Source organism: Mesorhizobium sp. WSM4313, assembly GCF_002294725.1.
Taxonomy (GTDB): domain Bacteria; phylum Pseudomonadota; class Alphaproteobacteria; order Rhizobiales; family Rhizobiaceae; genus Mesorhizobium.
Genome location: NZ_NSFT01000001.1, coordinates 503,065 through 558,666 on the forward strand (window position 1 = coordinate 503,065; position 55,602 = coordinate 558,666).

Below are 55,602 nucleotides of genomic sequence, written 5' to 3' on the forward strand. Positions count from 1 at the left end.
TGTTCGTCGTGGTAGTCGCCAGGGCCGCCGTCGAGCCAGGCGTAAAGCTCCCAAAGCGTGTCGTCCGGGTCCGTGAAATAGGCGCAGCGCGCGTTCCAGACGTAGTTGTCGGGCGGGCCGTAGAAGGGCACGCCCTTGGCGCTAAGTTCGCCATACAGCCGGTCGATATCGGCCGGCGTGTCGAGCTGCACGGCGACGCAGACCTTGTGCGCGTGGCGCGGCGATCTCAGGTTGGACACGCCGGTATGCCGGTTGATGTGGTCGAGCTCCCAAGCGGCGAGCGTCACGCCCTCGCCATGGAAATCGGCAAAGCCTTCGGCGCGGCGGCGCAGGCGGAAGCCGAGCTTTCCAACGTAGAAGTCGACCGTCCTTTCGATGTTTTCGACCAGAAGGCAGACATCGGAGATGCGGGTAATGCTCGCCGGCATGGCTATTTCGCTCCGTTGGCTTTCGAAAGCGGCAGCTTGACGCCGACGCGGTTGGCGGCGCCAACGATATGCGCCCGCATCGCCGCTTCCGCCGCCGCCGGATCGCCCGCCACCAGAGCCTCATAGATACGCACATGCTCGCCGACATTGATCTCGACGAGATCGTGCAGCGGATTGGTCATGCGCGCGTAGTGGATCGAGTGGCGGATCTGCTCGCAGACGAACGAGATGAAGGTGTGGATGTAGCTGTTGCCGGTGGCGCGCGCGATCTCGCGGTGGAAGAGCAGATCGGCGTCGATGCTGCCTTCTTCCCAACGCTCCTCGCCGCCCATGCGGTCGAGCGCAGCCTTGATCGAATCGAGATGGACCTGATTGCGCCGCGCCGCGGCAAGCGCTGCCGATTCGGCCTCGAGGATGCAGCGCAGCTCGAACAGCCGCTCCATGTTGTGCGTGTCCTTGAGCGCCTCGCGGTCGATGCGGATCGCCGCTCGCTGCTCGGGCGCCAGCACGAAAGCGCCGATGCCTTGCCGCGCCTCAATCATACCGTCGGCCCTGAGCTGGGCGATCGCCTCACGCACCACGTTGCGGCTGACGCCGAATTTTTCGGACAGTTCCTGCTCGGTCGGCAGGCGCGCGCCGGGGTTCAATTCGCCGGATTCGATCTCGCGGCTGAGGAAGGCCGCTACCCGATGCGGCAATGTCTCGACGGTGCCGATGGCCGCCAGTCTCTGCTTCATGGAAAAGTCTCCGTCGGGGGCAACAGACAGCCGGGATTCATCAGGCCCTTGGGGTCGAGGGCATTCTTCAGCGCCGCGACCATGCGGCGATGCGTCGGTGATAGTCCGGCCCAGAACTCCTTGCGGCGGCTGCGGCCGATGCCGTGCTCCGCGCTGATCGAGCCGCCGAGGCCGGCGGCGATTTCATAGAGCCCGGCGACGACCTCGGCACCACGCGCACGAGCCTCGTGCCCGGCAAGTTCGGCCGGCGGCAGCACGTTGAAATGGATGTTGCCGTCGCCGGCGTGGCCGTAGGCGAGGGGAAGCCAGCCGGGATGATCGTTTGCGACGAAGCGGCGGGCCTGCTTGATCAGGGCCGGGATGTCGGAAATCTTCACCGACAGGTCGGTGCGCACATGATAGCCGCGCTTGGCCTGGCCTTCGACCAGGCCTTCGCGGATCGCCCAAAATCTCCTGGCCTGCGCGGTGCTCGCGGCGAGAACCGCGTCGGTCACCAGGCCGCTCTCCACCGCATCGCCGAGGAACCCGGCCAGCAGGCCGTTGAGATCGATGGCGGCGCTGGACGACAATTCGATCAGCACCTGGACGGGTGCCGGGACCGGCGCTCTCGTTGTGGGGTCGACCAGCCGGGCAAGCTCGATGCATTCGGCGCCGATGATCTCGAAAGCGGAGATCAGGTCCGAACAGTCGCGGCGTGCCCGGTTGAAGAGCGTGACGGCCGCTTCGAACGAGGCCAGGCCGAGATAGGCGGTCTCTGTCTTGGCCGGCTTCGGAAACAGCTTGACCTCGACACCGGTGATGATGCCCAGCGTGCCTTCCGAGCCGATGAAAAGCTGCTTCAAATCATAGCCGCTGTTGTTCTTGCGCAGACCGGAGAAGCCGCTCCACAGCTCGCCATCCGCCAGCACCACTTCGAGGCCCAGGATCAGGTCGCGCGCCATGCCGTAGCGCAGCACGTTGACGCCGCCGGCGTTGGTGGCCGCATTGCCGCCGATCTGGCAACTGCCTTGCGCACCGAGCGCGAGCGGGAAAAGGCAATCCCGCGCCTCGCAGGCGTCCTTGATCGTCTGCAGCACGCAGCCTGCATCAGCACGCAGCGTGAAATTATCCGCATCGATCTGCCGGATGGCGTTCAGCCGCTCCAGGCTTAAGACAACCAGGCCGCCGCCTTTGCTGTCGATCGCGCCTGAGACCAGGCCGGTGTTGCCGCCCTGTGGAACGACGCCGAGTCCGAGCTCATTGCACAGGCGCATCAGCGCCTGCACCTCGGCTACCGAACCAGGTCGCAGCACGGCAAGAGCGTCACCCTGATAGTCGCCCGCCCAGTCGCCCAGATATTTCGCCATTCCAGCCGGCTCGACGGCAATGCCGTTTCGGCCGACGGCACCTTCCATGGCGCTGAGGATTTCCGGCGAGAGGCGATGAACGGTCATGAAGGTTCATGTCTGGATATCGGGTGATACATATCATCCTACAACTTGCTTCGAGTCAATCGCTCCCCGTTCTGCTAGGCCCTGCCCATGCATCGTCCTGGCCGATTGTCGCCGGTCAAAACCACCGCAATGGTGGACGACAGGGCTTCGTCCCGCCCAGATCGATCCCGATGAGGAGAAAAGATGATTGAGCTGCCTTTTGCCCGCGAAGAGTACCAGCGGCGGCTCGCAAGAATCCGCGCCGAGATGGCAAAGGGCGGCATCGAGCTCCTGATCGTCAACGACGTCGCCAACCAGCACTACATCACCGGTTATGACGGCTGGTCGTTCTACACGCCCCAGGTGGTGCTCGTGCCGATCGAGGACGCCGAGCCGGTCTGGATCGGCCGCGCCATGGATGCGGCCGGCGGGTTGCTGACGGCCTGGATGAAGCCGGAAAACGTGGTCGGATTTCCGGAAGACCATGTTCAGCGCGCCGATCGGCATCCCATGGACTGGATCGCGGCGTGGATCGTCGCCAAAGGCTGGGGCAGCCGCCATATCGGCGTCGAGCTCGAAGCCTATTATTTTTCGCCGAAGGCACATGCGCGGCTCGTCGCCGGATTGCCCAATGCGAAATGGCACGACGCCGACCTGCTCGTGAACTGGATCCGCGCGGTGAAATCGGCGCCGGAAATCGCCTATCTGCGCAAGGCCTCGATGCTGGCCGAAGCAGCCGTCGCGCGAGCATTCGAAGTTATCGCGCCGGGCGTGCGTGAATGCGACGCGATTGCTTCCATCCAGGCGGCGCAGATCGCCGGCAGCCTGGATTTCGCCGGCGACATCACGGCGCTGCCGCCGACGATCCTCGGCGGCGAAAACGCGTCCGCGCCGCACATCATGTGGAGCGACCGGCGGTTCGGGAAGGACGAAACGATCGCGCTCGAGCTTGCCGGCGTCTGCCGTCGCTATGCGGCGGGGCTCGCCAGGACGATGCAACTCGGCAAGACGCCGGCTCGCGTCGCAGACACAGCAAAGGCAGTGATCGAGGGCATGGATGCGGTGCTCGAAACCGCACGTCCGGGAACGACCGCCGAAGCGGTCGAAGCTGCCTGGCGCAAGGTCATAGAGCGCCACGGGCTGAAGAAGGAATCGCGTATCGGCTATTCCATCGGCGTCGCCTATCCGCCGGATTGGGGCGAGCATACGATCAGCCTGAGACCGGGCGACAAGACGGTGCTCCAACCCGGCAATGTCGTTCATTCCATCCTGGGCATGTGGATGGATGGCTGGGGTATCGAGATCAGCGAGACCATTCTGGTGACCGATACCGGCAACGAGACGCTGACGAGATTCCCGCGGGATATCCATGTCAAAGCCTGACTGGCCGGCGCGAGCCGCGGCCGATATCGATGCCGGGATTGTCGATCGGATGATCGAGATCGGACACGGCGCCGGTTTGGATCAGCCGGTCAAAGGTACTGCGCGACCTTCTTGCCAACGGTGAGGAAGCGCAGCGGGTCGACCGCTTCGCCATCGTGGCGCACTTCATAGTGCAGGTGCGGACCCGTCGAGCGGCCGCTGCTGCCGGTCTTGCCGATGACGTCGCCGGCGGCGAGCTTCTGGCCGACACTCACATCGATCTCGCTCAGATGTCCGTAGCGTGTGGCAAAGCCGTTGCCGTGGTCGACCTCGACCATGCGGCCGTAGCCGCCGGCCCAGCCGGCTCTTGTGACTACGCCGGCGGCGGTGACCTTGGCCGGCATGCCGATCGGCGCCCTGAAATCCATTCCCGTATGCAGGGCGGCGCTGCCCAGGATCGGATCGGTGCGCACGCCGAAGGGGCTGGTCACCGTGCGACCCGGGGCGGGATTGGCGAGCGGCAGCTTGCGCGCCTCTTTCTTGATCTGGTCGAGCGCATCGAGCGCCTCGTCCAACTCCTTGACCTTGCTGTCGAAACCCATGGTGGGATCAAGCGGAACCAGCGGGCCGCCGACATCGCTCTTGTTCAGTTCGCCGTCGACCGGCAGGCCGGCCGCTTCCAGTGCCTGCGCTATGGCATCGGCATTCTTGTAGGCGTTGTCGGCAAGCGTGGCGATGCGCGAAAGCTGCTGGCCCTCGATGGCCTTCAACGAAGCATTGATCGAGACGAACAGCTTGTCGGCGCGATCGGCCGCCGTTTCGCCGTCAAGCGGATCGGACCGTGTCGACCAGAGCGAGAAGGGCCTTGTATCGCCGGCGTCCAAGGATGCGACGGAATAGGTCGGCGCCTGCGAAAGGCTGCCGGTGACCTCGGCGTGCTCGTCGGGCTTGGGTGCCATTGAGCCCGTCGCGGGCGTGTCGCCGACCTCGTTCTCGGCGCGCTCGAGGATCGGCCCGAGCCGTCCGTGCCGCTCGCTGAGCTGGGTCTGCCTGGCCAAGAGCTCGCTGACCTTGGTCTCCATCAGCTGCTGATCGAGAAGCTGGCGGCTGGTGATGCGGTCGACCTGGGCACGAAGGGCCGAGATGCGGTCCTCATAGGCCTGCTGCATGCGCGCCTGCCTTGCCGTCGTGGCGCCGATCAGGTCGTCGCGCAGCACCAGATAGGAAGTCGCGAGCAGATAGCCGATGGCGATCGCCGCCAGAGCCGAGCCGATGAAGGCGGCGAGCCAGGGGCGGATGGTGAAATGCCTGATCTCGTCGCCCCGGGCGATGATGACCGTGTGCGGTTCCTTACGCCTGCCGAAGACAGCTGACTGACCGGTTGGTTTCACGGGGACCAAGCTTTCGTTACGGACCAACGACAAGCCTGATTACACATTATTAGGGTTAACAAAGGCTTGCCGTGTCGACCGCGCGGCGCCGGATGCACGCAGTGCGGGCACGAGGTTGCGCGAAAATCTTCAGGACGCGGACGCCATGTCGCGTTGGCGATGAGCACTAAAGTTCTGCCAGGAGCAGCCTGTAGCTCGCAGAGTAAGGCTCGGGTTTCTTAACTGTCTTCGATTGCGTTTAGTTGACGTTTTTCGAGTAAAGGCGTGTTGGTATTTGGGATTCAACGTGGCGGTGGGAATGCTGGGCGATCTGGTTGGCAAGATCCTCGACAAGATTTCGGGCACCAGTCTGCTGGCGACCGGGCTTTTGCTGCTGACTGCCTTTGTCAGCGCGCTTGTGGCCTATTGGCGCGCGGTCGAGGAGAAGAGCTGGAAGGAGTTTTTCGAGTTCGCCATCCCGCGTGAGGTCATCACCCATCCTTCCGCGAAGGCCGACCTGCTGTTCTGGATCACGAAGAAGGCCCTGATGCCTTTCCTGATGCTGCCCGCCGGAATCGTCTTCGTCACGGTGGTGGGGTACGGGACCAACTGGTTGTTTTCGACACTGTTCCACTTCCAGCCGCCTCTGACCCAGGGGCCGGCAGGGCCGGTGACGGTTCTGATCTTCACCGTCAGCATGCTCCTGGCCTACGACATTTCCTATTACCTCTATCATGTCGCCCAGCATCGCTATCCGCTGCTTTGGGAACTGCACAAGGTGCATCACTCGGCCGAGGTGATGGTCGGGATCACCAAGGACCGGGTCCATCCGCTCGACGAGTTGATGAACCGAGCTTGGGACGGCATCGTCGTGGGGCTCTGCTTCGGCATCTGGTCGCTGATTTCGCTGAACCTTGTCGAACTGACCGTTTTTGGCGTCAACGTGTATGTCATGCGTAACATCCTGATGATGGATTTCGTCAGGCACACGCATTTCAAGATCTCGTTCGGCCCGCTCAACAATTTGATCCTGTGTCCTCACTGGCATCAGTTGCATCACAGCGTCGATCCGCGCCACTACGACAAGAACTTCGGGCTGCTCTTCTCGTTCTGGGACCGGCTCTTCGGAACATTGTGTGTGCCGAGGCCTGACGAGGACTTCAAGTTCGGACTGGTCGATCGCGATGTGCGCGACTATCAGTCGCTCGCAGGCCTTTACCTCATGCCGTTGAGGCGGATGTGGGGACATATCGCCAGGCGCATCCGGCCCCGAAAGCCACGGTCACGCACCTCGCGAGCCTCGGAGGGGACACGCCCATGAACGCTCCCGTTGTTCTCGCAATCCCGCGGACACGCACCTTCGAAGTCGTGACAACGGCGGCGCGCCTTGCCGAGATCGCACCGGCCTGGAGCGCGCTCTGGCACCGGGCTGGCGGGCTTGTCTTCCAGCACCCGGATTGGATCGCGGCCTGGTGGCGCACCACCCCGCAGCCGGAGCGGCGCGCGCTCAGGATTGGGCTTGCCTGGAACGGCGACCGGCTCGATGGCGTGATAGCGCTCGCGACCTTCAGGCGTTCCGGCATCCGCGTACTCGAATGGGCGGCGAAGGATCACAGTGACTATGGCGACGCGCTGGTTGCACCTGACAGCGACCCGCGGGCGATCTTCCGCCTCTGGCAGTATGTTTTTAACCAGGGTGGCTTCGACCTGATCTATCTCAACCGACTGCTACCGGATGCCGGTGTTCATGCCCTGCTGGAACCGGCTCATGGCAAGGCGCTTCGGCCCAACCACCGCACTGAACTTAGCTATCGTGTTGCTGGCTCCTGGCAGGGTGGCGCGGAATGGTTCGAGACGTTGTCCAAGAAGGGCCGGCAGAATTATCGTCGCGGCCGCAAGTTCATGGAAGAAAGCGGTGCATTGCGTTTCCGGCTGCTGGATGCGGAGGACCCGCGCGAACCGGTGCTCGAGCGCGTCGCGACGCTGAAGCGCCTCTGGCTCGCTCGCCATGGTCGTGCCTCGGATCTGTTCGACAAGGGCTCGCCGGTTCTCGCCGCGCTTATTTCGGTGCTGGCCGACCTCGGGCTGTTGCGCATCTTCGTGCTGGAGCTTGACGACACGATCGTCGCCGTCTCGATCAATTTCGAGCAGCACGGCACGATGATGGCCTTCGTCACCACCTATGATCCCGAATACGAGCGCGCCTCGCCGGGTATGGTACTGATGATGGACTATATCCAATGGTCGTTCGACCGCGGCCTTGCCACGATTGATTTTCTCTGCGGCGGCGAGGATTTCAAGCGGCGCTTTGCCACGCAATCAGTCACGCTGTCGTCCATGATGGGCGCGCGCGGCTTGCGTGGCCATCTTGCCGCGCTGGCCGATCAGGTGAGCCATCGTTCGAAATCCTGGAGGACGCGGCGGCAGCTGAAGACCGAGGCATCTGACGAGTAGTTGTCGATTGCTTTGGCGGGCTTTGGCGACGCTCAGAGCGCGCGAACGGCTTCCAGCACGGCCTCGGCATGGCCTTTGACGCGAACCTTGCGCCAGACGCGGGCGATCCGCCCGTCCTTGCCGATCAGGAAGGTGGCGCGCTCGACGCCCATATATTTGCGCCCGTACATCGTCTTCTCGACCCACAAATGATAGGCCTCGATCACTTTGCGCTCCTCGTCGGCGATGAGATCGACCGTGAGATCGTGCTTCGCCTTGAATTTGTCGTGTTTCTTCGCGCTATCAGGCGACAGCCCGATCACCACGGCACCGGCCTTCTCGAACTCCGGCTTCAACTGCGAGAAGCTGATGGCCTCGGCGGTGCAGCTTGTGGTGTCGTCCTGCGGATAGAAGTAAAGTACAACTGGCTTGCCCAGGAACGCCGCGAGGCTGAGAGAGCCGCCGCCGTCACGCGGAAGATCGAATTGCGGCGCTGCGTCGCCCACCTCGAGGTCAGCCATATCGATGCCCTTGTTTGCGGTTACGCGCGGGAAATCATCGATATAACGTGAGGCGGGGATTCGTCCACGACGAGTTCGTCACAACGGAATATTGCTTGGATCAGGAAGAACCGCAGCACGAGAAGATCAGGTTCAGGCGTGACGAGATCACCGACCTGGCGAGGCTTCCGTCCGCGTGCAGCGTGCCGCCGCTCGGCCGGGCAGCCGTGCGGCGGCGTTTCCGCGTCCTCGGCCGGGTGTTTGCCGGGTTTTGCGCGCTCATGCTTCTGGCGGCGGCGGGTGTCTATGTCCTCGGCGCCTCCGGCATCGGCACGGAGCGCCTGCGGACTGAGGCGGAGACAGCCATCGAGAAGCTGGCCGGCATCGATGTCAACGTCGCCGTCGGCCCGGCTCGGCTGACGCTCGACGGGTCGAGCTTCGTCGCCCTGCAGGTGAACGATGTCAGCCTGAAGACGGCCGACGGCAAGCCGATGGCCGATATCGGACGCGTACGTTTCGGCATGCGCCTTCTGCCGCTGCTTTCGGGCGACGTCCGGCTGACGAGCGCCAGATTTTCCGATGCCCATATCGTGGTGGGGGCCATGCCCTCCGGAGGCAGCGACTGGACGGCGGCGCTGCGCAACGCGGATGGCCTTGTCGACCCGGAGAAAGTGTCGGCGGCGGTGTTTTCAGGCGTCAACGGCGCGCTTGATGCCGTGCGCGAGGACTCGATGCGGCAGATCGATCTGCGCAATGTCGAGTTCAAGCTGCCGGACGCCGGACCGGTCAAGCGCGTGACCATCGCCTCGGCGACCGTCGCGCAGACAGGCGCGGGACGCATGCAGGTTTCCTACGATGCCGATGTCGATGGCCGGCACGCGACTTTGACCGCCTCGGCGACGCGCGATGCGACGGCAAGGCGCATTTCGTCGCTGGACGCCAATCTCGAGATAGAAGGCGCCCCCGGCAAGGGCAGTTCGACCGAGGCCGCCCCGGCCGATGGCGCCAAGCTGGGTTCGATCGCATTGAAGCTTTCGGGCTCGGAAGCGTCGGGCGACAACCCGTCGCGCCTCGCGGCTTCGCTCTCCCTCAACGGTTCGGTGCTCGACCTGGGCGAGCGCGGGCTGCTACCGACCGATGTCGAAGCCGATGCCACGCTGGTGGCCGGTTCAAACAAGATCTCGGTCGACCGGCTGCTGATCAGGAGCAGCCGCTCCAGCTTCAACTTTGCCGGATCGATCGGGCCGAAGCCGGCAGCTGCGGGGGAGGAGCCCGCCTACCGCTATGATCTCACCAGCGACGGCTCGACGCTGGCGCCTTCGGAATCGCAGGAACCGGCGCTTCAGTTCCTGGCCCGTATCGCCGGTGTCTACCAGCCGAAGAGCCGCAAGCTCGTTGCCGAGCAGATCGGCGTGCGCTCCGGCGGACCGGGCGAGGTACTGGGCGCGGCCACCGTCGCCTTCATCGACCACGGCCCGCCAGGGGTATCGCTGTCGCTCAACGTGCATGACATGCCAGTCTCGCATGTCAAGCAATTGTGGCCGTGGTTCTCGGCCCGCAACGCGCGGCTTTGGGTGCTGGGCAACTTGTTCGGCGGCACGGTGACCGACGCCAATCTGCAGTTCCAGGTCGCGCCGGGGCGCCTCGGCAACGGCGTGCCGCTTACCGGCGATGAAGTATTCGGCCGTTTCCAGATCGAAGGATCGCGCTTCGATACCGCCGGGCGCATCCCGCCGGTCCGCGACGCCGTCGGCGCGGTTGCGTTCCATGGTAACGATGTCGATATCGCGCTCTCCTCGGGCAGCGTCTATATGCCGAGCGGCCGCACCGTGGCGGCAAGCGGCGGCACGCTGACGGTCAAGAATGCAAACCGACCGATTGTGATCGGGGGGCTCGACATCGACGTGGCGGGCGAGGCGCCGGCGATCGCCGAACTGGCCTCCTATGAGCCGATCAATGCCATGCGCCATGTCGGACTGGCCCCGGAAGACCTGTCCGGCACCGTCACCGGCCATGTCAGAGCGGACATTCCGCTGACCAAGGGCATGGACACCTCGAAGCTAGATTGGCTGGTTTCGCTCGATTATCGGGACCTGTCGCTGGCGAAGCCTTTCGAGGACCAGACCGTGACCGACGCCGATGGCTCGATCACCGTCGGGCCAAAGCAGGCGGTGATTTCCGCCGAGGCCAAGCTCAACGGCATTCCGGCCGACCTCGATCTCGTCGAGCCGCTCGCCGACGACGGGCCGGCGCGAAGCCGCAAGGTTACGCTGGTCCTCGACGACAAGACGCGCAACGCCAGCATGCCTGGACTGTCGGCCCTGCTGTCGGGAACCATCAAGGTGGCGATCGACAAGAGCGGCGAGGGCGCCCAGCAGGTTTCGGCGGACCTGACCAATGCCAGGCTCGACATTCCGTGGGCGGGCTGGAGCAAGGGCGCCGGCATTCCCGCCAAGGTCGCTTTCGACATGGCGAAGTCCGGCAGCACCACCACATTGACCGATTTCGCTCTCGACGGAAAAAGCTTCTCGATCGACGGCAATGTGACGCTGGTCAACGGCTCGCTGTCCGCGGCCCGCTTCAGCAAAGTCGCGTTGAACAGAGGCGACGACATCGCCGTTTCGGTCAAGCGTTCAGGCAAGAGCTACGCTGTCGATGTCAGCGGCGCGTCGCTCGACGCCCGCTCGCTGATCAAACAGTTCACCTCGGATGTCGATACAGCCACGAAGGGCGCCGGCAGCGACGCGATCTCGGTGAGCGCCGATGTGACATCGCTGACCGGTTTTCATGACGAGGTGCTCTCCAACCTCAAGCTCGAATACAGCGCCGCCGGATCGCGGGTGAATGGGCTAAACGTCACCGCCGCGGCAAGCTCGGGCGCCGCGATCACGATCAACAACACCACCAGCGAAGGCGGCCGCGTGCTCAGGGTGAAGTCTGCCGATGCCGGCGCGATCCTGCGTTTCCTCAATGTCTACGAGCATATGGAAGGCGGCGCGATCACGCTGTCGCTCTCGGGCGCCGGCGACGGGCCGATGAAGGGACAGGTGGATGCCCGCAACTTCTATGTCGTCAACGAGCCCAAGCTGGCCTCGATCGTGTCGACGACGCCGGCTGGCGATACACGCAGCCTGAACCAAGCCGTCAAAAGCAACATCGACACGTCCAGGGTGCAGTTCGAGCGTGGCTTTGCCGAGATCGACAAGGGCTCCGGCTATCTGAAACTGGCGAACGGCCTGCTGCGCGGCCCGCGCATCGGTACGACCTTCCAGGGCACGCTTTACGATCCAAACAACAACATGGACATGACCGGCACCTTCATGCCGGTCTATGGCCTCAACCGCATCTTCGGCGAACTGCCGCTGTTCGGGCCGTTGCTGGGCAACGGACGCGACCGCGGCCTGATCGGCGTCACCTACCGTTTGCGCGGCAACGCCAACAAGCCGACGCTCAACATCAATCCGCTATCGGTGGTCGCGCCAGGCATATTCCGCTCGATCTTCGAGTACAGGCAGCAACCGTCCCAAACTGCGCAGTAAGGTTCGGCCGATCAGTTCGGCCGCACCAGCACGTGTTTCTTCTTGCCGAGCGAAAGCTTCACGAGGCCTTCCGGGCCGAGATCCTGAAGCGTGACGACGCGCCGGTCGTCGGTCAGCGGCTGGTCGTTGACGCGCACCGCGCCGCCCTGGATGTGCCGGCGCGCCTCGCCGTTCGAGCCGGCCAGCCCGGCGCTTACGAACAGCGCCAGGATCCCGATGCCGGCTTCGAGGTCCGATTTGGCTACTTCGATGCTGGGCAGAGTGTCTGCGAGCGCGCCTTCCTCGAAAGTCTTGCGCGCCGTCTCGCTTGCGGTCTCGGCCGCCTCGCGGCCATGAAGCATGGCGGTGATCTCGGTGGCGAGGATCTTCTTCGCCTCGTTGATCTCCGAGCCGCCGAGCTTTTCAAGGCGCGCCACCTCGTCGAGCGGCAGGGTCGTGTAGAGCTTCAGGAAGCGCCCGACATCGGCGTCCTCGGTGTTGCGCCAGTACTGCCAGAATTCGTAAGGCGAGAGCATGTCGCCATCGAGCCAGACCGCGCCCGAGGCGGACTTGCCCATCTTGGCGCCGGAGGAGGTGGTGAGCAGCGGCGTGGTCATGGCGAAGAGCTGCACGCCCTCCATGCGGTGGCCGAGATCGATGCCGTTGACGATATTGCCCCACTGGTCCGAACCGCCCATCTGCAGCCGGCAGCCGACGCGTTTGTAGAGCTCGACGAAGTCGTAGGCCTGCAGGATCATGTAGTTGAATTCGAGGAAGGACAGCGACTGCTCGCGGTCGAGTCTCAGCTTCACGCTATCGAAGGCAAGCATGCGGTTGACGGAGAAATGCCGGCCGACATCGCGCAGGAAATTGACGTAGTTGATCTGCATCAGCCAGTCGGCGTTGTTGACCATGACCGCGTCGCCCGGGCCGCTGCCGAATTTCAGGTAAGGCGCGAAATTGCGGCGGATGCCGACGAGATTGTCGTCGATGTCCTGCGGGGTGAGCAGCTTGCGCGCCTCGTCCTTGAAGGACGGGTCGCCGATCATCGAGGTGCCGCCGCCCATCAGCGCGATCGGCCGGTGGCCGGTCTGCTGCAGCCAATGCAGCATCATGATCTGGATCAGCGACCCGGCGTGAAGGCTCTTGGCGGTGGCGTCGAAGCCGATATAGGCGCTCACCGTTTCCTTGGCGAAGAGCTGGTCGAGGGCGGATTCATCCGAAATCTGATGGATGAAGCCGCGCTCGCTCATGATGCGCAGGAAATCGGATTTGAAGGCGGACATTTTTTCTTCCTGGAGGTCGCCGGGCGCTTGGCCATGCTTGATATGAAGGCGCGCGTTTAGCATCCAAGCGCGATCAGCAAAAGTGGTTTCCGGTTTTGCGTCCGATCGCGCTTCAACCAACAAACACGCGATCAGCAAAAGTGGTTTCCGGTTTTGCTTGGAATCGCATACGGCGCGGCGCGTCCTTGCTTCGCCCTTTTTGCTGGCGTAATGAGGCGCCGCGCAAAGACACGGCGCCATGCACCGCGACGGGGCCATCCCGCAGTTTCAGATCGGAAAAGCTCCCGCGATGAACAGGAACACCCTCATCCTCTTTCTGTTCAGCATCGTCATGACCGTCAGCGGGCTGGCAAGCCTGCCGCCGGTCGACCGCGATGAATCCCGTTTCGTCCAGTCGACCAAGCAGATGGTCGAGACGGGCGACTATGTCGATATCCGCCTGCAGGATGTCACGCGCTACAAGAAGCCGATCGGCATCTATTGGCTGCAGTCGGCGGCGGTCGCGCTGAGCGGCGAGGGGGCCGCGGCGCCCATCTGGGTCTATCGCCTGGTCTCGATGCTGGGCATCGCGCTCGCTGTCGTCGGCATCGGCTGGACCGGGACAAAACTCTTCGGCGCCAATGCCGGGCTGGCCGCCGGCCTGATGATGGCGGCGATCTTCGCCACCGGCTTCGAGGGGCGCGACGCCAAGACTGATGCCATGCTTCTCGCCTGCTGCGTGATGGCGCAAGGCGCGCTGGCGCAGGTGTATTGGGCAGCCAAGCGCAACGATCCGGTTCCCGGGCATCTGCCGTGGATTTTCTGGATCGCGCAAGGCTTCGGCATCCTCATCAAGGGCCCGGTTTCACCGCTTTTGTCGCTGCTGACCGCCGGCGCACTCTTTGCCTTCGACCGCGACTGGCGCTGGCTCCTCAAGATGAAGCTGGTGCGTGGCGTCCTGATCGTGCTGGCGATCGTGCTGCCGTGGCTTATCCTCATCACCTGGAAGAGCGGCGGGGCCTTCTTCCAGGAAGCGGTCGGCAAGGACATGCTGAACAAGGTGGCGCAGGGCGAGGAATCGCACGGCCTGCCGCCCGGCTTCTATATGCTGACTTATTCGCTGTTCATGTGGCCCTTCGGGCTGATTGCGGTCGGCGCCGGGCTCCAGGCCATCAACCGGTTTTGGGACGATCCGCGCCTGCGCTTCTGCCTGGCCTGGTACATCCCGTTCTGGCTGGTGTTCGAGACGATCCCGACCAAGCTGCCGCATTATGTCATGCCGGCCTATCCGGGCATGGCGCTTCTGGTCGGCTGGCTGCTCACCTTGCCGGCGGACAAGGCCAACGCGCCACTGAAGCGCTGGCAGACATGGCTGTGGTGGGCGACGGCCTTCGGCCTTGCCGTGGTGGCGATCGGCCTTGCCGTGGTCTGCGTCGGCGCGCCGCTTTACCTCGCCAAGACCTTCTCCTGGTGGAGCATGCCGGCGGCGATCGCCGCTCTGGTCACCGGCTATCTTGCTTTCCCCAGGCAGCTGCAGGTGCCGCTTCCGCGCATCGCCGCTATCGCCGTCGGCGCCGGCATCACCTTCAGCCTGCTGTTCGGCGTCATTGCGCCGTCGCTGAGACCGATCTGGCTCAGCCCCGCCGTCAAGACCGCCGTCGACGCCAACCGGCTGTGCGACACCACGGTACTCGCCTCGGCGAAATTCCAGGAGCCGAGCCTGGTCTTCCTGGTCGGCACCAAGACCGTGCTCACCGATGTCGAGGGGGTGGCGCGGCATCTGCTCAACGATCCGTCCTGCGCGCTTGGGCTGGCGCCGATCAAGGACGAGCAGAAGCTTGCCGACGTGCTGACCGCCAAGGGCAAGTCGGCGACGCGACTGACCGAGATCGACGGCATCAACTATTCGTCGGGAGACAAGCTGTCGCTCGGGCTTTACCGGGTGGCGCCGTGATGAATAGCGTCGGGCATCGAATGTCCCTATAAGCGCCCAGCCATGTCCGACGCGCCGCCCCTTGCCCTCTACCACCGCTCGCTCGGCAATTTCCGCGACACGATGTCGATCGTGAAGCGACGCTTTGCCGTGCGGCCGGCACGCTATCCGCGAATTCTGTGGAGCGTCTGGCTCATAGCCTGGATATTGCTCACCGTTGCGACTTTCCTGCGCCTCGATATCAGCGCGGGCGAGATGCGCGGCGAATGGTCCTCCGGCTTTGCGCGCTTCACCGATTTCTTCACGCAGTTCGGCCTCGGCGGCTGGTATCTCATTCCAGCGGTACTCTGCCTCGTCGCCGCCAATCTGACGGATTGGCGCGGCCTGTCCCGGCAGGCCCGGATGATCGTCTACAACTGGACGTGTTTCGCGTTCCTGGTGCTTTGCGCCGTCGGCCTATCCGGTCTTGCGGTCAACGTGCTGAAATACGGAATCGGCCGCGCTCGGCCGCTCTATTTCGACAGTTTCGGCGTCCTGTCGCTGCATCCTTTTGCCATGGACGCGCGCTTTGCCGGTTTCCCGTCCGGCCATGCCACGACGATGGGCGCCGTCTTCGGCATCCTGCTGCTGTTGTTCCCGCGGCGCTGGTACATCGCGCTGGCGGTCACGGCCTGCATCGCTTCGACACGCATCTTCGTCGGCGCGCACTATCCCAGCGACACGGTCGCGGGCTTCGGGCTCGGACTGGCGTTCGCGGTGCTATCGGGGCTGGTGTTTGCCCGGCTCGGCTTCATCTTCGGCCAGACCGGTTCGAAGCTGCCGGTGTGCAAGCGGACGTTCCGGTTGGTACCGTCCCGCGCGCCAAGAGGCAGGGCTTCGACAGCCGATACGGTCGAGGCCGGAGTCGACCAAACCCAGATCCCTTAAGACGCCCTGACTGGCGGCCTTCCGCGCTCAGCGCAGCCGCTTCGGCCTCGGATCGGCCAGCTCGCCCGCCAGGCGACGGTCGAGATAGTCGGCGCACTCCTGGATCAGCAGCTCGGAATCGTTGGCGAAGAAATGGTTGGCGCCTGGGATCGTCTTCTGCGTGATGGTGATGCCCTTTTGCGTGTGCAGCTTGTCGACCAGGCCCTGCACATCCTTCGGCGGCGCCACCTTATCGGCATCGCCATGGATGATGAGGCCGGACGACGGACAGGGCGCCAGGAACGAGAAGTCGTAGGTGTTGGGCTGCGGCGCGACCGAAATAAAACCCTCGATCTCGGGCCGGCGCATCAGGAGCTGCATGCCGATCCATGCGCCGAAGGAATAGCCGGCGACCCAGCAGCTCTTCGAATCCGGATGCAGCGACTGCACCCAGTCGAGCGCGGCGGCCGCGTCCGACAATTCGCCGGTACCATGGTCGAACTCGCCCTGGCTGCGGCCGATGCCGCGGAAATTGAAACGCAGCGTGGTGAAATCGCGCTTCTGGAACATGTAGAAGAGGTCGTAGACGATCTTGTTGTTCATCGTGCCGCCGAATTGCGGGTGCGGATGCAGCACGATGGCGATCGGGGCGCTCTTTTCCTTCGAGGGCTGATAACGTCCCTCCAGGCGACCAGCCGGACCGGCGAAAATGACCTCAGGCATAAAATACTCCACATGGCATATGAATGCGCTCGCCCGGAACTTTCCTGATCCCGACTCACCCGCGGCCCCACATCTTCTGTGGTCTTGACGCCGGGCGAGCGTGTTCCTAGAAGCTAGTTTAGAATTGTTCAAAACTGGGAGGCCGAGACCCGATGGTCCGGCAGCCCGCGCCGCAAGCCGGGTAAATAGGACGGCTTGCCTTGCAATTTCAAGGAAATAACGCGCTATCCTCGCGGGATAGTCGCCGGAAGGACGAACTGAGCGAAAATGGCCGCAATCCGCGCCTATCTCGACTACAACGCCAGCGCGCCGCTCATTGCAGAAGCGCGGGCAGCGATGGTCGCCGCGCTCGATGCCGCCAACCCGTCATCGGTCCACACGGAAGGGCGCGCCTCGCGCCGGCTGGTCGAGGACGCGCGCCGCGACGTGGCGCGGCTGGTCAACGCCAAGCCCGAGCATATCGTCTTCACCTCCGGCGCCACCGAAGCCGCCTCGACGCTGCTTACGCCCGACTGGCAGATGGGACGCGGATCGATCCGCATGAGCCATCTCTTCGTCTACGAAGCCGACCATCCCTGCATACTGAATGGTGGACGCTTCGCGCCGGCGCAGGTGACGAAGATCGGCGTCGACCCGAACGGCATTGCCGATCTCGAGGCGTTGGCCGCCGCGCTCGGCGCGCATGACAAGGCCGCTGGCCTGCCGCTGGTGGCGATCCACGCCGCCAACAACGAGACCGGCGTTATCCAGCCGATCGGGCGCATCGGCGAGATCGTCAAGGCCGCCGGCGGGGTGCTGGTCGTCGACACCGTGCAGGCTGCCGGGCGGATTCCGCTCGATATGTCAATTCCTTATGCCGATTATCTGATCCTGTCCTCGCACAAGATCGGCGGCCCGAAGGGCGTCGGCGCGATCGTGGCCGCATCCGACCTGATGATGCCGCGCCCGCTGATCAATGGCGGCGGCCAGGAGAAGAGCCACCGCGCCGGCACGGAAAACGTCGCCGGGATCGCCGGTTTCGGCGCCGCGGCGCGTGCCGCGCTGGCCGGTCTCACCGACATGGACGCCATCGCGAGCCGGCGCGACGAGGTCGAGGCGATCGTGCGCGACCTCGCGCCGGACGCGGAAATCTTCGGAAATGGCGCTCCCAGGCTTGCCAACACGACATTCTTCGCTATTCCCGGCGTCAAAGCCGAAACGGCGCAGATCGCTTTCGATCTCGCCGGCGTCGCGCTGTCTGCGGGTTCAGCCTGCTCGTCGGGAAAGGTCGGGCCAAGCCATGTGCTGAAGGCGATGGGGCATGGCGACAGCCTGGGCGCCTTGCGCGTCTCGATCGGCCGTGCGACCGGCGCCGACGATATCGCGGCGTTTCGGGCGGCACTGGCCGGCATCGTCGCCCGCCGCGCGGGCAAGGAAGAAGCCGCCTGACGGCGGAGCATCGGAGCGAGAAACGCCTTGCGGTTCTCGGATTTCCGCTGCCTGAACAAGAATTCAGGCTTTAGGGCCTGGTAGAGCCGTGCGTTTTGTCCTGGCCGGGTGAATTTCCGGCGGACACGCACTATATGAAACTTACTCCGCCGCGAGTCCCTCCCTGGGACGCGATTTCGGCGGTGCCATAGTTTGAAAACTGCCGGGCCTTGACCCCGGCGTGGATGGAGAACGCTTATGCCTGCTGTGCAGGAGACGATCGATCGGGTTCGAAAGATCGACGTCGACCAGTATAAATATGGATTCCAGACAGAGATCGAGATGGACAAGGCCCCCAAGGGCCTTAGCGAAGACATCATTCGCTTCATTTCGGCCAAGAAGGATGAGCCGGACTGGATGCTGGAATGGCGTCTGGGGGCGTATCGCCGTTGGCTGACGCTGGAAGAGCCGACCTGGGCGCGCGTCCACTACCCGAAGATCGATTTCCAGGACATCCACTACTACGCCGCGCCGAAGAGCACGCCGGGGCCGAAGTCGCTGAGCGAGGTCGACCCCGAATTGCTCAAGGTCTACGAGAAGCTCGGCATTCCACTCAAGGAGCAGGAAATCCTGGCCGGCGTGCAGAAGACCGATGCCTCGGAGCTCGAGGACGCCAGCGATAACGTCTATAAATCGGGCCGCGTCGCGGTCGATGCCGTGTTCGATTCCGTTTCGGTGGTCACCACCTTCAAGAAGGAACTGGCGCAGGCGGGCGTCATCTTCTGCTCGATCTCGGAAGCGATCCGCGAGCACCCGGAACTGGTGAAGAAATATCTGGGCTCGGTCGTGCCGACCTCGGACAATTTCTACGCGACGCTGAATTCGGCAGTGTTCACCGACGGCTCGTTCGTCTTCGTGCCCAAGGGCGTTCGCTGCCCGATGGAGCTATCGACCTATTTCCGCATCAACGAGAAGAACACCGGCCAGTTCGAGCGCACGCTGATCATCGCCGAGGAGGGGGCTTACGTCTCCTATCTCGAAGGCTGCACGGCGCCGCAGCGCGACGAGAACCAGCTGCACGCCGCGGTGGTCGAGCTGATCGCGCTCGACGATGCCGAGATCAAATATTCTACGGTGCAGAATTGGTACCCCGGCGACGCCGAGGGCAAGGGCGGCATCTACAATTTCGTCACCAAGCGCGGCGACTGCCGCGGCGACCGCTCGAAGATCTCGTGGACGCAGGTCGAGACCGGTTCGGCGATCACCTGGAAATATCCGAGCTGCATCCTGCGCGGCGACGATTCCAGCGGCGAATTCTATTCGATCGCGGTGTCGAACGGTTATCAGCAGGTCGATAGCGGCACCAAGATGATCCATCTCGGCAAGAACACGTCGAGCCGCATCATCTCCAAGGGCATCGCCGCCGGCTTCTCGCAGAATACCTATCGCGGCCAGGTTTCGGCGCATCGCAAGGCGACCAACGCGCGCAACTTCACCAATTGCGACTCGCTGCTGATCGGCGACCAGTGCGGCGCGCACACCGTGCCCTACATGGAAGCCAAGAATTCGACGGCGCAGTTCGAGCACGAGGCGACGACCTCGAAGATCTCCGAGGACCAGAAGTTCTACGTCATGCAGCGCGGCATCCCCGAGGAAGAGGCGATCGCGCTGATCGTCAACGGCTTCGTCAAGGACGTCATCCAGCAGCTGCCGATGGAGTTCGCCGTCGAGGCGCAGAAGCTGATCGGCATCAGCCTAGAGGGTTCGGTCGGCTGACCGCAAAAGACATTTAGGAAGAAATCATGCTTGAGATCAAGAATTTGCACGCCCGCATCGTCGATGATGGCACCGAGATCATTCGTGGGCTGAATCTCTCGGTGAAAGCCGGCGAGGTCGCCGCCATCATGGGGCCGAACGGTTCGGGCAAGTCGACGCTGTCCTATATTCTCGCCGGCCGCGAGGACTATGAAGTCACCGAGGGCGACATCCTCTATAACGGCCAGTCGATCCTCGAAATGGATCCGGCCGAGCGCGCTACTGCCGGCATCTTCCTCGCCTTCCAGTATCCCATGGAGATACCGGGCGTGGCGACCATGGAATTCCTGAAGGTCGCGATGAACGAGCAGCGCAAGGCGCGCGGCGAGGAGCCGCTGAAGGTGCCGGAATTCCTGAAGCGCGTGAAGGAAGCGGCCGCCTCGCTCAGCATGGATATGAACATGCTGAAAAGACCGCTCAATGTCGGCTTCTCCGGTGGCGAGAAGAAGCGCGCCGAGATCCTGCAGATGAAGCTGCTCGAGCCAAAACTCTGCGTGCTCGACGAGACCGATTCCGGCCTCGACATCGACGCGCTGAAGATCGTCTCGGACGGCGTCAACGCACTGCGCTCGCCGGACCGGGCCATCGTCCTCATCACCCACTACCAGCGCCTGCTCGAGCACATCGTGCCTGATACGGTGCACGTGCTCTACAGGGGCCAGGTGATAAAGTCGGGCGACAAGTCGCTGGCGCTCGATCTCGAGGCCAATGGTTATGCCGGCGTGATCGGGCAAGCCGCGTGAGATGGGAGCGGTCGAGGCAAAAGTCATGAACATGCATGCACAGCCCCAGCGGACCTTGGCCGAGACGGCGCTGATCGACGCCTTCGGCGAACGGCTGTCGCTGCTGCCCGGCGACGGCGCGGTGATGGTCAAGCGCGACGATGCGATCGAGGCGATCAAGCACGGCCTGCCGACGCGCCGCGTCGAATCCTGGCATTATACGGACCTGCGCCGGCTGCTGACGTCGGTGCCGGCTTTCGAGGCCGGCGCCGTCGTCAAGGCGCTTGCGCCCGTTCTTGAAGGCTCGGCCGTGCTGCCGGTGCTGAACGGCGTCTCGCAGATGAAGCTGCCGGAGATCGACGGCGTGACGGTGCAGCGCCTGTCGGAGAAGCTGACCGACGGCAGCGTCGCGCCCGGCCTCGATCCCTATGGCAGCGACGACGCGATCGGCGCGCTGAACACGGCTTTCGTCGCCGACGGCTATTTCGTCGATATTGCCGACGGCGCCGAGCTGGAAAAGCCGGTCGAATTGCAGAACCTGCAGGCCGGCGGCCAGTCGCATGTGCGGCTGCTGGCGCGTGTCGGCGCCGGCGCCAAGGCGATTGTCGTCGAGCGTCAGGCAGGCGAGGGCGACGAGGCGCTCGTCTCTTCGGTCAGCCAGCTCGTGATCGGCGACGGCGCCGAGGTGACCTGGCTCATCGTGCAGGAGCAGCCGGACACGGCCACGCATCTCGCCCAGTTCAAGGCGCATATCGGCAAGGACGCGAAGCTGACGCTGTTCGTCATGAACGCCGGCGGCAGGCTCGTGCGCCAGGAGGTCGTGGTCAGGACGACAGGCGAGGGCGCCGACTTCAAATTGCGCGGCATTAATCTTCTCGCCGGCGACACCCACACCGATGTGACTATGGTGCTCGACCACGCCGTGCCGCACACGACGTCGACCGAAGTGATCCGCAACGTGGTGACTGGCAAGGCGCGCGGCGTCTTCCAGGGCCGCATCAATGTGCATCAATACGCCCAGAAGACCAACGCCAAGATGGCCTGCAACACGCTGCTTCTGTCGGATGACGGCGAGTTCTCGACCAAGCCGGAGCTGGAGATCTTCGCCGACGACGTCGTCTGCGGCCATGGCGCCACCGTCACCGAGATCGACCACGACCATCTGTTCTACCTGATGGCGCGCGGCATTGACGAGAAGTCGGCGCGGGGTCTCCTGGTGAAGGCATTCGTCGCCGAAGTGATCGAGGAACTGGACGACGAGGCGCTGGTCGAAGCGCTGGAAGCGCGGCTCGACGGCTGGTTTTCGACGCACGGCTAGCGCCTCACCTTCTCCCCTTGTGGGAGAAGTTGGATTGGCGCGAAGCGCCAAGACGGATGAGGGGTGTTGGAAGGATCGCGGCTTCGGCCGACAAGGACTTCGAGATGGACCAGAAGATCGAAACCACACCATACGACGTCGAGGCGATCCGCCGCGACTTCCCGATCCTGTCGCGCCAGATCTATGGCAAGCCGCTGGTCTATCTCGACAACGGCGCCTCGGCGCAGAAGCCGCAGGTGGTGCTCGACACCATCCAGCATGCCTATTCCCAGGAATACGCCAACGTGCATCGCGGCCTGCATTTCCTGTCGAACGCCGCGACCGACGCCTATGAGAATGCGCGCAAGTCGGTGCGGCGGTTTCTCAATGCGCCGAGCACCGACAACATCGTCTTCACCTCCAACACTACATCGGCGATCAACACCGTCGCCTATGGCTGGGGCATGCCGCGGATCGGCGAGGGCGACGAGATCGTGCTGTCGATCATGGAGCATCACTCCAACATCGTGCCCTGGCATTTCATCCGCGAGCGCCAGGGCGCGAAGCTGGTCTGGGTGCCGGTCGACGATCTCGGCGCCTTCCACATCGAGGAATTCGAAAAGCGCCTGAGCAACCGCACCAAGCTGGTCGCCATCACCCATATGTCCAATGCGCTGGGCACGGTGACGCCGATCAAGGAGATCGTGCGCATCGCGCATGCGCGCGGAATTCCTGTCCTCGTCGACGGCAGCCAGAGCGCGGTGCACATGCCGATCGATGTGCAGGACCTCGACTGCGATTTCTTCGTCTTCACCGGCCACAAGGTCTATGGCCCGTCGGGCATCGGCGTGCTCTACGGCAAGAAGGACAGGCTGGAAGAGATGCGGCCTTTCATGGGCGGCGGCGAAATGATCGAGGAGGTGACGGAAGACATCGTCACCTACAACGAGCCGCCGCACCGCTTCGAGGCCGGCACGCCGCCGATCGTCCAGGCGATCGGCCTGGGCGCCGCGCTCGACTATATGGAGAAGGTCGGCCGTGAGCGGATCGCCGCGCATGAGGCGGACCTCAAGGCTTACGCGCATGAGCGGCTGCGGGCGATCAACTCGCTGCGCATCTTCGGCGACGCGCCCGGCAAGGGCGCCATCATCTCGTTTGAATTGCAGGGTATCCATGCGCATGACGTGTCGATGGTGATCGATCGGCAAGGTGTCGCGGTCCGGGCCGGAACGCATTGCGCCCAGCCGCTGTTGAAACGCTTCGGCGTCACCTCCACATGCAGGGCATCGTTCGGCATGTATAATACCAGGGCCGAAGTCGATGCTTTGGCCGAGGCGCTGGAAAAGGCGCGAAAGTTCTTCGGGTGACGAGGATGGACGACGTGAGCACCACCGCGGAAAAAGCGCCGGAAACGGCCGCGAACGGCATCGTTTCGGCCTCGGCGATCCCCGCCGACGAGCTGGCGCGGCTGACCGACGACATCGTTTCGGCTCTGAAGACCGTCTACGACCCGGAAATTCCGGCCGACATCTATGAGCTCGGCCTCGTCTACAAGATCGACATCGAGGACGACCGTTCGGTCAAGATCGATATGACGCTGACCGCGCCGGGCTGCCCGGTGGCCGGCGAGATGCCTGGCTGGGTCGAGAACGCCGTCGGCGCCGTCGAGGGCGTGTCCGGTGTCGAGGTCGCCATGGTGTTCGATCCGCCATGGACGCCCGACCGCATGTCGGAAGAAGCGCAGGTCGCGGTCGGGTGGTATTGAGGCCGATAGCCTTGCGCCAGTCGTAAAACTTCACCATTTTAGGTGAGAATCATTCGGCAGGCCTTGAACCTGCATGGAATGGAGAAGGAAAAAATATGGGACGCTTCGCCGTCATCACCATGACCGACAAGGCCGCCGACCGCGTGCGCGAGATCGTGGCTGCGCGCGATACCGCGCATGGCATCCGGCTCGGCATCAAGAAGGGCGGTTGCGCCGGCATGGAGTATACGGTCGATCTTGTGACCGAGCCGAATCCCAAGGACGACCATATCGAACGCGACGGCGCGCATGTCTATGTCGCGCCGGAGGCGGCACTTTTCCTGTTCGGAACCGAGATGGATTTCGAGCAAACGACGCTGCGCACCGGCTTCACCTTCAAGAATCCGAACCAGAGCTCGGCCTGCGGCTGCGGCGAATCCGTCGAGCTGAAGCCTGCCGACCTCAAGGCGCTTGCCGAGGCACGCGCCTCGGCCTGACCAGGCCCGCCAGCGCTTCCACTCAGTCCGGCAGCGCGGCGATGACCACAAGCTCGACGACGAGGTCAGGCTGTGCCAGGGCGGCCACGCCGATCACCTCCGATGGCGGCGGGTTGTTGTAGCTGCAGTGCTTCGGGCAATGTTCGGCAAAGAATTCGTCCAGCACGTCCAGACGAAAGTTGGGTGAGCTGAGGACGCCGCCGGACGGAAAAGGCCCTTTGACGTAGAACGTCACCTTGACCAGGTGGTCGAGTGAGCTGCCAAGTTCCTCCAGGTCCGACTTGATGTTCGCCAGGATTTCGCGCCACTGCGTTGCCGCGTCGCCGACAGCGCCGCCCTGGTGTTTCGACGGATCGTAGTCGTCGACGGTAGCGGTGTTGCCGGACAGGAAAACATATCCCTTCGCGTCCGAGACCACCGTGCCCTTGCCCCAAGGCATCAAACGATCGCCTTTGAATTTCTTGTGCGTCGTGAGGTTCATTTCGGTCTCCTGTCGCCAGACGGTTGTCTTGATGCAATTCCGGGCGGAAAACCGCTGCGCAGTTTGCCGGAATTGCCTAATCAACCCACATCCCGGTCCGCTTGTGCCAGTCGGCGATCGATTCCTCCGGATAGATCTCGAATACCTTGTCGTTCTTGCCGACGACCGGCTCGACCCAGTTCGCCTTGTATTTCAGCATCAGATGCACCTTTTCCGGCGGTTTCGGCAGGTCGGTGTCGATCGCCGAAGCGAAGGGGTGAACGAGGTCCGGCCACGTCGGGTCGTAGAGCCAGAGTGCTGCGCCGCATTTCCGGCAGAAATTGCGCTCGCCGGTCGAGACCTCGCAATGCGGATGTTCGTCATCCTCGATCTCGGCCCGGTAGACGCCGAGGCTGCGCTTGCCCCTTATGTTCATCGTCTCGTAGTCGGCGCCGAGATTGATGGCGAAACCGCCGCCGCCTTGCTGCTTGCGGCAGATCGAGCAGTAGCAGAGCATGAAGGGCACCGGGGTGCGGCTCTCCACCTCGAAGCGGACGGCGCCGCAGCGGCAGGAGCCTTTGAGCAGGACAGGCATGGCGGGAACTCCGTTTTCAGATTCCAACCTGTCAGCATGCTTTTGGTTGCGGCGATGACAAGGCCGGTGACGGATGAGATGATCGCAGCATGGACAATGCGCGTCTTGAAGAACTGTTCGAAAGCCTTGGACCGATCGCCATCCGAAAACTGTTCGGCGGCAAGGGCATCTATTGCGATGGCGTCATCGTCGCGGTCGTCGTGCGCGACGAGCTGATGCTCAAGGCGGACGAGGAAACAATTCCCGACTTCGAAGCCGCCGGCTGCAAGCAATGGACCTATACCGGCTCGCGCCACGGCAAGGAGGTGGCGATGCCCTATTGGAGCGTTCCCGACGAGGCCTTCGACGATCCGGACGAAATGGCAGTGTGGGCGCGGCGGGCTTATGAAGCGGGACGAAGGGCGGGGAAGTGAAAGTTAGAAATGGTGGCGGCACAGAGGGGGTGTGAAGGAACTCGGCCATTGCAGTTGGCCGGGCTGCCGCAACCTGAACGCTCTACAACGCCTTGGCGATCTCCGCCGCCAGCCGCGCATTGTTCTCGACCAGCGCGATGTTGGTCTTGAGGCTGCGGCCGCCGGTCAGCTCAAGGATTTTCGACAAAAGGAACGGCGTCACCGCCTTGCCGGTGACGTTGAGCGCCTCGGCCGCCTTTTGCGCGGCCTGGATGTAGCCGTCCATCTCCGCGACCGGGATTTCGTCGCTCTGCGGCACCGGATTGGCGACGAGGATGCCGCCGCCCAAGCCCAGCGCCTGACGCGTGCGGTAGAAATGCGCGATATCTTCCGGCGCATGAAGGGTCAGCGGAGCGCGGAAGGGCGACTGCCTCGACCAGAAGGCGGGCATCGTCTCGCAGCCATGGCCGATAACCGGCACGCCGCGCGTTTCCAGCACTTCCAGCGTCTTTTCGATGTCGAGAATCGCCTTGGCGCCGGCCGAGACGACGATGACCGGCGTGCGCGCCAGCTCGTCGAGGTCGGCCGAGATATCGAAGCTTTTCTCAGCGCCCTTGTGGACGCCGCCAATGCCGCCGGTGGCGAACACTTTTATGCCGGCCATATGCGCGGTGATCATGGTCGCCGCAACCGTGGTGCCGCCTGTGCGCGTTTGAGCGACCGCGAAGCCGAGATCGGCGCGCGACAGCTTCATGGCATCGCCCGTCATGGCAAGCGATTCGCGCTCGCCGTCGGAGAGGCCGATCTTGATGCGGCCCTCGACCACGGCGATCGTCGCCGGTACCGCGCCGCAGTCGATGATGATCTGCTCGACCTTGGCCGCCATGGCGCCATTGTCGGGGTAGGGCATGCCGTGGGTGATGATGGTGCTTTCCAGCGCCACCACGGGCCGGCCGGCGGCAAGCGCCTCGGCCACCGGCGGATGGATATCGACGAAGGGGCGGGCGGTGTCAGGCGTCATGGCTGTCTCCGATCCGAAGGGATTGCTTCGGCAGTGGTGGCCCTATGCCACTTCCCGCGGCTCCGGCACAAGGGCAAGCGCCTGCGTGAAGGTGGCGATCGTGAAGGACGGCACGGCCTGCGGGCTCTCTATGGCGAGCATCGCCGCGGCAAGGCCTTCGCGTAGTGCTGCGCGCAGCGGCAGGCCGCGCAGCAAGGCGGCGACGGTTGCGCCGGTCAAGGCGTCGCCGGCGCCGGTCACGTCGGCCACCTTGCGCGGCGCGGGCGGGTCGATCTCGAAGATGCCGGTATCGTCGAAGCCCAGCACCGGAGCGCTGCCGGACGTGACCACGCCGGCATTCAGGCCAACCCGCCTGAGCGCGTCGACAAGGGTCTTGCCGTATGGCTCGGCGCCGACCAGCGCGGCGGCCTCGCGAAGGTTCATGAAGAGCAGCGACAGATCGTCGAGCAGCGGCGCCAGGCGAACGACCTTGGCCGGCGAGACGGCGATGGCGAAGACCGGCCGGTCGCCGGCCAACGCCACCAGGCGCTCCAGCGCCGCCGTCGGCAGGTTGGCGTCGCACAGGATGGCGTCGGCGGCGGCGATCGCCTCGCGCACCTTGGCGCGCCTTATTTGTTTGGGGAAGGCTAGGTCGTAGAGCGCCATGTCGGCCAGCCCGACGATCAACTCGCCTTCGGCATCGATCAGCGCCGTGTAGCTCGGCGTCGTGCGGTCGAGGAACACCACCGAAAGGTCGGTTATCCCGGCGTCGTCGATCGCCGAGGCGACTGTGTCCGCCGCAGCGTCACCGCCACGCACCGAGATCAGCGAGGCCGACACGCCGCGCTTCACCACGCTGCGCAGCGCGTTGAAAACCACGCCGCCGACGTCCTCGCGCATGATGCCGGGATTCGAAGCCGCGGGCACATAGACGCCCGAGACCTGGCCGCGCCGGTCGATATGGGCGCCGCCAAGCGCCAGGATTGTTGGGGATGTCGGCATTTCGGGTCGATGACTTTCGTTGATCGTGCGGCCGCGCACACTAGGTTTCTGCGCGTCGCCCTGCAATCGGGGTCGCGATTCGGACGGCCGGGTATCGAAATCTCTTCTGGACCCGTGGTTGCACTCCGCACTAGCCCTGGTGAGACAAAAATAGAACAAATCCAGATATTGATTATTTTTCAGATATTTGTTGCCTCTTGCCAAATGAGAACAAAAAAGGTACAAAACAAGCAGGGATCACGGATTGTCCGGCCTTCATTGACGACCAAGGGGTGATGTATCATGGCTCAGAATTCTTTGCGGCTTGTAGAGGATAAGGCAGTGGACAAATCAAAGGCTCTGGACGCGGCGCTGTCGCAAATCGAGCGCGCGTTCGGCAAGGGCTCGATCATGCGGCTCGGCGCCAACGAGCAGGTGGTCGAGATCGAAACCGTGCCGACCGGCTCGCTCGGCCTCGACATCGCGCTCGGCGTCGGCGGCCTGCCGCGCGGCCGCATCATCGAGATCTACGGGCCGGAAAGCTCGGGCAAGACGACGCTGGCGCTGCACACGGTGGCGGAAGCCCAGAAGAAGGGCGGTATCTGCGCCTTCGTCGATGCCGAGCACGCGCTCGATCCGGTCTATGCCCGCAAGCTTGGCGTCGACCTCGAAAACCTTTTGATCTCGCAGCCCGACACCGGCGAGCAGGCGCTGGAGATCTGCGACACGCTGGTGCGTTCGGGCGCCATCGACGTGCTGGTCGTCGACTCGGTGGCGGCACTGACGCCGCGCGCTGAAATCGAAGGCGAGATGGGCGATTCGCTGCCCGGTCTTCAGGCTCGCCTGATGAGCCAGGCGCTGCGCAAGCTGACCGCCTCGATCTCGCGTTCCAACACCATGGTCATCTTCATCAACCAGATCCGCATGAAGATCGGCGTCATGTTCGGCTCGCCCGAGACGACCACCGGCGGCAACGCGCTGAAATTCTACGCCTCGGTGCGCCTCGACATCCGCCGCATCGGCTCGGTCAAGGACCGTGACGAGGTCGTCGGCAACCAGACCCGCGTCAAGGTGGTGAAGAACAAGCTGGCCCCGCCCTTCAAGGTGGTCGAGTTCGACATCATGTATGGCGAGGGCGTGTCGAAGACAGGCGAGCTGATCGATCTCGGCGTCAAGGCCGGCGTCATCGAGAAGTCGGGCGCCTGGTTCTCCTACAATTCCCAGCGCCTCGGCCAGGGTCGCGAGAACGCAAAACTGTTCCTGCGCGACAATCCCGACACGGCGCGTGAGGTCGAGCTTGCGTTGCGCCAGAATGCCGGGCTGATCGCCGAGAAATTCCTCGAGAATGGCGGCTCCGAAGGCGGCGACGACGGTTTCGAGGACGAGGCCGGCGCCTTGTAAAGGGCGTGCCCCGGGGATTTTGGGGTCCGCGTGGTCCGAGGGCGCCCGAGAGCAGTTGGTTGGCTTAGCCGGAGTTCGGCCACAATCCTGGTTTATCGGCTTGTGCTTATGTAATCGAGTTCTTGAGTACTGCGTACCCGAACCGCCGGCCTTCGCGCCGGCGGTTTTGCGTTTTGCGGGCGATGCTGAGCCGCCGCTCCTGCGAAGATTGGCCCAAAGCGCGTCGCGCTGAAACGGGTCCAGGCGACGCGCTTTAGGTCTTTGTTTTGATGCATGTCGTTGTGCCAGAACCGCTGCGCACTTCTGGGCGACATGCATTACTCCGTGTTTCTGGACAGGGTGAAGAGCTATCGCTAAAAGGCCCATCTATCTTCTGAAACAAAAGCCCATCAGCCGCCGGCAACGCCGGCGGTTCTCGCGAAAAGGCAGTACGCAATGAGTGGCGTGAACGATATCCGGGCGACATTCCTCGACTACTTCCGCAAGGAGGGCCACGAGATCGTCGCCTCCAGCCCACTGGTGCCGCGCAACGATCCGACGCTGATGTTCACCAACGCCGGCATGGTGCAGTTCAAGAACGTCTTCACCGGCCTGGAGAAGCGTCCCTATTCGCGCGCCGCGACCGCGCAGAAGAGCGTGCGCGCCGGCGGCAAGCACAACGATCTCGACAATGTCGGCTACACGGCGCGCCATCTCACCTTCTTCGAGATGCTCGGCAATTTCTCGTTCGGCGACTATTTCAAGGAGCGCGCGATCGAGCTTGCCTGGAACCTGATCACCAAGGAATTCGGTCTGCCGAAAGACAAGCTCTTGGTCACCGTCTATCACACCGACGACGAGGCGGCGGGTTATTGGAAGAAGATCGCCGGCTTCTCCGACGACCGCATCATCCGCATCCCGACCTCCGACAATTTCTGGGCGATGGGCGACACCGGCCCATGCGGGCCGTGTTCGGAAATCTTCATCGACCGCGGCGAGCATATTTGGGGCGGCCCGCCCGGCAGCCCGGAAGAGGACGGCGACCGTTTCCTGGAATTCTGGAACCTGGTGTTCATGCAGTATGAGCAGGTGACGAAGGAAGAGCGCATCGACCTGCCGCGTCCCTCGATCGACACCGGCATGGGCCTGGAGCGCATGGCCTCCATCCTGCAGGGCGTCGAAAGCGTCTTCGAGACCGACCTGTTCAAGCATTTGATCGACGCGACGTGCTCGGCGCTCGGGCACGGCCACAACCAGGAGAATGCAGCATCCTTCCGCGTCATCGCGGACCACCTGCGCTCGTCCTCTTTCCTGGTGGCCGACGGCGTGCTGCCTTCCAACGAGGGGCGCGGCTATGTGCTGCGCCGCATCATGCGCCGCGCCATGCGCCACGCGCAGCTGCTCGGCGCCAAGGATCCGCTGATGTGGCAGCTGGTGCCGGCGCTGGTGCGCGAGATGGGCCAGGCCTATCCCGAGCTGGTGCGCGGCGAGGCGCTGATCACCGAGACGCTGAAGCTCGAGGAAACACGCTTCCGCAAGACGCTGGTGCGCGGCCTCGGCCTGCTTTCGGACGCGACCGAGACGCTCAAAGCCGGCGATATGCTGGACGGCGAGACCGCTTTCAAGCTCTACGACACCTACGGCTTCCCGCTCGATCTGACGCAGGATGCGCTGCGCCAGCGCAGCATCTCGGTCGATATCGCCGGCTTCACCGACGCGATGGAGCGGCAGAAGGCCGAGGCCCGCGCGCATTGGGCTGGCTCGGGCGAAGCCGCGACCGAAACCGTCTGGTTCTCCGTGCGGGAAAAGACGGGCGCGACCGAGTTCCTCGGCTATGAGACCGAGCAGGCCGAAGGCATCGTCCAGGCCCTGGTCAAGGACGGCAAGACCATCGACAGCGCGAGCCAGGGCGATGCGGTCGCCGTGGTCGTCAACCAGACGCCGTTCTACGGCGAATCCGGGGGCCAGATGGGCGACACCGGCGTGATTTCCGGCGAGGGCTTCTCGATCGAGATCTCCGATACGCAGAAAAAGGCCGACGGCCTGTTCGTGCACCTGGGCAAGGTGGCCAAAGGAACGGTCAAGACGGGCGTGGCTGTCGAGCTCAAGGTCGACCACTCTCGCCGCTCGAAGCTGCGCGCCAACCACTCCGCGACGCATCTCATTCACGAGGCGCTACGCGAGGTGCTGGGCACCCATGTCGCGCAGAAGGGCTCGCTGGTTGCGCCCGAAAGGCTGCGCTTCGACATCTCGCACAACAAGCCGATCTCGGCCGACGAGCTCGAAGAGGTCGAGCGCATGGCCAACGAGATCGTCGTGCAGAACAGCCCGGTGACGACGCGGCTGATGTCGGTCGACGACGCGATCGCCGAGGGCGCCATGGCGCTGTTCGGCGAGAAATACGGCGACGAGGTGCGTGTCGTGTCGATGGGCACCGGCCTGCATGGCGCCAAGGCAAACCGGCCTTATTCCGTCGAGCTTTGCGGCGGCACGCATGTGAAATCGACCGGCGATATCGGTCTGGTGCGCATCCTGTCGGATAGCGCGGTGGCGGCCGGCGTGCGCCGCATCGAGGCGCTGACCGGCGAGGCGGCGCGCAGGCATCTCGACGAGCAGGACAGGCGGCTGAAAGCCGCGGCGGCGACCTTGAAGATCGCGCCGGCCGATGTGCCGGCTCGCGTCGAAACATTGCTTGAGGAACGCAAGAAGCTCGAAAAGGAACTCACCGAGGCGCGCAAGAAGCTGGCGCTTGGCGCCGGCCCGGCCGTATCCGATGCTCCGCCCGCCAACGAGACCGTCGCCGGCGTCGGCTTCCTCGGCAAGGCGGTCAGCGGCGTGGCGCCGAAGGACCTGAAACCGCTGGCGGATGCCGGCAAGAAGACGCTCGGCTCCGGCGTGGTCGTCTTTGTCGGCGCCGGCGAGGACAACAAGGCGAGCGTGGTCGTCGGCGTCACCGACGATTTGACCGGCCGCTTCAGCGCCGTCGATCTCGTGCGCGTCGCGTCCGCCGCGCTTGGCGGTCAAGGCGGCGGCGGCCGGCCCGACATGGCGCAGGCCGGCGGCCCCGACGCCTCCAGGGCCAACGACGCGATCGCGGCGGTGAAGGCGGCGCTGGAGGCGGCTTGAACGAGTGGGTTTGAATTTACCGCACGCTTGGCGGGACAGCGCCCCCCTCTGTCCTGCCGGACATCTCCCCCACAAGGGGGAGATTAGCTGCGTCAGCCACTCGCCTTTTTCTGCGTGGTTGTATTTCAACGTGGGAGATTGGCGAAAGCCGGTGCGCCGTCCGATCTCCCCCCAAGTGGGGGAGATGTCCGGCAGGACAGAGGGGGGCGCTGTCCCTCGACCGTCCTGATTCTTATCAGCCAGCCTTTTCCGTCCGCATAAAGCTCGGCCGTCCGGCTATCCGCGCATACCAATCGCGCATATCCGCAAACCGCGCCAACAAATCGCGTCCTTCCGCGACCTTGACGAAATAGGCGACGATCGGTGCCGCGTGCAGGTCGGCCAGTGTCAGTTGCTCGCCTAGCAGCCACGGCCCTTTCGCCTTCAGCGATGTCAGAACCTTGAGCACCGTCTCAGCCTGGCTCAGCCCGCCGGCAATCAGCGCCTCATCCGGCGCTGCCTTCTCCAGCCGCTCGACGGCGACGTCCCAGACCATGGCATGATAACCATAGGCGTCGAGCATGCCGCTGATCTGGACCATCCTGGCGCGGCCGCGCGCGTCGGCCGGCTGCAAGGCCGGGCCGTCGAAGGCTTCGTCGACATAGCGCGTGATCGCGCCGGTCTCGAACAGTCGAAAACCGTCGTGCTCGAAGGCCGGGATGCGGCCGAAAGGGTGATGTTCCAGATACCAGGCCGGGATGCCTTCGGCGGCGAAGATGTCGAGCGGCACGAGCTCGTAGCCGACGCCTTTCTCCTCCAGCGTCATCCGTGCGATGCGCACATAGACGCTGTAGTCCGCGCCGTAGAGAATTGGCTTGGCCATCGATCAGCGCTCCCCTCCAAAAAAAGAAGGCTCCTTCCGGAGCCTTCGGTATGCCGAATGTGGGTTTACCCCATCGCTTTCTGCAAATTCTCGTCGATCTTGTCGAGGAAGCCGGTGGTCGAGAGCCAGGGCTGGTCGGGACCGATCAGCAGCGACAGGTCCTTTGTCATGAAACCGCTCTCGACGGTCTGGATGCAGACCTTTTCCAGCGTCTCGGCGAAGCGCTTGAGCTCGGCATTGTCGTCGAGCTTGGCGCGGTGGGCGAGGCCGCGCGTCCAGGCGAAGATCGAGGCGATCGAATTGGTCGAGGTTTCCTCGCCCTTCTGATGCTGGCGGTAGTGGCGCGTCACGGTGCCGTGCGCGGCTTCCGCCTCCACCGTCTTGCCGTCCGGCGTCATCAGCACCGAGGTCATCAGGCCGAGCGAGCCGAAGCCTTGCGCCACGGTGTCGGACTGCACGTCGCCGTCATAGTTCTTGCAGGCCCAGACATAGCCGCCCGACCATTTCAGGCTGGAAGCGACCATGTCGTCGATCAGGCGGTGCTCGTACCAGAGTTTCCTTGCCTTGAACTCGGCCTCGAACTCCTTCTCGTAGACCTCCTGGAAGATATCCTTGAAGCGGCCGTCATAGGCCTTGAGGATGGTGTTCTTGGTCGACAGATAGACCGGGAAATTGCGCAGCAAGCCGTAGTTCAGCGAGGCGCGGGCAAACTCACGGATCGACTCGTCGAGATTGTACATGGCCATGGCCACGCCGCCGCCCGGCGCGTCATAGACGTCATGCTCGATGACCTGGCCGTCCTCGCCGACGAACTTGATCGTCAGCTTGCCTTTGCCGGGGAAGCGGAAGTCGGTGGCGCGGTACTGGTCGCCGAAGGCATGACGGCCGACGACGATCGGCTTGGTCCAGCCCGGCACCAGGCGCGGCACGTTCTTCATGATGATCGGCTCGCGGAAGATGGTGCCGCCGAGAATGTTGCGGATGGTGCCGTTGGGCGACTTCCACATCTTCTTCAGCTTGAATTCCTCGACGCGCGCCTCGTCGGGGGTGATCGTCGCGCATTTCACGCCGACGCCCCATTTCTTGATGGCATTGGCCGAATCGATCGTCACCTGATCGTTGGTGGCGTCGCGGTGCTCGATGCCGAGATCGTAATATTCCAGCTTCAGGTCGAGATAGGGGTGGATCAGCTTGTCCTTGATGAACTGCCAGATGATGCGGGTCATCTCGTCGCCGTCGAGCTCGACGACCGGGTTCGCCACCTTGATCTTCGCCATGGAAAGAATGCCTCGTTGCTGGGGGGTCTGGACGGCCTTGCCCGCATGGCTTCGGCCGGGGATGCGGAGCGTATATCAAAGGCTTTTTCAGCGCGCAAACCGCGATCCGCGCCGGGGCAGACGGGTGCCGCTGTTGTGAATGCTTCATTTTCCGGTCCGGATGTGGCAGGGGACGCCGAAACGCCGCAAACCCCGGTTACCCACAACCCATGCCAGCCATCGAAGACACAACCAAGACCGGACCGGCGATCATCCTGGTCGAGCCACAGCTCGGCGAGAATATCGGCATGGTCGCGAGGGCCATGGCGAATTTCGGCTTGTCCGAGCTCAGGCTGGTCAACCCGCGCGACGGCTGGCCGAGCGAGAAGGCGCGCGCGGCCGCCAGCCGCGCCGACCATGTCATCGACGCCACCAGGGTGTTCGACGATCTGCCCTCGGCGGTCGCCGACCTGAACTTCGTCTTCGCCACGACAGCGCGCGAGCGCGACGGCTTCAAGCCGGTGCGCGGTCCGGTGGAAGCAGGCAGGGCGCTAAGGGCGCGCAGCGAGGCCGGGCTGCGCACCGGTATCCTGTTCGGCCGCGAGCGCTTCGGCCTTTACAATGACGAGGTCGGGCTCGCCGACGAGATCGTCACCTTTCCGGTCGATCCCGGCTTTTCCTCGCTCAACATCGCCCAGGCGGTGCTGCTCATGTCCTATGAATGGATGAAGTCCGGCCTCGCCGACGAGACGCAGACCAACTTCTCCGGGCCGGAGCTGGTACCGGCGCCCAAGGAGCAGCTGCACAGCCTGTTCGCCTACCTGGAAAACGCGCTGGAAGCGCGCGGCTATTTTCGCCCGGAAGAAAAGAAGCCGAAGATGGTCGACAATCTGCGCGCGGTGCTGACGCGCGCGGGCTTCGCCGAGCCCGAGCTCAAGGTGCTGCGCGGCATCATCTCGTCGCTCGACAGGTTCTCGCCGGCCATGCCGCGCGGCGATGGCTCGCCCGGCGACGATCCGAGACGGTTGCCGGCCGGCGCGCGCAGTCGCGCCAAAGACGAAGAAGGTTAAGATCGGTAAGCTGCGAGCATTTGAAGTAACCGAATTTTATTCGATTATATGCCATCCTTGCTGCAATAGTGGGGGTGGCACATGTTTACGTCCAATATTGGTCGACTGCGCTTTTTCCTTTACTCTCTCGGTCTCGCCGTAACCGAAACCGTGGTGATCGTCATCTGCATTGTCAGCACGATCGGTTTCGAAGGGCTGCTCAATTCAGGGCCGGGTCCGTCGCGCCAAGGCATGGCAGGCGCGGTCCTCATCGCCTCTCTCATCTTCGTCGCGCTTCGCGGCAACATCGCCTCGCGCCGCACCCGCGACGCCAACGGGCGCCGCTGGATCCTGTGGGCCTACATCGCCCTTTCGTCCGTCTATGCCCTTCTGCAGGCAGGCGTGCTGCTGGTCGTCAAATTCGGCGACCCCGAGAGCATTCCGGGCGGGCTGAACCTGCTTGGGCTTTCGGTATTCGGCCTCTGGTGCACGATTTGGTGGGCGAAGCCCGTCGCGGGCAGCAACATCGATGAATTGACCGATGTCTTCGACTTCGATGGCCCGCTGCCGGCAACGACGCGCGCTGCCCGCACCGCTGTGCCGGCCGCTCCACGCGCCGCGGTTGCCGCTTCAGCCGCTCACATTCCGCCCGCGCCGCAGCCTTTCGGCAGACCGCGGCCGGCCGGTTTCGGCAAGCGCGGCATATGAGTGATTTTAGAGATAGGGCATGATGTCGTCCCAAAACCGCTTCGCACTTTTCGGCATCATGTTCTAGCGACTGCGCAAAAGCTGCTCGCATTCGCCTCTTCAAGACCACGATCATTCGCGATAGAAGCGCGTCGGTCCAATTCCGGGCCTGTCGTTTCTCATAACCGGATGACAATGAGCGATCGATCAAGCCAGCGCCCGATCCTGATGTTCGATTCCGGCGTCGGCGGGCTGACCGTGCTGCGCGAGGCGCGCGTGCTGATGCCCGACCGCCGCTTCGTCTATGTCGCCGACGACGCGGCGTTTCCCTATGGCGCCTGGGAAGAGCCGGCGCTCAAGGAACACATCCTTGCGCTGTTCGGCAAATTGCTCGACCGGCTCCAGCCGGCGATTTCGGTCATTGCCTGCAACACCGCCTCAACGCTGGTGATCGATGCGCTACGCGACAAATTCCCCGGCCATCCCTTTGTCGGCACCGTTCCGGCGATCAAGCCGGCGGCCGAACGCACCCGCTCCGGCCTGGTATCGGTGCTGGCGACGCCGGGCACGGTGAAGCGCCAATACACGCGCGACCTGATCAGCAAGTGGGCGCAGAAATGCCATGTGCGCCTGGTCGGCAGCGATCGGCTGGCGGGGCTCGCCGAGATCTATATGCGCCAGGGTTTCGTCGACGAAGAAGCCGTGTGCGCCGAAATTGCGCCCTGCTTCATCGAGCGCGACGGCAACCGCACCGACATCGTCGTGCTTGCCTGCACGCACTACCCGTTTCTCGCCAACCGCATGCGCAAGACCGCGCCTTGGCCGGTCGACTGGATCGATCCGGCCGAAGCGATCGCGCGGCGCGCCATGTCGCTGCTTGAACCCGTTGGGGACACATCCGGCGTAAGTGAGCCCGATCTTGCCGTCTTCACCTCGGGCAAGGTGGATTTCGCCACGAGGCGGCTCATCCAGGGCTTTGGACTGACCGCACCTTAGTGCTCAAGGCGGGGTGGCGGGCTCGAAGACGATGCTGCGTTGATCCGGATCGGCCGAAACCAGCCTTAGCGTCAGGCCGTCGCCCTGCCTGAGCCCGGAGGCTTTCACGCTGGCAACCACCGGCATGTCGGCAAGCTGCACGCGCACGCCACGGTCGACGAAGTCGGTGACGACGGCCTCGAACGTCTCGCCCTCATGTCCCTTGAGCATCACCGCCTCGGCAAGGTCGATTGCCGCGTGGCTGATCTGCGAGGCGCGGGCATCCGCGCGCCCCATCACCTTCGGCAATCTGGCGAAGGCGTCAGTGACGGCCTGCGGCACGGGCTGGCCATTGGCGATCGCCAGCGCGCAGCGCAGGACGTAGCGGTCGGCCAGCCGCCTGAGCGGCGCGGTGGCGTGGGCATAGGTCGCGGCCATCGCCTCATGCCAGGGGACGATGCCCTCCTGATAGGGTTGGTAGGACGCGCCGTTGCCTGCGCGGCGGATTTCCAGCATTAGCGCCGCCTGTTTCGGGTCGGCCGGATCGAGCGTGCGTTGATAGTCGCGCAAGCTGGTGGAGGCCGACCAGGACAGGCCGAGCGCCTGTGCCGCGTTGCGCAGCCGTTGCACCTTGGAGGCGTCCGGCCCCGACATCACCCGGAACAAGCCGGTCTTGTGGGCCAGCATGGCATCGGCAATCGCCATATTGGCGGCCAGCGAAAGTGCTGCATTGTCCTGCTCGGATTGCAGCAGCGGCCTGAACGAAAGCCGGAACGTGCCGTCGGCGAGCCTTTCCACCTCCTGCTCGGGCGGATCGACGCGCGAAGCGCCGCGGCGTTGTTCGTTTGCCGCCATACGCCGCGCCAGTTCCGCGAAGCCGGCCGGAACGTCGTCGGCCCGCACGCTGTCATAGGCGAGCTTGGCGCGGCTTTGGATGATGGCGCGCTCCGCGCTGTCCAGCTTCACCGCACCGTCTCCGGCAACCCGGATCGTGAAGACGACCGCAGGACGCGGTCCATCGGGCAACAGGCTCGCCGCCGCCTCGGCGAGCACCGGCGGGTAGAGCCCGGCCTTGCCGTCCGGCAAGTAAAGCGTCTCGCCTCGGTTCCAGGCTTCGGTATCAATCGTATCGCCGTCCTCGACGAACCAGGCCACGTCGGCAATGGCATAGTGCAAGAGAAGATCGCCGCCGCTGGCTTCGATCGAGAAGGCCTGGTCGAGATCGGTGGAACTCGCCGGATCGAGCGTGACGAAGGGCATTGCCGTCCGGTCGGCATGCTGGTCGGGCACACGCTTTGCCGCCGCCTCAGCCGCGGCCATAACCGCAGGCGGAAATCCATCCGGCACGTGGAATTCTGCGCGGATTTTCGCAAGGCCGGTGGAAAGCGCCTGTGAGGGATCGTTCAGGGATTTCATGCAACCGTCCTACACTGGCATTCCGGGCGCGGGAAGGCTTGCCAGGATATCGCCAAGGTCGGCAGCCTAATCGCCAACTCAAGCAGGCCCACGGGCCGGGCCGTAGCCGCTGGAACTGCCGCTTCAGCCCGGCGTTTCTTCTCACAGCAAAGGGAGAAACCGCCATGCCCGCCAAATCGCAAGCCCAGCAAAAGGCCGCCGGCGCAGCGCTGTCCGCCAAGCGCGGGGAGACGAAGAAGAGCGAGCTCAAGGGCGCTTCGCGCGAAATGTATGAATCGATGAGCGAAAAGCAGCTCGAGGAGTTCGCCGAGACCAAGCGCAAAAGTCTGCCCAGCAAGAAGTCGTAGATCGAGTGAAAGGCCTGCGGCGTCGGCCGCAGGCCTCCGTCAACCCCTTTTGGCGCAAGATGAGCTAGCGGCGCCACCAGCAGCGTTTGGTCTTGTAACGGATGACGTGGCGATGGCCGTGGCGCCAGACCACTCTTTTCGTCACCACGACGCGGCATATCTGCCTGTGGCCGCTCCAATGCCTGGCCATGGCAGGTTCCGGGGTCATAACCGCCATAGATCCCGCCAATATAGCGGCCCCGGTCAGGGTAAGGAAGAACTTCTTCATGGGAATTCGGACTCCTCTGCTCCAGTCCCTTAATTAAGATGGCAGAGCAGGGCAGCTCCTTGGAAGCACAAGCCGCTCTGCTGCCGACGGCCTTCGCCACAACCGGCACCGCACGCCACGCGGGAAATTATCGGGTTGCGACCCGCGCTGCCAGCCGTAAGCTTGACACCGGTTAAATCTCTGTTTAACAGGCCCACCAACACCGGGTGGCGACGCCCGGTGGTTTCTTTTGACGTGTCCCGTGGGTTTTCCGTCGCTTTGCGTGGAAAACCCTGTCAGGTCTCGAAAACGGAGGCCAGAGGAGGGCGCGTTTCCTTCGCCCGGAGCCATGGGGTTCCGGGTATATTGTTTTGAAAGGGAATGCGATGAGCAAGCGCGAATCCGCGAAATACAAGATCGACCGCCGTCTCGGCGAAAATATCTGGGGCCGTCCGAAGTCCCCGGTCAACAAGCGTGAATACGGTCCCGGCCAGCACGGCCAGCGCCGCAAGGGCAAGCTTTCCGATTTCGGCCTGCAGCTGCGCGCCAAGCAGAAGCTGAAGGGTCACTATGGCGACGTTTCGGAAAAGCAGTTCCGCAAGGTCTATGAAGAGGCCAACCGCCGCAAGGGCGATACCTCCGAGAACCTGATCGGCCTGCTCGAGTCGCGTCTCGACGCGGTGGTCTACCGCGCCAAGTTCGTGCCGACCATCTTCGCCGCCCGTCAGTTCGTCAACCACGGCCATGTCAACGTCAACGGCAAGCGCACGAACATCGGCTCGTATCGCTGCAAGCCGGGCGACGTCGTCGAGGTGCGCGAGAAGTCGAAGCAGCTCGTGATTGTGCTGGAATCGGTCGCTCTCGCCGAGCGCGACGTGCCGGATTACATCGAAGCCGACCACAACAAGATGACCGCGACCTTCGCTCGCGTTCCCGGCCTTTCGGACGTTCCGTTCGCCGTGCAGATGGAACCGAACCTGGTCGTCGAATTCTACTCGCGCTGATCGACATCAATCAGCCGGTGCATCCAAGGCCGCCTTTCGAGGCGGCCTTTTCTTTGGCGGTCAGGTCCGCTAAGCCGGGCGCCAACAGAACCATGGGGCCGGCGCCATGAATATGCTGCCAGATGTCAAATCCCTCGAGGCGATCGACGATGAGACCGACGGCGGTTTCCACCCGCTGTTCCGCGACGTGCCGTCCTCGGTCGAGTTCAACAAGCTGCGCAAGCGGCTGTTGAGGCTCACCCGCCAGGCGATCGAGGATTTCGCCATGGTGAAGCCGGGCGAACGCTGGCTGGTGGCGCTGTCGGGCGGCAAGGATTCCTACGGCCTGCTGGCCCTTTTGCTCGACCTCAAATGGCGCGGCCTGCTGCCGGTCGATCTGCTCGCCTGCAATCTCGACCAGGGCCAGCCGAATTTCCCGAAGCACATCCTGCCCGACTATCTCAACGCCAACGGCATCGCCCACCGCATCGAATACCAGGACACCTATTCGGTGGTGACCGACAAGCTGCCGCAGGGCAGCACCTATTGCTCGCTTTGCTCGCGGTTGCGGCGCGGCCATCTGTACCGCATCGCGCGCGAGGAAGGGTGTTCGGCGCTAGTGCTTGGCCATCACCGAGAGGACATCCTCGAAACCTTCTTCATGAACCTGTTCCATGGCGGGCGTCTCGCCGCAATGCCGCCCAAGCTCCTCAATGACGAAGGCGACGTCATGGTGCTGCGGCCGCTCGCCTATAGCGCCGAGGCCGACCTCGAAAAATTCGCCAACGCGATGAAATTCCCGATCATCCCGTGCGACCTCTGCGGCAGCCAGGAAGGGCTGCAGCGCAATGCCATGAAGGCGATGCTCGACGACATCGAGAAGCGCATGCCGGGCCGCAAGGACACGATGATCCGCGCCATGGCCAATGTAAGGCCCTCGCATCTCCTGGACAGGAAGCTGTTCGACTTCGCGGGGCTCGACGCAAACCCGGGACAAGACATTTCCGATGCGATTTGACGATAACGCGATCGACTGGCTGGCCGAGCTTCTCGCCGGTGCCGCAAACGCCGAAATCATGCCGCGCTTCCGCCGGCTGGGCGAGGGCGACGTGCGCCAGAAGACATCCGCCGCCGACCTCGTCACTGAGGCGGACGTCAACGCCGAGAGGCTGATCACCGCTAGGCTGCGCGAGCGCTTCCCCGACGCCATAGTGGTCGGCGAGGAAGCCTGCTCCGATAACCCGGCGCTGCTGTCCGGCCTTGGCGATGCTGCGCTTGCCTTCGTTATCGATCCGGTCGACGGCACTTTCAATTTCGCTTCCGGCGTGCCGCTGTTCGGTGTCATGGCCGGCGTCGTCGTCAATGGCGAGACCGTCGCCGGCATCATCCATGACCCGGTCGGCAAGGACTGGCTGATCGGGACCAAGGGCGCCGGCAGCCATATCCGCCATGCGCATGGCGCGCTGGAGAAGGTTCGCGTCGCGGCGCCGGTGCCGATGTCGCAGATGACCGGTTCCGTTTCCTGGCAGTTTCTTCAAGAACCCGAACGCTCGCGGCTCGCCCGCAACCAGACCAAGACGCTGTCGCAATTCGCCTATCGCTGCGCGGCGCATGAATACCGGCTTCTGGCCAGCGGCCACGCCCATTTCGTGCTCTACAACAAGCTGATGCCCTGGGACCATCTCGCCGGGGCGCTGATCCACCAGGAAGCCGGCGGCCATGTCGCGCGCGTCGACGGCAGCGCCTACCTTCCCTCGCATGTCGATGGCGGCCTGCTGGTGGCGCCGGACAAGCAAAGCTGGGACGAGTTGCGACGCGAGCTCTGGGCGGAATAGGGGCCGTGCCGGCTCTGGCCGGCAAAGCTGCCGGCCATACAGCATTTAATGCAGATCGGTGATGTGCCCCGAAACAGGGGGATTGTGAGGCTGGAACATCCTGCCCCGCTCGGCGATCAGGATCATCAGCAGAGCCGCGACCGAGACGGTGCAGAAGCCGGCGGCCAGAGGCGTCACCGTGCCGTTATAGGCCTGGCCGATCAGCGCGCCGATGATGGCGCCGAGGAAGGTCTGCATGAAGCCCAGGATGGACGCGGCGGTGCCGGCGAGCTCGCCGAGCGGCTCCATGGCCAAAGCGTTGAAATTCGCGCCAAGTCCGCCGAATGGCAGCATCGCGCCGGCAAAAAACGCGATGAAGAGCCAGAGCGGCATTTTCATTTCGAGCGAGACGACGAGCCAGGCAAGGCTGATGCACAGGAAGACAAGCAGCGCGCCTTGCGATAGGCGGCGCATGCCGATCTGTCCGACCAGCCGCGAATTCAGATAGTTCGAGAAAGCCAGCACGCCGGCGACGCCGGCAAAAATCAGCGGGAACAATTCGCCGACATGGAAGATGTCGATATAGATCTGCTGGGCCGAGCTGATGAAGCCGAACATGGCCGCGAAGATGAAGGTGCTGGCAAAGGCGTAGCAAAGCGTGAGCCGGTTGGTGAGCACGATGCGGAAGCCGCCGGCGACGGAGCTTACCGTCAGCGGCCGGCGATATTCCGGATGCAGCGTCTCGGGCAGGCGCAACAGAGCCCACGTCGACACGACCAGCGCACCGATGGCCATGGTCACGAAAATCCAGTGCCAACTGGCAAACAGCATGACGAACTGGCCGATGCCGGGCGCGACCACCGGAATTGCCATGAACACCATGAAGATCAGGGACATCACCTCGGCCATGCGCCGCCCTTCGAACGTGTCGCGCACGATCGAGACGGCGATGACGCGGGTCGCCGCCGCGCCGAAGCCTTGTATCAGGCGGCAGGTGAGCAACAGGGCGAAACTCGGCGCGACGGCGGCGGCACCCGCGGCGGCGACATAGACGACCAGGCCGAAGACCAACGGCGCACGGCGCCCGAAGCGATCCGAAATGGGTCCGAAGAAAAGCTGTCCGCCGCCGAAGCCAAGCATATAGGCGGTGATGACATATTGGCGATGGTTCTCGCTCTCGACGCCGAGCGAGGCGCCGATCTGCTGAAGCGCCGGCAGCATGATGTCGATGGCCAGGGAGTTGAGCGCCATGAGCGCCGCGCAGAGCGCGATGAATTCCCAGCGCGGAATGGGCAAGCTTGTTGCCGATTGCTGCGCTGCTGCCTGCTTGTCCACCGCGAAATCCGATTCTTCAAACGAACATGCGCCGGATTACCGGCGCATCCATTCGTCTCGTTCTCGAATCCGAGAACTACAATGCCGAGGTGGGGGCAGCCCCGGAAGCTAGTGTCCGCCGGCCGGTCGCCGACGCAATCCGATCAGGCGGCGCCTTTGACGCTGACGCCCTTTTCGACCAGAAAGTCCTGCAATTCACCGGCTTGGAACATCTCGCGCACGATGTCGCAACCGCCGACGAATTCGCCCTTCACATAGAGCTGCGGGATGGTCGGCCAGTTGGAATAATCCTTGATGCCCTGGCGCAATTCGGCAGAGTCGAGCACGTTGACGCCTTTGTAGTCGGCCCCGATATAATCGAGGATCTGCACCACCTGTCCGGAGAACCCGCATTGCGGGAAGCCGGGTGTGCCCTTCATGAAGAGCACGACGTCGTTGCTCTTCACTTCATTATCGATGTAGTCGTTGATGCCGGTCATGAACAATCCTTTCATGCCTGTGGGAGTCAGGCTCGAAGCATGTCCTTCAAATAAACCCATAGGTTGGCTGAAACAAGACGTTAGCCGTGACGCTGGCCCAATGGCGCAAAAGTCGGCGCGGTTTGGGCCAAACCGAGTGACGGTGGATTCGTAGTGATGAATCTGAGCTTGGTGCCCGACGCGGAAGACGTCTCCCGGCCCAGATCTGCCCCCTCGGAGCTGTGACCCGTTGCGCATATCTTCACCAAGCGCGATGATCTCCACTGCGCCAAGCCGGCGTGTGGGCATTTGGAGGCGAATGCGGCATGTCCGGTTTCGATATCGGCCTCGTGATCTTCCCTGGAATCACGCAACTCGACTTTACTGGCCCGTTTGAAGTCTTGAGCCGGCTTGGAACGCCTGCCTCGATCTCTGCCGCCAGCAAGTTCCCTCAATCGAGAACCCACGTTGTCGCGAAGACCATGCTACCGGTTTCGAGCGACCGCGGTCTCGGCATCATGCCCACCTGCACGTTTCAGAGCTGTCCCCCGCTAGACCTGATTTGCCTGCCCGGTGGCGCAGGCGTTGTGGAAGCTCTCGCCGATTTCGAGACGGTCGACTTCATTCGCCGCCAGGGCGAGCAGGCAGAATATGTAACCTCCGTTTGCATGGGCGCCTTTCTTCTTGGTGCAGCCGGGTTGTTGAAGGGACGTAGGGCTGCGACACATTGGGCCTACGTCGATCTGCTCCCCTTGGTCGGCGCCAGTCACGAAAAGGGGCGGGTAGTGCGCGACGGCAATGTCTTCACCTCGGGCGGCGTCACTTCGGGGATTGACTTCGCATTCCGCATCGTCGCCGAACTTGCTGGACCGGAGGTCGCGCAAGCCATCCAACTCGGGATCGAGTACGACCCGTCTCCTCCCTTTGATTCAGGTCACCCTGACAAGGCATCCGAGGCGGCCATCGCGCTCATGGTTCAACGCAACGAAAAGGCCTACACGGGGATTCGCGAAGGACTCAAAAAATTGGTCATCCCCGGCAAATTTCCGCGCTAAGGGACCTACAACTCCAATACGAGCCGTCAGATTTCAAGCACTAGTCGGGAACGCTGGTCTGCAGCGCCAGAGCATGCAGGACACCGCCCATCTTGCCCTTCAGCGCGTCATAGACCATCTGGTGCTGCTGGACGCGGCTTTTGCCCCGGAAACTCTCGGCCACCACTTCGGCCGCATAATGATCGCCGTCGCCGGCCAGGTCGCGGATCGTCACCTTGGCGTCGGGAATGCCTTCCTTGATCAGTTTTTCGATGTCGTGGGCATCCATTGCCATGGCAAAATCCTGTTTCAAGCGGGCAGGCTGTGTGGTGTGACTCGGGGTGAGCCTAGAACCTTTCCAGCCGGGATTGAAGCCGTTCCGTCGCAGGAGGAAGCCTAGGAATTATCCTGGCTCGGATGAACCACGCCGTCCTCGCTGATGTCATCGCGCGTCGAATAGGCGCGACCGAGGCTGAAGACCAGCACGTAGAGCGGGGCGTTGACCAGCAGGCCGATGATGGGAAGATAGCTCGTCATCCGCCATGCGGTTGAGAAGAAGGCCTGACCGTAGCCGTCGCAGATCAAGGACGAGCCATAGTCCCAAACCGCCGCGACCACGGCGGCGACGGCAAAGAGCTTGATGCAGGTTGCGATGTGCCTTGCCCGCGCCGGCTCCGGAGAAAGCCTGTTCCACAGCACGAGGCAGGCGATTGGAACTGCGTAGATCAGGGTCTGCACGATGAGCATCGGCAGCGTGCCGTTTGCCGCCGCCAGGAACTCGGCGCGGGTTTCCAGCCGCTGGCAGACCTCGCTCGAGGTCGTCGACAGCAGGAACAGGACGAACGGTCCGAGAAACCAGAAGAAGAACAGAGACGGCCAGAAGACGACTGCGACCAGCGCCCTGGCGGTTAATTCATGTCGCATAAAAAAGGATTTATGCGACATGAGTTAAGCCTTTTGTTTTTGTCGTAAGCATGTCTTTTTCCCGAAACCGCTGCACACTTTCGGGAGACATGCTTCTGGTCAACTGGCCTGATCCATGAAGCGCGGGAACCAGCCCTCATGGGCGGCGGTCAATTCACTGACCGGGATCGGCCGTGCGTCACCCAGCTTCAATTCACGTCCGCCGGTGGTGCCGATCCAGGGCGCGAAGATGCCGAGCTTGCTCTGCTCCTCGCGGATCCTGTCCCATTCGCCGCTTTGCGGGTCGATCGACAGCGTCAGCAGATAGCGGCCCTGGTCCTCGCCGAACCAGACCGGAATCGGGTCGGTGCCGGTGAGGCCGGGGATGGTGGCGCCGATGCCGGAGGCCATCGCCATTTCGGCCAGCGCTATCGCCAGGCCGCCGTCCGAGACGTCGTGCGCGGCGGTCACAATGCCGGAAGCAATCAGCGAGCGCACATGGTCGCCGACGCGCTTCTCATGCGCGAGGTCGACGGGCGGCGGCGGACCGTCGGCGCGGCCATGGATGTCACGCATATAGGCGGACTGGCCGAGATGGCTGCCCCATGTCGGCGGCGCGCCGACCAGCACGATCATCTGGCCCTCGGCGGCAAAGCCGATGCGCGCCATCTTCGACCAGTCGGCGATGAGGCCGACGCCGCCGATCGTCGGGGTCGGCAGGATGCCGCGGCCATTGGTTTCGTTGTAGAGCGAGACATTGCCCGACACGATCGGGAAGCCGAGCGCGCGGCAGGCATCGCCGATGCCTTTGATGGCGCCGACGAGCTGGCCCATGATCTCCGGCCGCTCGGGATTGCCGAAATTGAGATTGTCGGTGGCAGCAAGCGGCAGGGCGCCCGTTGCCGTCAGGTTGCGCCAGCATTCGGCCACGGCCTGCTTGCCGCCTTCGTAAGGATCGGCCTCGCAGTAGCGCGGCGTGACGTCGGAGGAGAAGGCCAGCGCCTTGGTCGGGTGACCTTCGACGCGCACGACGCCGGCATCGCCGCCTGGAAGCTGTAGCGAATTGCCCTGGATCAGCGTGTCATACTGCTCCCACACCCAGCGGCGCGAGGAGAGATCCGGCCCCCCCAGCATCTTGAGCAGCGCGTCGGCGACATCGGCCTTCGGCGCGTCGTTCGCGGCAAGCGGCGTTGGTTTCTTCGCCTCGATCCAGGGGCGGTCATATTCCGGCGCCTCGTCGCCCAGTTCCTTGATCGGCAGATTGGCGACCTCGTCACCCTGGTGGATGACGCGGAAGCGCAGGTCATCGGTGGTCTTGCCGACGATGGCGAAGTCGAGGCCCCATTTGCGGAAGATCGCCTCGGCTTCCTCTTCCTTCTCGGGGCGCAGCACCATCAGCATGCGCTCCTGGCTTTCCGACAGCATCATCTCATAGGCGCTCATGCGCTCCTCGCGCACCGGCACCTTGTCAAGGTCGAGCTCGATGCCGAGGTCGCCCTTGGCGCCCATCTCGACCGCCGAGCAGGTGAGGCCGGCCGCACCCATGTCCTGGATGGCGATGACGGCGCCCGACGCCATCAGCTCGAGACAGGCCTCCAGCAGGCATTTTTCGGTGAAGGGATCTCCGACCTGCACGGTCGGACGCTTCTCCTCGATCTTGTCGTCGAATTCGGCCGAGGCCATGGTGGCGCCGCCGACGCCGTCGCGCCCGGTCTTGGCGCCGAGATAGACGACCGGCAGGCCGACGCCCTTGGCCTGCGACAGGAAGATGGCGTTGGTCTTGGCAAGACCCGCCGCGAAGGCATTGACCAGAATGTTGCCGTTGTAGCGAGCATCGAAATTGACTTCGCCGCCGACGGTCGGCACGCCGAAGGAATTGCCGTAGCCGCCGACGCCCGAAACCACGCCCGCGACAAGGTGCCGGGTCTTGGGATGATCCGGCGCGCCGAAGCGAAGCGCGTTCATTGCCGCCACCGGCCTGGCGCCCATTGTGAAGACGTCGCGCAGGATGCCGCCGACGCCGGTCGCGGCACCCTGATAAGGTTCGATGTAAGAGGGGTGGTTGTGGCTCTCCATCTTGAAGACGACGCAGTCACCGTCGCCGATGTCGACCACGCCGGCATTCTCGCCTGGACCCTGGATGACCTGCGGACCGCTGGTCGGCAGCGTGCGCAGCCATTTCTTGGAGGACTTGTAGGAGCAGTGCTCGTTCCACATCGCCGAGAAGATGCCGAGCTCGGTGAAGCTTGGCTCGCGGCCGACCAGATCGAGGATGCGCTGGTATTCGTCCGGCTTCAGCCCATGCGCGGCGACGAGCTCGGGAGTGATCGGCACGGAATTGGAAATGGTCATGAGCGGCGAGTTTTGTCCGTGGAAGAGGGGAGTTCTTTGAGTCTCCTCTTATCGCAAGCTTTCGCGCGATACACCCCCACCGGATGACGAAAAAAGCCGGAAAACGGCCCCTGCCGGCGGAGGCCAGGGCCTAGAGCTCGCCAGCTTGATCAGGAAAAACTGTCGTAGCCGGCGCGGCCTTCGTCGAGCAGGCGGCGGATGACGGCGACGCCGCCGGCGACATCCGAGCTTTGCCGCGGCTGCGACACGCCAAAGCGCACGCCGTGAAAGACCTGCTCGGAGCGGCCGGCCTTGAACTCGTCCTCGTCGTCGATGAGCACGCCTTGCGCCAGGCAGGCGTTCTTGAAAGTGCCGGACAGCCACGGGTCCGGCAAGGTCAGCCAGACGAAGGGCACGTTGTCCCGCGCCTTGAAATCAAAACCCGCCAGCACTTCGCGCACGATGGCGAGGCGCGCCTGGATTTCGCCAATGCAGCGCTTGCGGATCTCGCCCGCCTGGCCCGACATCACCAGCCTCGTGCCGACCTCGGCCAGCAGAAAGGGCAGGCCGCCGGTCATCATCTTGTGCGCGACACGGATGCGGTGGCGATAGGCCGGTGGGCAGGAAAGCCAGCCGCCGCGCACGCCTGCCGCGACCGACTTTGACAGGCCGCCGGCGACGATCGTGCGCTCGGGCGCGTATTCGGCCAGCAGCGGTGTCGGGTCGTCGGTGAGTTCGCCGTAAAGATCGTCCTCGATCAGCGCGACATTGTACTCACGCGCGATCTTGGCGATCGCCTGCCGCCGCTCCGCCGACAACGTCACCAGCGTCGGGTTCTTAGCGGTCGGCATCAGGAACATCAGCTTTGGATGTTTCTGAGCGCAGACGCGCTCGAAATCATCCGGGTCGATACCGCCCTCATCAGTCAAAACCAGCGCCGTGCGGCGGCCGATCAGCCCGGCGCTGCGCGCGATCTGCGAATAGGTTAGGTGCTCGAAGACCACGTAGTCGCCGGGCATGGTCAGCGCCGCGATCGCCGCCATGACCGCAGCATGGGTGCCCAGCGTCGGCACGATCGAATCGAGCGAGGGGCGGAAGGCATTGCGCGCCAGCCAGCGGCTGCCTGCCTCATACCAGCGTTCGGGAAAATCCCGCGTATAGCTCGAAATGTCGTGCGGATGCTCCTGCGCCGTGCGTGCCAGCATGTCGGCTATCACCGCGCCCTGGCCGACATCGGGCGCGGCGGTGCTGTCGAAGCGCAGCTTGCCGCTCGGCGCGTCGATGGGGCGCGTGCCCTGGATGGCCGGTTCCAAATCCGGCTTCGGGTCTGCGGCGCGCTGGCCGAGCACATAGGTGCCGCGGCCGACCTCGCCGCTGACCAGACCGCGCTCGCGCAGCAGCTGATAGGCCCTGCCGATGGTGCCGACGGTCGTGCCGATGTCGTAGGCGAGGTCGCGTTGCGGCGGCAGTTTTGCACCGGCGTCGATAACGCCCTTGTCGATATCTGACTCAATGCTGTCAGCAAGGCGCTGATAGAGCGGACCGGAGCCAGAGGAAAGATCGGGGAGCCAATTTGTCATGGTGACAATTTTCTATATTGCACCGCGCGATGAGTCAATTCATATCAATCTCGCGATTGGGAAGGTACAATCGGAACAAGGCAGAATGACAATGGATACAATCGAGACAATTCGCTATGCTCGCCCGATTTCTGGCGCGCAGGTCGATCCCTTGGCCCATCGTGGCTTCGTCGGCCGCACGGCGGTTGTGCTCCGTTCCCTCGTAAGGCAGATCGACCGGATGCTGGAGCGCAGGCGCGGCCGCCTCGCGCTCATGGAGATGACGGACGAGCAGCTCAAGGATATCGGCGTCTCGCGCTGCGACGCCCATCGCGAAGGCATCAGGCCATTTTGGGAATGATGGTCTATCTTCGGGTTACGGGCTTTCTTCGCAACCGGCCGATACCGTGATCGACAAGCACGGCGAGCACGCTCAATGCGATGAACAGGGCCGTGACGCCAAGCGCCGAAACGGCAACGTTGGCGGCGCCGTTCTTGGCGACGTCGAGGAATGGGTAGGGTACTTCGCCGGCGAAGGGCGCGCGTACCAGCGCGTAGGCGAGATAGGCGACCGGATAGATCATCCACCAGGCGATCTCGCTCCACTGCCGCCTGCCATCGGCGCCCGCCACCAGCCACCACAGCACGAACAGCGCCGGCGTCACATAGTGCAAGAGGACGTCGCAGAGCAGGAACAAACCCCGCGGCTGCCAGAGCTTCGCCAGGACTGTGGTGTAGACGATGAAAACCAAAGTTATGGCCACGGCGACGCCAGTCCGCGTCCGCGGTCCGGCAAAGGCCGGGAACCAGGCATAGCCGGCGGGTGACAGCAGCGAGGCGTGCACCATCACAGCGGCGATGTTGGTCAGGACGGTGAAGAAGCTGAAATAGAAGACGATCGAGCTGAGCAGGCCGCGGCCTGCGGCCATCGATGCCGGGATAGTGATGGCGAATTGCAGAACAAGCGCAATCAGCCCGACAGCCAATCCCGCGGTCTGCAGGAACCGGGCCATCACAACTTCAGGCGGCAGCCGCGCAGGACGGATTGCCGGCCTGCCAGCGGGCGATATCGGAACTGATGCGCGCGCCGAGCGGCTCGTTCATCAGCGGGCCAAAGGCGTCGACGCGGTTGGAACTGCCCTGCGCCTGCACGACCAGCAGCGGCTTGCCGCCATAATGCTTGGCGGGCACCAGCAGGAAGCGCGGCGTGCCGCTGTAGGAATTGAGCTCATTGGCCATCTGGTAGGGCTTGAAGGCCGGGTCCTTGCTGGCGATCCAGCATTTGTGCGCAGCGATGGCAACCTGTTCCATGGCGAGCAGCGAGGCGCTCTTGCCTGAGGGAACCGGCGTGGTCTTGGGGCTGGACTGGCAAGAAGCCAAGGCAAGCCCGGTGGCGGCCAGGAGAGCAAGGCGAGCAATCGTCAGTCTCATGGTCAGTCCGCCCCCGCGTTCCGATAGGATGTTAAAGGATCAGGCAGCGATGCCGAGCGCGCTTTGGAAAAGCGCCCGTCCGTCCTCGCCGCCATGCGCCGCCTCGATCAGGTTTTCCGGATGCGGCATCAGGCCGAGCACATTGCCCTTGTCGTTGACGATGCCGGCAATGTCGTTGATCGAGCCGTTGGGGTTGGTGTTTTCCGCATAGCGGAACACCACCTGGCCTTCGCCTTCGAGCCGGGCAAGCGTCTCGGCATCGGCGAAATAGTTGCCGTCATGATGCGCCACCGGCGAGCGGATCACCTGTCCGGGCTGGTAGCCGCGGGTGAACATGGTGTTGGCGTTGGCGATCTCGAGCTTCACCTGCCGGCAGACGAATTTCAGCGAGGCGTTGCGCATCAGGGCGCCGGGCAGCAGTCCCGCCTCGACCAGAATCTGGAAGCCGTTGCAGACGCCGATAACGGTCACGCCCTTGGCCGCCTTTTCGGCGACCGCTCGCATCACCGGCATGCGCGCCGCGATGGCGCCGCAGCGCAGATAGTCGCCGAAGGAGAAGCCGCCCGGGATAGCGATCAGGTCGACATCGGGGATTTCTGTGTCGGTCTGCCAGACGGTCGCCGGCGCCTGGCCGGAAATCTTGGTCAGCGCCGCGATCATGTCGCGGTCGCGGTTGAGGCCAGGCAGAAGGACGACGGCTGATTTCATTGTCAGGCGATCTCCACCGCGTAGTTTTCGATAACCGTGTTCGCCAGAAGCTTGTCGCACATGGCCTTTAGGTCGGCTTCGGCCTTGGCCTTGTCGGTTCCGGCGAGTTCGATGTCGAACACCTTGCCCTGCCGCACTTGGCCGACGCCGTCGAAGCCCAGCCCGGAGAGCGCGTGCTCGATCGCCTTGCCCTGCGGGTCGAGGACGCCGTTCTTGAGGGTCACGGTGATACGGGCTTTCATCGATGCTCCTGGGCAGATCGTCGTTTGGGAAAGGCCTGCCATTGTCCGGCAGGCCCGTCAATGTTCAGTGCTTCAGGCCCTTGGGCGCCTCGGAAGAGGCGACGAGCACGGGGCCCGTGGGGCGCGGCGGCTCGTTCTCGTTGATGATGCCGAGACGGCGGGCAACTTCCTGATAGGCTTCGACCAGACCGCCCATGTCGCGGCGGAAACGGTCCTTGTCGAGCTTGTCCTGGGTGGCGACGTCCCACAGCCTGCAGGAATCCGGCGAGATCTCGTCGGCGACGACGATGCGCATCATGTCGCCCTCGAACAGGCGGCCGCATTCGATCTTGAAGTCGACCAGCTGGATGCCGACGCCGAGGAACAGGCCGGACAGGAAGTCGTTGACGCGGATGGCCAAAGCCATGATGTCGTCGATTTCCTGGGGGCTTGCCCAGCCGAAGGCGGTGATGTGCTCTTCCGACACCATCGGGTCGTCGAGCGCGTCGGCCTTGTAGTAGAATTCGATGATCGAGCGCGGCAGCACCGTGCCTTCCTCGATGCCGAGGCGCTTGGATAGCGAGCCGGCGGCGACATTGCGAACCACGACCTCGAGCGGGATGATCTCGACTTCCTTGATCAACTGCTCGCGCATGTTGAGCCGGCGGATGAAATGGGTGGGGATGCCCATCCGGTTCAAGTGGTTGAAGATGTGCTCGGAAATGCGGTTGTTGAGCACGCCCTTGCCATCGACCACTTCATGCTTCTTCTTGTTGAAAGCGGTGGCATCGTCCTTGAAAAACTGGATCAGCGTCCCCGGCTCAGGGCCCTCATAGAGGATCTTGGCCTTGCCTTCGTAAATGCGGCGGCGATTTTTCATTTGATTTTTTCTCTGGATCTGCGGGCAAGCGGCGAGTGACCGGTTCCTGCCCGTCTGCCTAAATTAGTATGGCGAAGGCGGCGTTCAATGCCGGTGTTATCGCAATCGTCTTGTTTGCTCAATCGGCAAATCCCGCGAATCAACCGCTTTCGGGACTGAAATGCCGCAGCGCAGCATGCGACGAAGCATATTGACCGGCCCGCGGCCTTTTGGTTTGTGCTTGCCCACCACACATATTCACCGCCAAGCGAATCGGATTGATCGGAGGGACGTTATGAGCAGCATGAAAGACCGCGAAGAGGGTTTTGAGCGCAAATTCGCCTTCGACGAGGAGCTTCGCTTCAAGGCCGCGGCGCGCCGCAACAAGGCGCTTGGCCTTTGGGCCGCCGAGAAACTGGGCAAATCCGGCGCCGATGCCGAAGCCTATGCCAAGGAAGTGGTGGTCTCCGATATCGAGGAAGCGGGCGACCACGATGTTTTCCGCAAGATACGCACGGATTTTGACGCGGCCGGCGTCGCCCAGTCCGACCATCAGATCCGCCGCACCATGGACGAGCTGATGGCGCAGGCGATCGAGGAGATCAAGAACAGCTGAGGCTGTGCGGACATGGTGTCGTCCGAGAACCGCTTCGCGCTTTTCGGCATCATTCTCTATCTCTTTGTTTTTACGCAATTCCGGACGGAAGGTTACGGCGAAGTCGCCGAACCTAAGCGTTACACACTTTTCCTGGAATTGCTCTGACTGGACCAATCGACCGCCCGGCCAAGCCGGGCGGTTTTTCTTTGCCTTCGCGTCGTTTCCGGCCAAAACTGCGGATTGTTCACAAGGAAACTTTCGATGTCGCTCAAGTCCCGCCTGGCCGCCGACGAAACGCTGTTCACTGCCTGGTCGGGCGTGCCGGACGCGCTGACGGTCGAAATCATCGCCAAGCAGGGCTTTGACGCCGTCACGCTCGACATGCAGCATGGCGGACATCATGAGGACAGCGTGCTGCGCGGCTTGGTGCCGGTGCTCGCCGCCAACAAGCCGGCGCTGGTGCGCATTCCGGTCGGACGCTTCGACATGGCAAGCCGCGCGCTCGATTTCGGCGCCGAGGCGGTGATCGCGCCGATGGTGAACTCCGTGGCCGATGCAAGGCAATTCGCCGCCGCGATGAAATATCCGCCGCTGGGCGAACGCTCCTGGGGCCCGACCTATGCTTTCCCGCGCCATGGCAAGGGCGACCATGCCGAATGGCTGCGCGACACGAACCAGCGCACCATGGCTTTTGCCATGGTCGAGACGCGGGCTGCCCTCGAGGCGCTGGACGGTATTTTGGATACGCCCGGCATCGACGGCATCTTCGTCGGTCCGTCGGATTTCTCGATCGCCTGGTCGAACGGCACCACCATCAATTCGACGCTGGAAAGCATGATGGAGACGGTCGCGTCGATCGCCGAGCGGACCCGCAAGGCCGGCAAGCATGCCGCGATCTATGTCATCGAACCGGCGATTGCCGGGCGTGTCGTGTCGATGGGTTTTCGGCTGCTCGCCATGGGCTCGGACCACACGCTGATCTCGCTCGGCGCGAAAACGCTGCTGAAGAGCATGCGGGATTCGATCGGCTCCTGAAGCCGGCGTTACGGCTCCTTCAACTCCGTCAGGAATTTGGCGAAAGTCATCGAACCCTCCGGCCACGGGCCGAAGCCGGCGTCGTGGTTGAGATGGCCGGCCTCGCCGGCATCGATGAAGAGCGATCCCCAGGCGGCGGCAATGTCCTCGGCGACTGCGAAGGCGCAGAATGGATCGTTGCGGCTGGCGATCACGATGGACGGAAAAGGCAGGGGATCGCGCGAATAGGGGCCGAAGGTCATCAGATGCCTTGGCCTGATTTCCGGATTGGAGACGTCGGGCGGCGCGACGAAGAAGGCGCCGGCGACCGGCTTCTTGAATTGCGGGAGGGCCTGCACCGCCGCCGTCACGCCCAGCGAGTGCGCAACAAGCACCACGGGCCGCTCGGCCTCGTTGACGGCGTTGGCCACGCTCGCCGTCCAGTCCTCACGCACGGGTTTGGTCCATTCCGCCTGCTCGACCCGGCGCGCCGTCGACAGTTTCGATTGCCAGCGGGTCTGCCAGTGCTCGGGGCCGGAATTGGTGTAGCCCGGCACGATCAGGATATCTGCGTCTTTGACTTTCATGGCGCGGATGTAGCGAGCGGCCTTCTTGGCTGCAACCCTATCGAAAAATTCGGAGCGATCACAATTGTGAACAACTTGTTCGATTCTTGCTCTCTTGTGTGAACGATCGCAATCGACGATTTGGAGAGGAACAAAGGAACAATGGCTGGCGGCCACGACAATCCCATGCTGGGATTAGCGCTGCCCGAACGGAGAGTTTGATGAGCGAACTGCCTTTTGCCGCGACCACCCCGGTCAGCGTGTCGCGTGTCGGGCTAAAGGCGCGCGATGCCGAAAGCCTGGCGGCCTATTACCGCGCCGTCGTCGGCCTGCAGGAACTGAGCCGCGCCGACGGCGCGATCACGCTCGGCGCAGCCAATCGGCCATTGCTGGTGCTCGAACAGGATTCGTCGGCCAAGACCGACGATCCGCGTAGCGCCGGCCTTTTTCACACCGCTTTCCTTTTGCCGTCGCGTGTGGACCTTGGCCGCTGGATCAGCCACGCCGCCGCCAATCGCATCGGCATCGAGGGCGCCTCCGACCATCTGGTCAGCGAGGCGCTCTATCTCACCGATCCGGAAGGCAACGGCATAGAGATCTATGCCGATCGCCGCCCGCAGGACTGGAAATGGAACGGCGACAGAATTGCCATGGCGACCGAGCGGCTGAACCTGCAGGCGGTGGTGGGCAGCGTGCCGGCGGGCGATGCCGGCTGGCAGGGCGCGCCGGAAAACACCATTGTCGGCCATGTGCATCTGCGCGTCGGTCGGCCGGAGGACGCGGAGGCCTGGTGGCATGACCAGTTCGGCTTCGACACCGTCGCCAAATATGGCGGCCAGGCGGTGTTCCTGTCGTCCGGCCATTACCACCACCATATCGGCGCCAATGCCTGGCAGAGCGCCGGCGCCGGCCGCCGCGATCCGTCGCGCTCGGGCCTCGCCTGGGT

General features: G+C 63.6%; 55 protein-coding genes (2 of these 55 cut by a window edge). 28 read left to right on the forward strand and 27 right to left on the reverse strand.

Features of this window, described 5'->3' with window-relative positions:
• The 3 genes in view from CK219_RS02535 to CK219_RS02545 are tightly spaced (at most 2 nt apart) and all read right to left on the reverse strand, a layout consistent with a single transcriptional unit that may run on beyond the window.
• On the reverse strand, positions 1-428 hold the 5' portion of the coding sequence (locus CK219_RS02535; RefSeq protein WP_176476907.1) for a VOC family protein. 7 nt of this gene lie to the left of the window's left edge; 428 of the gene's 435 nt are visible here — the first part of the coding sequence; the start codon lies at positions 426-428; its stop codon lies beyond the left edge, outside the window.
• Between the two features lie 2 nt (positions 429-430).
• Positions 431-1,165 carry a FadR/GntR family transcriptional regulator gene (locus tag CK219_RS02540; RefSeq protein ID WP_095765166.1) on the reverse strand — a complete coding sequence of 245 codons (735 nt, stop codon included), beginning with the start codon at positions 1,163-1,165 and terminating at the stop codon, positions 431-433.
• Positions 1,162-2,598 (reverse strand): FAD-binding oxidoreductase, encoded by a 1,437-nt coding sequence (locus CK219_RS02545; protein ID WP_245340375.1) that lies wholly within the window; start codon positions 2,596-2,598, stop codon positions 1,162-1,164. Before CK219_RS02545 ends, CK219_RS02540 begins: the two co-directional genes overlap by 4 nt.
• A 183-nt stretch (positions 2,599-2,781) precedes the next feature.
• Here CK219_RS02545 and CK219_RS02550 point away from each other — a divergent pair, with 183 nt between their 5' ends.
• A complete protein-coding gene (locus CK219_RS02550; protein WP_095765167.1) occupies positions 2,782-3,960 on the forward strand; it encodes a M24 family metallopeptidase in 1,179 nt (392 codons plus the stop codon).
• A gap of 89 nt (positions 3,961-4,049) precedes the next feature.
• Here CK219_RS02550 and CK219_RS02555 read toward each other — a convergent pair whose 3' ends face one another.
• Positions 4,050-5,330, reverse strand: a complete 1,281-nt coding sequence (locus tag CK219_RS02555; RefSeq protein WP_095765168.1) for a M23 family metallopeptidase — start codon at positions 5,328-5,330, stop codon at positions 4,050-4,052.
• A gap of 298 nt (positions 5,331-5,628) precedes the next feature.
• Between CK219_RS02555 and CK219_RS02560 the strand changes: the two genes are divergently transcribed.
• Positions 5,629-6,630 carry a sterol desaturase family protein gene (locus CK219_RS02560; protein WP_095765169.1) on the forward strand — a complete coding sequence of 334 codons (1,002 nt, stop codon included), beginning with the start codon at positions 5,629-5,631 and terminating at the stop codon, positions 6,628-6,630.
• On the forward strand, positions 6,627-7,763 hold the full coding sequence (locus CK219_RS02565; RefSeq protein WP_095765170.1) for a GNAT family N-acetyltransferase: 1,137 nt from the start codon (positions 6,627-6,629) through the stop codon (positions 7,761-7,763). Before CK219_RS02560 ends, CK219_RS02565 begins: the two co-directional genes overlap by 4 nt.
• Positions 7,764-7,795: 32 nt before the next feature.
• Here the strand turns inward: CK219_RS02565 and CK219_RS02570 are convergent, their stop codons facing one another.
• Positions 7,796-8,263 carry a peroxiredoxin gene (locus CK219_RS02570; RefSeq protein ID WP_095765171.1) on the reverse strand — a complete coding sequence of 156 codons (468 nt, stop codon included), beginning with the start codon at positions 8,261-8,263 and terminating at the stop codon, positions 7,796-7,798.
• A gap of 95 nt (positions 8,264-8,358) precedes the next feature.
• On the opposite strand from CK219_RS02570, the gene CK219_RS02575 reads away from it, so the two are divergent.
• Positions 8,359-11,781 (forward strand): DUF3971 domain-containing protein, encoded by a 3,423-nt coding sequence (locus tag CK219_RS02575; RefSeq protein ID WP_095765172.1) that lies wholly within the window; start codon positions 8,359-8,361, stop codon positions 11,779-11,781.
• 11 nt (positions 11,782-11,792) lie between these two features.
• Here CK219_RS02575 and tyrS read toward each other — a convergent pair whose 3' ends face one another.
• Complete coding sequence (gene tyrS, locus CK219_RS02580; RefSeq protein WP_095765591.1) at positions 11,793-13,046, reverse strand: tyrosine--tRNA ligase; 1,254 nt, start codon at positions 13,044-13,046, stop codon at positions 11,793-11,795.
• 289 nt (positions 13,047-13,335) lie between these two features.
• Here tyrS and CK219_RS02585 point away from each other — a divergent pair, with 289 nt between their 5' ends.
• Both CK219_RS02585 and CK219_RS02590 read left to right on the forward strand, forming a co-directional pair.
• Positions 13,336-14,979: a glycosyltransferase family 39 protein gene (locus CK219_RS02585; RefSeq protein ID WP_095765173.1), complete on the forward strand. Its 1,644-nt coding sequence runs from the start codon at positions 13,336-13,338 to the stop codon at positions 14,977-14,979.
• A 42-nt stretch (positions 14,980-15,021) separates the two neighbouring features.
• A complete protein-coding gene (locus CK219_RS02590) occupies positions 15,022-15,885 on the forward strand; it encodes a phosphatase PAP2 family protein (protein ID WP_176476908.1) in 864 nt (287 codons plus the stop codon).
• 27 nt (positions 15,886-15,912) lie between these two features.
• Here CK219_RS02590 and CK219_RS02595 read toward each other — a convergent pair whose 3' ends face one another.
• Positions 15,913-16,587: an alpha/beta hydrolase gene (locus CK219_RS02595; RefSeq protein ID WP_095765174.1), complete on the reverse strand. Its 675-nt coding sequence runs from the start codon at positions 16,585-16,587 to the stop codon at positions 15,913-15,915.
• Between the two features lie 267 nt (positions 16,588-16,854).
• On the opposite strand from CK219_RS02595, the gene CK219_RS02600 reads away from it, so the two are divergent.
• From CK219_RS02600 to sufA, 7 genes are all read left to right on the forward strand, one after another.
• The gene (locus CK219_RS02600; protein WP_095765175.1) at positions 16,855-18,015 is read left to right on the forward strand and encodes a cysteine desulfurase family protein; all 1,161 of its coding nucleotides are present in this window, start codon (positions 16,855-16,857) and stop codon (positions 18,013-18,015) included.
• A gap of 237 nt (positions 18,016-18,252) precedes the next feature.
• Positions 18,253-19,770, forward strand: a complete 1,518-nt coding sequence (gene sufB / locus CK219_RS02605; RefSeq protein ID WP_095765176.1) for a Fe-S cluster assembly protein SufB — start codon at positions 18,253-18,255, stop codon at positions 19,768-19,770.
• A gap of 26 nt (positions 19,771-19,796) precedes the next feature.
• On the forward strand, positions 19,797-20,552 hold the full coding sequence (gene sufC, locus CK219_RS02610; RefSeq protein WP_095765177.1) for a Fe-S cluster assembly ATPase SufC: 756 nt from the start codon (positions 19,797-19,799) through the stop codon (positions 20,550-20,552).
• Between the two features lie 25 nt (positions 20,553-20,577).
• Complete coding sequence (gene sufD, locus CK219_RS02615; protein WP_095765593.1) at positions 20,578-21,849, forward strand: Fe-S cluster assembly protein SufD; 1,272 nt, start codon at positions 20,578-20,580, stop codon at positions 21,847-21,849.
• Between the two features lie 104 nt (positions 21,850-21,953).
• The gene (locus tag CK219_RS02620; protein ID WP_095765594.1) at positions 21,954-23,195 is read left to right on the forward strand and encodes a cysteine desulfurase; all 1,242 of its coding nucleotides are present in this window, start codon (positions 21,954-21,956) and stop codon (positions 23,193-23,195) included.
• Positions 23,196-23,200: 5 nt separating this feature from the next.
• On the forward strand, positions 23,201-23,593 hold the full coding sequence (locus CK219_RS02625; RefSeq protein WP_095765178.1) for an SUF system Fe-S cluster assembly protein: 393 nt from the start codon (positions 23,201-23,203) through the stop codon (positions 23,591-23,593).
• A gap of 95 nt (positions 23,594-23,688) precedes the next feature.
• Positions 23,689-24,069: a Fe-S cluster assembly scaffold SufA gene (gene sufA / locus CK219_RS02630; RefSeq protein WP_095765179.1), complete on the forward strand. Its 381-nt coding sequence runs from the start codon at positions 23,689-23,691 to the stop codon at positions 24,067-24,069.
• Between the two features lie 22 nt (positions 24,070-24,091).
• On the opposite strand, the gene CK219_RS02635 is transcribed toward sufA, so the two are convergent.
• Both CK219_RS02635 and CK219_RS02640 read right to left on the reverse strand, forming a co-directional pair.
• On the reverse strand, positions 24,092-24,550 hold the full coding sequence (locus tag CK219_RS02635; RefSeq protein WP_095765180.1) for a RidA family protein: 459 nt from the start codon (positions 24,548-24,550) through the stop codon (positions 24,092-24,094).
• Between the two features lie 76 nt (positions 24,551-24,626).
• Entirely contained in the window at positions 24,627-25,124 is a 498-nt protein-coding gene (locus tag CK219_RS02640; RefSeq protein WP_095765181.1) for a GFA family protein, read from the reverse strand.
• Positions 25,125-25,213: 89 nt separating this feature from the next.
• Here CK219_RS02640 and CK219_RS02645 point away from each other — a divergent pair, with 89 nt between their 5' ends.
• Positions 25,214-25,537 (forward strand): TfoX/Sxy family protein, encoded by a 324-nt coding sequence (locus tag CK219_RS02645; protein WP_095765182.1) that lies wholly within the window; start codon positions 25,214-25,216, stop codon positions 25,535-25,537.
• 82 nt (positions 25,538-25,619) lie between these two features.
• On the opposite strand, the gene CK219_RS02650 is transcribed toward CK219_RS02645, so the two are convergent.
• Together CK219_RS02650 and CK219_RS02655 are read right to left on the reverse strand one after the other, a co-directional pair.
• Entirely contained in the window at positions 25,620-26,537 is a 918-nt protein-coding gene (locus CK219_RS02650) for a pseudouridine-5'-phosphate glycosidase (RefSeq protein ID WP_095765183.1), read from the reverse strand.
• Positions 26,538-26,579: 42 nt separating this feature from the next.
• Complete coding sequence (locus CK219_RS02655; RefSeq protein WP_095765595.1) at positions 26,580-27,518, reverse strand: carbohydrate kinase family protein; 939 nt, start codon at positions 27,516-27,518, stop codon at positions 26,580-26,582.
• A 282-nt stretch (positions 27,519-27,800) separates the two neighbouring features.
• On the opposite strand from CK219_RS02655, the gene recA reads away from it, so the two are divergent.
• Together recA and alaS are read left to right on the forward strand one after the other, a co-directional pair.
• Positions 27,801-28,898, forward strand: a complete 1,098-nt coding sequence (gene recA / locus CK219_RS02660; RefSeq protein ID WP_095765184.1) for a recombinase RecA — start codon at positions 27,801-27,803, stop codon at positions 28,896-28,898.
• A gap of 435 nt (positions 28,899-29,333) precedes the next feature.
• Positions 29,334-32,003, forward strand: a complete 2,670-nt coding sequence (alaS, locus tag CK219_RS02665) for an alanine--tRNA ligase (RefSeq protein ID WP_095765185.1) — start codon at positions 29,334-29,336, stop codon at positions 32,001-32,003.
• 235 nt (positions 32,004-32,238) lie between these two features.
• On the opposite strand, the gene CK219_RS02675 is transcribed toward alaS, so the two are convergent.
• Both CK219_RS02675 and CK219_RS02680 read right to left on the reverse strand, forming a co-directional pair.
• Positions 32,239-32,865, reverse strand: a complete 627-nt coding sequence (locus CK219_RS02675; protein ID WP_095765187.1) for a glutathione S-transferase family protein — start codon at positions 32,863-32,865, stop codon at positions 32,239-32,241.
• Between the two features lie 65 nt (positions 32,866-32,930).
• The gene (locus CK219_RS02680) at positions 32,931-34,142 is read right to left on the reverse strand and encodes an NADP-dependent isocitrate dehydrogenase (protein ID WP_095765188.1); all 1,212 of its coding nucleotides are present in this window, start codon (positions 34,140-34,142) and stop codon (positions 32,931-32,933) included.
• Positions 34,143-34,351: 209 nt separating this feature from the next.
• Between CK219_RS02680 and CK219_RS02685 the strand changes: the two genes are divergently transcribed.
• From CK219_RS02685 to murI, 3 genes are all read left to right on the forward strand, one after another.
• Positions 34,352-35,191 carry an RNA methyltransferase gene (locus tag CK219_RS02685; RefSeq protein WP_095765189.1) on the forward strand — a complete coding sequence of 280 codons (840 nt, stop codon included), beginning with the start codon at positions 34,352-34,354 and terminating at the stop codon, positions 35,189-35,191.
• 81 nt (positions 35,192-35,272) lie between these two features.
• Positions 35,273-35,878: a hypothetical protein gene (locus CK219_RS02690; protein WP_141245285.1), complete on the forward strand. Its 606-nt coding sequence runs from the start codon at positions 35,273-35,275 to the stop codon at positions 35,876-35,878.
• Between the two features lie 174 nt (positions 35,879-36,052).
• Positions 36,053-36,853 carry a glutamate racemase gene (murI, locus tag CK219_RS02695; protein ID WP_095765191.1) on the forward strand — a complete coding sequence of 267 codons (801 nt, stop codon included), beginning with the start codon at positions 36,053-36,055 and terminating at the stop codon, positions 36,851-36,853.
• Between the two features lie 3 nt (positions 36,854-36,856).
• Here murI and CK219_RS02700 read toward each other — a convergent pair whose 3' ends face one another.
• Complete coding sequence (locus CK219_RS02700; protein ID WP_095765192.1) at positions 36,857-38,248, reverse strand: RNB domain-containing ribonuclease; 1,392 nt, start codon at positions 38,246-38,248, stop codon at positions 36,857-36,859.
• A 164-nt stretch (positions 38,249-38,412) separates the two neighbouring features.
• Here CK219_RS02700 and CK219_RS02705 point away from each other — a divergent pair, with 164 nt between their 5' ends.
• Positions 38,413-38,595, forward strand: coding sequence for a DUF3008 family protein (locus CK219_RS02705; protein WP_095765193.1), 183 nt, complete (start codon positions 38,413-38,415; stop codon positions 38,593-38,595).
• A 64-nt stretch (positions 38,596-38,659) separates the two neighbouring features.
• Here the strand turns inward: CK219_RS02705 and CK219_RS02710 are convergent, their stop codons facing one another.
• A complete protein-coding gene (locus CK219_RS02710; RefSeq protein WP_095765194.1) occupies positions 38,660-38,863 on the reverse strand; it encodes a hypothetical protein in 204 nt (67 codons plus the stop codon).
• A gap of 365 nt (positions 38,864-39,228) precedes the next feature.
• On the opposite strand from CK219_RS02710, the gene rpsD reads away from it, so the two are divergent.
• From rpsD to CK219_RS02725, 3 genes are all read left to right on the forward strand, one after another.
• Positions 39,229-39,846 carry a 30S ribosomal protein S4 gene (gene rpsD / locus CK219_RS02715; RefSeq protein WP_095765195.1) on the forward strand — a complete coding sequence of 206 codons (618 nt, stop codon included), beginning with the start codon at positions 39,229-39,231 and terminating at the stop codon, positions 39,844-39,846.
• A gap of 112 nt (positions 39,847-39,958) precedes the next feature.
• Entirely contained in the window at positions 39,959-40,843 is an 885-nt protein-coding gene (gene ttcA / locus CK219_RS02720) for a tRNA 2-thiocytidine(32) synthetase TtcA (protein ID WP_176476929.1), read from the forward strand.
• Positions 40,833-41,660, forward strand: a complete 828-nt coding sequence (locus tag CK219_RS02725; protein WP_095765197.1) for an inositol monophosphatase family protein — start codon at positions 40,833-40,835, stop codon at positions 41,658-41,660. The genes ttcA and CK219_RS02725 overlap by 11 nt, the downstream gene beginning before the upstream one ends.
• Positions 41,661-41,705: 45 nt before the next feature.
• Here CK219_RS02725 and CK219_RS02730 read toward each other — a convergent pair whose 3' ends face one another.
• Together CK219_RS02730 and grxD are read right to left on the reverse strand one after the other, a co-directional pair.
• On the reverse strand, positions 41,706-42,974 hold the full coding sequence (locus tag CK219_RS02730; RefSeq protein ID WP_095765198.1) for a multidrug effflux MFS transporter: 1,269 nt from the start codon (positions 42,972-42,974) through the stop codon (positions 41,706-41,708).
• Between the two features lie 143 nt (positions 42,975-43,117).
• On the reverse strand, positions 43,118-43,453 hold the full coding sequence (gene grxD / locus CK219_RS02735; protein WP_059185116.1) for a Grx4 family monothiol glutaredoxin: 336 nt from the start codon (positions 43,451-43,453) through the stop codon (positions 43,118-43,120).
• 305 nt (positions 43,454-43,758) lie between these two features.
• Between grxD and CK219_RS02740 the strand changes: the two genes are divergently transcribed.
• On the forward strand, positions 43,759-44,487 hold the full coding sequence (locus tag CK219_RS02740) for a DJ-1/PfpI family protein (protein ID WP_095765199.1): 729 nt from the start codon (positions 43,759-43,761) through the stop codon (positions 44,485-44,487).
• 40 nt (positions 44,488-44,527) lie between these two features.
• On the opposite strand, the gene CK219_RS02745 is transcribed toward CK219_RS02740, so the two are convergent.
• The 4 genes from CK219_RS02745 to CK219_RS02760 form a co-directional block, all read right to left on the reverse strand.
• On the reverse strand, positions 44,528-44,761 hold the full coding sequence (locus tag CK219_RS02745; RefSeq protein ID WP_040995401.1) for a BolA family transcriptional regulator: 234 nt from the start codon (positions 44,759-44,761) through the stop codon (positions 44,528-44,530).
• 101 nt (positions 44,762-44,862) lie between these two features.
• A complete protein-coding gene (locus CK219_RS02750; protein ID WP_095765200.1) occupies positions 44,863-45,390 on the reverse strand; it encodes a hypothetical protein in 528 nt (175 codons plus the stop codon).
• A 99-nt stretch (positions 45,391-45,489) separates the two neighbouring features.
• On the reverse strand, positions 45,490-47,721 hold the full coding sequence (gene purL / locus CK219_RS02755) for a phosphoribosylformylglycinamidine synthase subunit PurL (RefSeq protein WP_095765201.1): 2,232 nt from the start codon (positions 47,719-47,721) through the stop codon (positions 45,490-45,492).
• 149 nt (positions 47,722-47,870) lie between these two features.
• Complete coding sequence (locus CK219_RS02760) at positions 47,871-49,280, reverse strand: PLP-dependent aminotransferase family protein (protein WP_095765202.1); 1,410 nt, start codon at positions 49,278-49,280, stop codon at positions 47,871-47,873.
• A gap of 91 nt (positions 49,281-49,371) precedes the next feature.
• On the opposite strand from CK219_RS02760, the gene CK219_RS02765 reads away from it, so the two are divergent.
• A complete protein-coding gene (locus CK219_RS02765) occupies positions 49,372-49,620 on the forward strand; it encodes a DUF1127 domain-containing protein (RefSeq protein WP_095765203.1) in 249 nt (82 codons plus the stop codon).
• A 4-nt stretch (positions 49,621-49,624) separates the two neighbouring features.
• On the opposite strand, the gene CK219_RS02770 is transcribed toward CK219_RS02765, so the two are convergent.
• The 5 genes from CK219_RS02770 to purC form a co-directional block, all read right to left on the reverse strand.
• Complete coding sequence (locus CK219_RS02770; RefSeq protein ID WP_095765204.1) at positions 49,625-50,272, reverse strand: Pr6Pr family membrane protein; 648 nt, start codon at positions 50,270-50,272, stop codon at positions 49,625-49,627.
• Between the two features lie 7 nt (positions 50,273-50,279).
• Positions 50,280-50,690: a hypothetical protein gene (locus CK219_RS02775; RefSeq protein ID WP_095765205.1), complete on the reverse strand. Its 411-nt coding sequence runs from the start codon at positions 50,688-50,690 to the stop codon at positions 50,280-50,282.
• A gap of 39 nt (positions 50,691-50,729) precedes the next feature.
• The gene (gene purQ, locus CK219_RS02780) at positions 50,730-51,398 is read right to left on the reverse strand and encodes a phosphoribosylformylglycinamidine synthase subunit PurQ (RefSeq protein ID WP_095765206.1); all 669 of its coding nucleotides are present in this window, start codon (positions 51,396-51,398) and stop codon (positions 50,730-50,732) included.
• Between the two features lie 2 nt (positions 51,399-51,400).
• Positions 51,401-51,640, reverse strand: a complete 240-nt coding sequence (gene purS / locus CK219_RS02785; protein ID WP_095765207.1) for a phosphoribosylformylglycinamidine synthase subunit PurS — start codon at positions 51,638-51,640, stop codon at positions 51,401-51,403.
• A gap of 64 nt (positions 51,641-51,704) precedes the next feature.
• Positions 51,705-52,499, reverse strand: coding sequence for a phosphoribosylaminoimidazolesuccinocarboxamide synthase (purC, locus tag CK219_RS02790; protein ID WP_040995384.1), 795 nt, complete (start codon positions 52,497-52,499; stop codon positions 51,705-51,707).
• Positions 52,500-52,773: 274 nt separating this feature from the next.
• Between purC and CK219_RS02795 the strand changes: the two genes are divergently transcribed.
• Both CK219_RS02795 and CK219_RS02800 read left to right on the forward strand, forming a co-directional pair.
• Positions 52,774-53,094 carry a DUF1476 domain-containing protein gene (locus CK219_RS02795; protein ID WP_095765208.1) on the forward strand — a complete coding sequence of 107 codons (321 nt, stop codon included), beginning with the start codon at positions 52,774-52,776 and terminating at the stop codon, positions 53,092-53,094.
• A 243-nt stretch (positions 53,095-53,337) separates the two neighbouring features.
• A complete protein-coding gene (locus tag CK219_RS02800; protein ID WP_095765209.1) occupies positions 53,338-54,111 on the forward strand; it encodes an HpcH/HpaI aldolase/citrate lyase family protein in 774 nt (257 codons plus the stop codon).
• An 8-nt stretch (positions 54,112-54,119) separates the two neighbouring features.
• Here the strand turns inward: CK219_RS02800 and CK219_RS02805 are convergent, their stop codons facing one another.
• On the reverse strand, positions 54,120-54,677 hold the full coding sequence (locus CK219_RS02805; protein ID WP_095765210.1) for an alpha/beta hydrolase: 558 nt from the start codon (positions 54,675-54,677) through the stop codon (positions 54,120-54,122).
• Between the two features lie 200 nt (positions 54,678-54,877).
• Here CK219_RS02805 and CK219_RS02810 point away from each other — a divergent pair, with 200 nt between their 5' ends.
• A protein-coding gene (locus CK219_RS02810) for a VOC family protein (RefSeq protein ID WP_095765211.1) crosses the window boundary here: on the forward strand, positions 54,878-55,602 show its 5' portion. It continues 88 nt past the right edge of the window; only the first 725 of its 813 coding nucleotides appear in the window; its start codon is at positions 54,878-54,880; the stop codon falls past the right edge of the window.

Bases quoted from the DNA above. Each gene is read 5' to 3' on its own strand.
- CK219_RS02540 (WP_095765166.1), bottom strand. From the start codon at position 1,165: ATGAAGCAGAGACTGGCGGCCATCGGCACCGTCGAGACATTGCCGCAT.
- CK219_RS02545 (WP_245340375.1), bottom strand. From the start codon at position 2,598: ATGACCGTTCATCGCCTCTCGCCGGAAATCCTCAGCGCCATGGAAGGT.
- CK219_RS02550 (WP_095765167.1), top strand. From the start codon at position 2,782: ATGATTGAGCTGCCTTTTGCCCGCGAAGAGTACCAGCGGCGGCTCGCA.
- CK219_RS02560 (WP_095765169.1), top strand. From the start codon at position 5,629: ATGCTGGGCGATCTGGTTGGCAAGATCCTCGACAAGATTTCGGGCACC.
- CK219_RS02565 (WP_095765170.1), top strand. From the start codon at position 6,627: ATGAACGCTCCCGTTGTTCTCGCAATCCCGCGGACACGCACCTTCGAA.
- CK219_RS02570 (WP_095765171.1), bottom strand. From the start codon at position 8,263: ATGGCTGACCTCGAGGTGGGCGACGCAGCGCCGCAATTCGATCTTCCG.
- tyrS (WP_095765591.1), bottom strand. From the start codon at position 13,046: ATGTCCGCCTTCAAATCCGATTTCCTGCGCATCATGAGCGAGCGCGGC.
- CK219_RS02585 (WP_095765173.1), top strand. From the start codon at position 13,336: ATGAACAGGAACACCCTCATCCTCTTTCTGTTCAGCATCGTCATGACC.
- CK219_RS02590 (WP_176476908.1), top strand. From the start codon at position 15,022: ATGTCCGACGCGCCGCCCCTTGCCCTCTACCACCGCTCGCTCGGCAAT.
- CK219_RS02595 (WP_095765174.1), bottom strand. From the start codon at position 16,587: ATGCCTGAGGTCATTTTCGCCGGTCCGGCTGGTCGCCTGGAGGGACGT.
- CK219_RS02600 (WP_095765175.1), top strand. From the start codon at position 16,855: ATGGCCGCAATCCGCGCCTATCTCGACTACAACGCCAGCGCGCCGCTC.
- sufB (WP_095765176.1), top strand. From the start codon at position 18,253: ATGCCTGCTGTGCAGGAGACGATCGATCGGGTTCGAAAGATCGACGTC.
- sufC (WP_095765177.1), top strand. From the start codon at position 19,797: ATGCTTGAGATCAAGAATTTGCACGCCCGCATCGTCGATGATGGCACC.
- sufD (WP_095765593.1), top strand. From the start codon at position 20,578: ATGAACATGCATGCACAGCCCCAGCGGACCTTGGCCGAGACGGCGCTG.
- CK219_RS02620 (WP_095765594.1), top strand. From the start codon at position 21,954: ATGGACCAGAAGATCGAAACCACACCATACGACGTCGAGGCGATCCGC.
- CK219_RS02625 (WP_095765178.1), top strand. From the start codon at position 23,201: ATGGACGACGTGAGCACCACCGCGGAAAAAGCGCCGGAAACGGCCGCG.
- sufA (WP_095765179.1), top strand. From the start codon at position 23,689: ATGGGACGCTTCGCCGTCATCACCATGACCGACAAGGCCGCCGACCGC.
- CK219_RS02635 (WP_095765180.1), bottom strand. From the start codon at position 24,550: ATGAACCTCACGACGCACAAGAAATTCAAAGGCGATCGTTTGATGCCT.
- CK219_RS02640 (WP_095765181.1), bottom strand. From the start codon at position 25,124: ATGCCTGTCCTGCTCAAAGGCTCCTGCCGCTGCGGCGCCGTCCGCTTC.
- CK219_RS02645 (WP_095765182.1), top strand. From the start codon at position 25,214: ATGGACAATGCGCGTCTTGAAGAACTGTTCGAAAGCCTTGGACCGATC.
- CK219_RS02650 (WP_095765183.1), bottom strand. From the start codon at position 26,537: ATGACGCCTGACACCGCCCGCCCCTTCGTCGATATCCATCCGCCGGTG.
- CK219_RS02655 (WP_095765595.1), bottom strand. From the start codon at position 27,518: ATGCCGACATCCCCAACAATCCTGGCGCTTGGCGGCGCCCATATCGAC.
- recA (WP_095765184.1), top strand. From the start codon at position 27,801: ATGGCTCAGAATTCTTTGCGGCTTGTAGAGGATAAGGCAGTGGACAAA.
- alaS (WP_095765185.1), top strand. From the start codon at position 29,334: ATGAGTGGCGTGAACGATATCCGGGCGACATTCCTCGACTACTTCCGC.
- CK219_RS02675 (WP_095765187.1), bottom strand. From the start codon at position 32,865: ATGGCCAAGCCAATTCTCTACGGCGCGGACTACAGCGTCTATGTGCGC.
- CK219_RS02680 (WP_095765188.1), bottom strand. From the start codon at position 34,142: ATGGCGAAGATCAAGGTGGCGAACCCGGTCGTCGAGCTCGACGGCGAC.
- CK219_RS02685 (WP_095765189.1), top strand. From the start codon at position 34,352: ATGCCAGCCATCGAAGACACAACCAAGACCGGACCGGCGATCATCCTG.
- CK219_RS02690 (WP_141245285.1), top strand. From the start codon at position 35,273: ATGTTTACGTCCAATATTGGTCGACTGCGCTTTTTCCTTTACTCTCTC.
- murI (WP_095765191.1), top strand. From the start codon at position 36,053: ATGAGCGATCGATCAAGCCAGCGCCCGATCCTGATGTTCGATTCCGGC.
- CK219_RS02700 (WP_095765192.1), bottom strand. From the start codon at position 38,248: ATGAAATCCCTGAACGATCCCTCACAGGCGCTTTCCACCGGCCTTGCG.
- CK219_RS02705 (WP_095765193.1), top strand. From the start codon at position 38,413: ATGCCCGCCAAATCGCAAGCCCAGCAAAAGGCCGCCGGCGCAGCGCTG.
- CK219_RS02710 (WP_095765194.1), bottom strand. From the start codon at position 38,863: ATGAAGAAGTTCTTCCTTACCCTGACCGGGGCCGCTATATTGGCGGGA.
- rpsD (WP_095765195.1), top strand. From the start codon at position 39,229: ATGAGCAAGCGCGAATCCGCGAAATACAAGATCGACCGCCGTCTCGGC.
- ttcA (WP_176476929.1), top strand. From the start codon at position 39,959: ATGCTGCCAGATGTCAAATCCCTCGAGGCGATCGACGATGAGACCGAC.
- CK219_RS02725 (WP_095765197.1), top strand. From the start codon at position 40,833: ATGCGATTTGACGATAACGCGATCGACTGGCTGGCCGAGCTTCTCGCC.
- grxD (WP_059185116.1), bottom strand. From the start codon at position 43,453: ATGACCGGCATCAACGACTACATCGATAATGAAGTGAAGAGCAACGAC.
- CK219_RS02740 (WP_095765199.1), top strand. From the start codon at position 43,759: ATGTCCGGTTTCGATATCGGCCTCGTGATCTTCCCTGGAATCACGCAA.
- CK219_RS02745 (WP_040995401.1), bottom strand. From the start codon at position 44,761: ATGGCAATGGATGCCCACGACATCGAAAAACTGATCAAGGAAGGCATT.
- CK219_RS02750 (WP_095765200.1), bottom strand. From the start codon at position 45,390: ATGCGACATGAATTAACCGCCAGGGCGCTGGTCGCAGTCGTCTTCTGG.
- purL (WP_095765201.1), bottom strand. From the start codon at position 47,721: ATGACCATTTCCAATTCCGTGCCGATCACTCCCGAGCTCGTCGCCGCG.
- CK219_RS02760 (WP_095765202.1), bottom strand. From the start codon at position 49,280: ATGACAAATTGGCTCCCCGATCTTTCCTCTGGCTCCGGTCCGCTCTAT.
- CK219_RS02765 (WP_095765203.1), top strand. From the start codon at position 49,372: ATGGATACAATCGAGACAATTCGCTATGCTCGCCCGATTTCTGGCGCG.
- CK219_RS02770 (WP_095765204.1), bottom strand. From the start codon at position 50,272: ATGGCCCGGTTCCTGCAGACCGCGGGATTGGCTGTCGGGCTGATTGCG.
- CK219_RS02775 (WP_095765205.1), bottom strand. From the start codon at position 50,690: ATGAGACTGACGATTGCTCGCCTTGCTCTCCTGGCCGCCACCGGGCTT.
- purQ (WP_095765206.1), bottom strand. From the start codon at position 51,398: ATGAAATCAGCCGTCGTCCTTCTGCCTGGCCTCAACCGCGACCGCGAC.
- purS (WP_095765207.1), bottom strand. From the start codon at position 51,640: ATGAAAGCCCGTATCACCGTGACCCTCAAGAACGGCGTCCTCGACCCG.
- purC (WP_040995384.1), bottom strand. From the start codon at position 52,499: ATGAAAAATCGCCGCCGCATTTACGAAGGCAAGGCCAAGATCCTCTAT.
- CK219_RS02795 (WP_095765208.1), top strand. From the start codon at position 52,774: ATGAGCAGCATGAAAGACCGCGAAGAGGGTTTTGAGCGCAAATTCGCC.
- CK219_RS02800 (WP_095765209.1), top strand. From the start codon at position 53,338: ATGTCGCTCAAGTCCCGCCTGGCCGCCGACGAAACGCTGTTCACTGCC.
- CK219_RS02805 (WP_095765210.1), bottom strand. From the start codon at position 54,677: ATGAAAGTCAAAGACGCAGATATCCTGATCGTGCCGGGCTACACCAAT.